The sequence below is a fragment of the uncultured Boseongicola sp. genome, assembly GCF_937988555.1.
In the GTDB taxonomy this organism is placed as follows: Bacteria; Pseudomonadota; Alphaproteobacteria; order Rhodobacterales; family Rhodobacteraceae; genus Boseongicola.
The window spans coordinates 1-55,606 of the sequence record NZ_CALJXO010000042.1; the positions used below are offsets into that span (position 1 = coordinate 1).

Here is a 55,606-nt window from a genome sequence, read left to right on the forward strand (position 1 = left end):
ACCTTGCCGCCCGTGGCGCGCATGTCGCAATCGCGGCCCGTAAGGGCCGCGACCCTCGCGCCCTGGCTGACGGAATCAAATAAACCCATGTCGCCTACTGGGTGTCCTCGGAGATCACCGAATGAAACGGCGCCAAAAGCTTTGGATACCGGGCCTATAACCTCTACCAATTGGGCGACGATCAGACCCAAAGCCGGCTGATCCAGGACACCCCGGCAGACTTCTTTGCTGGCGCTCAGAGGCTGGATGCCGGGATCATCCTCCCTGACGCCCGGTTACAGCAAAAACTGCTGAGGGTCATCGCAAGCCCGACCTACAGATCGCTTCACAACGCAAACTAGTCGGTTCTTGCGAACCCATCAAACAAACGGTTCCAGAACTGTACCGAGCACACTTTGGATGTTATGATGGCCGCAATCTACAACACGTCAGACCGCGCTCAGATAAAAGCGAACATCGGCGCACACTTCGACGCCCAGGCTGTGAAGATCAGTGGCCTGAAGCGCACCTTTGCCCGCGTCGCGTCTGCTGCGCTGACCACGTCAGATCATGGCGCACAGATTGGCACCGCAACATTCGGGTCCATCGCGCGCTTTATGAAGAAGCACGATCTGGCCGACGAAGTGTAGCGGATCACGCCTGATGCATCCTATCACTTCTGACAAAAAACGGCATTGTCCCAAACTGGGGCAATGCCCGTCAGCACAAGCGCAGGCTGGATAAATGGTAGATCATCTCGGGCGAACGATAGAGTTGGAACACCGCGAAAAGCACGCCCAGCGCCCCTAAGAGGTACATAAAGTGCGTCGTCCGCGTCATGCCACTTTCCCCTCGGGCCGCTCGTATATTGGCCAGTTCAGGGCCGCCGCCAAAAGGCTTAAGCCAATCGCCAGCCCCCAAGCCATATCATAGCTGCCGGTCCGGTCATACAACCAGCCGCCCATCCAGCCACCGGCGAACGACCCAAGTTGGTGCGCGAAAAAGACAATTCCACCCAGCATAGACATGTGTTTTACGCCCCAGACGCTGGCCACCGTGCCGTTCGTCAAAGGCACCGTCGACAACCAGAAAAGCCCCATAAGCGCGCCGAAAACATACGCCGATGCGGCTGTGACGGGCATCAGCACAAAGCCCGCAATCAATGCCCCGCGCGCCAGATATATCCAGCTAAGCAACATCGGCTTGCGCAGCCGGCCGCCCCAAAGACCGGCCAGATAGCTGCCAAGAATATTAACCAGCCCGATCAGCGCCAACACCACGGTCGCAACAGAAACGTCTACGCCCTCGTCCGCAAGAAACGCGGGCAGATGTACTGCGATAAAGACCACCTGAAAGCCGCAGGCAAAAAACCCAAGCGACAAAAGCCAGAAGTCGCGTGACCCGAACGCGCCGGACAAGGCTTCGCGGACCGTCGAGGTGTCGGGCGCGGCTGTGCTTGCCGCGACATCGACCCGCGTAATACCGAAGGCCAGCGGGGCCATCAAAAGCGCGAAGGCAGAGAGCGCCAACAAAGCACCGTCCCAGTCCAGAAACCCAATGAGCCCAAGCGTCATCGGCAACAAGGCAAACTGCCCGAATGACCCGACCGACATGGTGATCCCCATCGCCATGGATCGCTGTTCGGGCCGAACCAGACGACTGATTGCGCCGAAAATCACCGGGAATGTTGTGCCCGCAAGCCCGAGACCTATCAGCACGCCCGCGCCAAGGATAAAGACCACCTCGCCCGCCACCTGAGACATCGCCCAAAGCCCGGCCGCGTAAACAAGCGCCCCAAGGACGATGATCTGTTTTGCACCAAAACGATCCGCCAGCATACCGGCGAAAGGTTGGCTTATGCCCCAGACAAGGTTCTGAAGCGCGATCGAAAACGCAAACGTTTCGCGGCCCCAGCCCTGCTCAAGCGAGATCGGCTGCAGAAAAAGTCCGAAACCGTGCCGGATCCCAAGAGAGAAAAGCAGGATCAACGCGCCGCAAGCCACGGCAAAGCCCGCTCCATTCCATTTCAATGTTTGGCCATCGGTCATGACTGCGGGGATATACCAACTTCTATGCCAAAACCACCCGAGCCAACGCTCCAAAGGTTAACATATTGGTCACAGGCGTTACCGCCCGCGCCAGATGCTATGTGCAAATACGCGACGGCGGATACGGGCACCGACGTGATAGCGACATCGCGATTTTGCACGGTCAACTATGATTTACTGGCTTTAAGACAGGGGCGGTTTGTGTGCCACACCCATCGCAAGGACGCGACGTTGAGGTTTCGGCGTAGACTCAGGCCTCTGAAATTACCCGATGAAGTTCTGTGTCAGCCAGAACTGCCCGCAGTATTGCGCGTTTGGATCAAAGGCGACTGCCGCCGTCGTTGCGCGAACCCGCCTATCAAGGATGTTTTTCCGGTGACCAGGAGAGTTCATCCAAAGCGTCACAACGTGCCGCGCCAAGGTTGCGTAGGAATGTGCGGGAAGCGGCTGTCCATCGTTGGTCCGAAATTGGCAAGCATTTGAATCAACTATTTTAAAGCGACGGTTGTCGATCTGATAGCGATGCACCATCCCGATGTTTTCCGATCCGGTTTTAAATCGAATCCCAGAGTTCTTCACCCGCTGTTTCAGCGTCGAGGCGCCAGCTACCGTGCTTTTGTGGGTTAATTGCTGAGTACGTGCCATCCATTTCGAGTGCTTTTCAGCCTCTCTAGACAGGCGTGAGTTTGCATCTGAAACGCTCTCCAGCCCAGCCCGGCAGCGGTGAAAGTTCACTTCCGTACGGATTGCCTCGTCAAGCAGAGGTTGGTTTATGCCGGCCTGAGGCACGATGGTCTTAGCAGCCGTCGCGGATACATTCCGCGAGCAAGCCTCGGACGCAGTCGCAGCGACACAGGCAAGCGCAACTCCGGCAACAACAGTTGCAATCTTCGATCTCATTCGATGGCCCCTTGTACCTGCCCCCGCGCGCATTTTCGGAGCCAAATGCGGCCAAAGCGCGGCTTTACCTCGGCGCTCGTTTGGAATTTGTTCGGGAAAATGAAGCTCTGGCCGAGCCAGGCCGCGCGTTTTGGCAGTTCCTTGCCAGAACTTCTGGTTAGTTCTCGCGGCGCAGCGCGTCCATTGTGCGGACCAATTCTGCGCTGATCCCCGGCTCGGACAGCGCATGCCCCGCCCTTGCAACAAATGACAATCGCGATCGCGGCCATGCTTCGTGCAGCCGATGCGCCGACAGCGGCGGACAGATCATATCGTAGCGACCCTGCACAATTGTTCCGGGCACATTCTGTAGGGCATCGAGGTTTGCTTCGATCCAACCATCGTGTTCAAGAAAACCAGCGTTGGTGAAATAGTGGTTTTCAAGCCGCGCAAATGCACGCGCGTATTCCGCCGGGCTATCACCCCGCGGGCCATCATTCGCGATAGATGCAAGCGTGTTTTCCCAGCTGGCCCAAGCCCGCGCGAACCGCGTTTCCGTCGCCAGATCACCCGAGAACAGACGCCGATTATAGGCCTCGATCAGATCGCCATGCTCTTGTTTGGGAACAATCGCAGTGAAGCGTGCCCAGACATCTGGCCAGAACGCACCAGCCCCGCCGCCATAAAACCAGTCCAATTCACGCTGAGTCATCAAGAAGACACCGCGCAGCACAAGATGAGACACACGAATCGAATGCGTGATCGAATAGACCAGCCCAAGCGTAGCGCCCCAGCTACCACCAAAGACGATCCACTTGTCGACGCCCAGCTTCTCGCGGATATGTTCAATATCGCGCACAAGGTCCCACGTCGTATTGTTGGTGACGCTTGCATGAGGGCGCGAACGGCCACAGCCACGCTGGTCAAACAGAATGATTCGATAGTGCGTTGGGTCAAAATACCGACGCATCGCAGGACTACACCCGCCGCCGGGACCACCGTGAAAGACAACGACAGGCACTCCGTCCGGGTTGCCGCATTGTTCGACATAGATGCGATGGCCGTCTCCCACGTCCATCATCCGCTGATCGAATGGATCAATCGGCGGATAGAGAAACTGTGACGCACTTTTTTTGTCTGCAAGACGGTCCATGTAAGTTCTATATAATGCGAAAGCCCGGCAATCTATGTCAGTAACGACAGAATTTTTGAAAGGTCCCTAACGCATATGGCGAGTACGAACACAATTGACGCCTCGGAGATCGAGAAATTTCAGGCAATGGCCGCCGAATGGTGGGATCCGAACGGGAAGTTCAAGCCCCTACATATGCTGAATCCGTGCCGCTTGGATTACATCACGTCTCAGATTGCAGCCGAGTTTGGGCGCGATCTGACGTCTCCCTTGCCCTTTAAGGGACTTCGCATCCTCGATATTGGATGTGGCGGGGGTCTTTTGTCCGAGCCTATGGCGCGTTTGGGAGCCACTGTGGTGGGCGCCGATGCCGCCGAGCGCAATATACCTGTCGCAACGCTCCACGCCGAGCAGCAGGGGCTAAACATCGACTATCGGCATACATCTGCAGAAGCATTGGTCGCGGCCGGAGAAACGTTTGATGCCGTGATGAATATGGAAGTGGTGGAACATGTTTCGGACCCGCTTGCGTTTTTGACGGCCTGCCGTGACCTTCTGAAACCGGGTGGGTTGATGACGTGCTCGACGATCAACCGGAACCCGAAAAGCTACGCTATGGCCATTTTTGGCGCGGAATACGTAATGCGCTGGTTGCCAAAAGGCACGCACGAATGGTCAAAGTTCATCACTCCGGATGAGCTTTATGAGCTACTGGCAAAGGCGGGGCTAGATCCAGTTGATCGCAAAGGTTTCGTATTCAATCCGATCACATGGTCCTGGCGGCTGAGCAATCGGGATCTAAGTGTGAACTACGTCACAGCTTCGGTTCGTTCTTCGTAGAAGGCGCGTCGAACCGCTTTCGAATTTCGCGCAAAACAGGCAATGCCTGACGTACTTTTTCATGCCCGGCAGCGTCGACGGCGTCGTTCAGGATAGGCACAATCGCGGAAAGGGCCGCATCGCGCGCGCGCTTTCCAGCCGGGCTGATCGCGACAAACTTGCGGCGCGCATCATCCCAGTCGGGTCGGATATGGACATATCCAGCAGCCTCAAGCCGGCTGATCGTGTTGGTCATAGCGCCTCGCGTAATATGAAACGCACGCGCAAGCTGGGCCGGGGTCCGCTCGGACCCGGTGCGAGACAGATGATTCAGCACCGAGAAATGGCTCAACTCCATTCCCTTGGGCAAGGCTTTTGACAGGCGCGCGCGTGCCAGTTGGTCCGCCATGAATATCTCGCTGAAAAGCGCGATGGCCAGCGGGTCCCCTTTGTCACTGCTATTGTTCATGTTACCGATCTGTAGTTTCGATCATGGGTCAGGCTTGGGAGTCTATTTCTTACATCATCAACTGCGGACAGATTGAGATCAACCACTGTGACACCGGGCAAATCGCCGCCATCGGCCAGAATGTGCCCCCACGGATCGATTGCCAGTGAATGCCCGTAGGTCCGACGGCTGCGTCCTTTGGATGCTGAATGAGTACCACATTGGGCCGGGGCCAGCACAAAGCTTCCAGTCTCGATGGCGCGGGCTCGCAAAAGTGTTTCCCAATGGGCGACACCCGTTTCGGGCGAAAACGCGGAAGGGACCGTAAGAATCTTTGCACCAGCCTGCGCGAGGTGGCGAAAAAGGTGCGGAAATCGCAGATCGTAGCAAATCGTCATACCAAGGCCGGTCCCGCCAATCTGTGCCAAGGAGGCCCGGTCACCCGGCCGATAGCCGTCGCTTTCGAGGTAAGTTTCCGTTTCGCTGATTGACACGTCAAACATGTGGATCTTGTCGTAGCGGGCGGCAATCTGACCATTGGGATCGATCAGAAAGGACCGATTGATAAAGCGTCCATCCCCGTCTGGGTCTTTCAGCGCCAGCGACCCGATCAGTATCCAGATGCTGTGGGCGTTTGCAGAATGTCTCAGTCCGGCCAAGGTGATATCGCTGGCTTCATCTTGCAGAACATCGTGTTGATGTGCGCGGGACATCGAAACGCAGTTCGTCACTTCCGGCGTTAGCGCGAACGTTGCACCCCGCGCGGCTGCTTGGGAAATGTGGGATTGGGTGACCGGAAGGTTGGCCCCGGGGTTATCCGAAGCCGAAAGCTGGATCAGACCTACACGCAAAGCCTCAGGTCGCAAGCAGCGGGTCAAGCTTCCCGGACCGCTCGAGCGCATAAAGTTCGTCACAGCCACCGACGTGCGTTTCGCCAATGAAAATCTGCGGCACAGTGTGGCGGCCATTGGCGCGCGAAAGCATTTCTTGACGACGCTTCGGCTCGCGCGCAACGTCAACTTCAGAGAATGAAATGCCTTTGGACTTCAAAAGGCGCGTCGCTGCATGGCAAAAACCGCAGAAAGGCGACGTATAGATTTCAACGTTGTTCAAGGTCATAGCTCCTTCAGGCTTGACCTTCATTTAGGGAGTCTTGTCGGCTCTTGCCAGCACCAGAATGGAAATCTGTGCTGCGCCTGCCGCTTAGCAAGCCTGCGTGCGTGGATGCAGACAAGGTCACGCCCGACGTCAATGCATCGCCGATCAGCACGGCCTTGCGACCATTCAGATCGTCTTTTCGACTGTTTGCGAGGGAGTTCCCCCTTTGGAGCGTTGCCGAAGAGATCGTCGATGCCCATACCGTCCTGCGGTTTTTGTGCGCGAAGTCCCGATCAGTGCTTCGGGATCGGGCTTAGATCATAAAACTTAGCGACACCCTTCGCGCGGCTTTGCCGCCTGATTGCAGCGGCGTCTTATGAGACGGCTCCACTGAAGCGGCACAGGAACCAAAACGTATCTTGGTCGGCGCCCGCGCGAGCCACCCAGTGACCAGCGATCGCAACGAGATCAATTCGGTCTTCGTGCATGAAGCCCAATACAACACGCGACCGGCATCGCGATATGCCAATGCCACACGGCCCGTTTTTTAAGGCCGTTCCCTCTTAAGGCAATCGTCGCAGCTGTCTGCCGCACCATCGGCGTCACCGCAAAGATCGCAGCTATGTCCGGTTTGAAACGGTATATCTCGCCAAAAAGCGCCACAAAGCGCGCCGTGATCATCAACGAATTTCGAGCACAGAACGCGCTGGTCGGGATAGATCATTCCCACTGCACATTGCATAAACGCCATCTCACCTTACCTTGTTTGTTCCAATGACCGACACACCACGACTGACCGACCGAAGAGCCCTTAAGTTGCACCGCGCACGCGCGGCGCGCAGGCCACAGCTGTTCCTGCTAGACGAAGCGGCTGCTGATCTTGAAGAAAGACTGTCAGAAATTAAGAAAACCTTCACCAAGCCTGCGATTGTTGGGGGCATGCCCGGGCCTTTTCAGGCTGTGTTGCCGCCATCCGTCAGCGTTCTAGACGATGATCTGCTGGATTTGACGCGCGGTTCGCATGATTTGGTTGTTCACGCGATGTCGCTTCATTGGGCAGATGATCCCGTTGGACAGCTGGTCCAGTCACGGCTGGCGCTGGAGCCTGATGGGCTGCTTATTGCAATATTCTTCGGTGGTCAGACCTTGCACGAGTTGCGCACTGTTTTGGCGGAAGCAGAGACGCGGGTAAGCGGTGGGCTTTCGCCGCGTGTTTTGCCGATGGGTGACCTGCGTGATCTGGGTGGTTTATTGCAACGGGCGGGATTTGCGCTGCCCGTGGCCGACAATCGCACGATTACTGTGCGGTACAAAAGCCTGGGCGATCTGATCCGTGACCTGCGTGGAATGGGCGAAACCAATGCGCTTGCCAATCGACATCGCGCTGTGGCGGACCGGCGCCTGTTTCAAGAAGCCGAAAGCCAGTACCGGGCGCATTTTTCCGACGACGACGGGTACCTGCTTGCGACCTTTGAGATGATATTTCTGACAGGCTGGGCCCCGCACGAAAGCCAGCCGAAACCTCTTCGCCCCGGATCGGCGAAAGGCCGACTTTCGGAGGCTTTGGGAACGCAAGAACGCCCAACAGGCGATCACATCGCACCACCGAGACGTTGACCTGGGCTTTATTCCGGTTATTTGACCTGTCAGGGGGAAGACTTTGACCGGAAGACCGCCTAAAATGATTGACGAGAAATCGATGCAGGAAGCCACATTGGCGAACAACGCCCCTCACGATAGCAACCCACATCTCCCCGCGGACCACCCCCCGGTGGCGCGGGAAAAGATCGGCATTCTTGTTGCCAACCTTGGAACCCCGGACGGATATGACTATTGGTCCATGCGCCGATACCTGAACGAGTTCCTCTCGGATCGTCGGGTCATCGACTATAATCCTTGGATTTGGCAACCGCTTTTGCAGGCTGTGATCCTGACGAAACGCCCGTTTTCAAGTGGCGCTGCCTATAAGTCGATCTGGAATGAGGCGCAGGGCGAGAGCCCCTTGATGACAATCACCAAAGCCCAGACCAAGAAAATCAGTGACGTGATGGCCGAACGTTTCGGCGATCAGGTTCTGGTTGATTTCTGCATGCGCTATGGCAACCCTTCGACGCAATCAAAGGTCCGCATGATGGTCGAGCGTGGATGCCGTAAGATACTGTTTTTCCCACTTTATCCGCAATACGCTGGTGCAACGACTGCTACCGCAAACGATCAATTTTTTCGCTCGGTAATGGCCGAGAAGTGGCAGCCGCCAGTGCGGACCGTACCGGGCTATTTCGACCGCCCGTCTTATATTGATGCTTTGGCGCAATCGGTTGAACGAGCCTATGGCGTGATGGAAACCAAACCAGATATTCTCGTGTGTTCCTACCACGGGGTCCCGCAGCGATATTTGATGGAAGGCGACCCCTACCATTGTCAGTGCCAGAAGACGACGCGCCTTTTAAAAGAACGCCTCGGCTGGGACAACAGCGAGATCGTGACCACCTTCCAAAGTCGCTTTGGGCCCGAGGAATGGCTTCAACCCTATACTGTCGAGGAAGTCGCGCGGCTTGCCGAGGGCGGCAAGAGGCGGATCGCAGTGATCGCGCCCGCGTTTTCGGCCGATTGCATCGAAACGTTAGAAGAGATCAACGAAGAGATCCGCGAAAGCTTCGAGGAAGCGGGCGGCGAACACTTCACCTATATCCCTTGCCTTAACGACGATGACGCCCATATCGCGGCGCTTTCAGAGGCAATTGAGGACAATTTGAAGGGGTGGATCGAGTCGCGTCCACTTGGCTAAGCGACCACCCGGTATAGACATCGAACCGACAATAGTGACGGCGCCTTCTGGGCAAGACCCATTTTGCGGCAAACTGTCTCGGAGGCAGTGTTTCCTGGTTGCATCCCCGTTGATGAGAGCCTGAAATCCATAGCGACCCCGCATGGGAAGCCTGGGCTATCGCGCCAAAGATCCGGGCACGTTCTTCGCCACGTCTTTCCTAGGCGGTTGCGGGCAGTCCCCTGAAAACGGGCCTGGTTTGGAACACTCTCATGTGACTCGTCTGTCAGATCAGCAAACCCAACCGCCCGGCCATCGCAGGTGAAGCGGGGGTCATCGCGTGTCATGCGAAAACCTCTCGAGACCGCAGCGCAATACGATGCACTGGGCCTCGGGCCGGAAAAATTCATTGCTCAGAGCAAAACATCCCGCCTGATGGACGCGATGGTGACAAAATCCCGAAGGTTGGCAAGCTGCTAGATCAACAAAACCTGCGTGCCGACCTTGGCGAGATCGTAAAGTTCGGTGATATGTTCGTTATAGAGGCCGATACAGCCGTTGGACGAGCGACGCCCGATCTTGCGCGTGTCGTGGGTGCCATGGATGCGGTAATAGGCCCAGGTCAGGTGCAGCGCCCGGATGCCGAGCGGGTTGTCGGGGCCCGGAGGCATGTAATCCGGCCAGTCTGGGTTGCGAACCTTCATGGCAGGCGTCGGGCGCCAGTCAGGCTCGGGATCTTTCACCACAACCTTGGTGCGACCGCGGCGCGTCAGATCTTCACTTAACGGCACTGATGTTGGGTACAGTTTATAGGTCGACTGTGACTCGTCCCAGTAGTGTAATGCGCGCGATGTGATATCGACGAGGATCGCGCCATTCCGCAAGTTGTCGAAATAGGGCTGCCAATCAAGAGCGCGGAAACTGGAGGCGTTGCGGCGGACGGTCTGCCCGTCCTGCTCGGAACCGTCAATTGACTGCGCCAACGCGGGGGCCGCAAGAACAGATGCGCTTGTTGCGAGAAACGCGCGCCGGTTGAATTTAGGGCTCGAAAAGTCGGTCATTTGGATTCTCTTTGAACAAGGCGTTGCCCTTAACACTAATGCTCCTTTGCAACATCTACAATTCACAGCAGCGTTAGTTGGCCGACTGTGTGACACTTACGTTTGAACCGGGCGAAAGTTCGCTGTATGGCAGTAAAAATTGACCAAAGGCCCTGTATCCATGATCCGCACACTTTTTTCCCTTGCTATGGCGCTTGTCGTTGCTGCTTGCGCGACCCCGGAACTACTGATTGGTCCGGACGGTAAGCCGTTACCGCGGATTTATATAATCGATGATGGCGACACGGCCGATATCCAGTTTCGCGTTTTGGACGGGGTTAACGCGCTTCGAGGTGCATCTGGCGCCGGTCCGGTGCGATTGTCAGCAGAGCTAAATGCGGCCGCCGCCACCCATGCGCGCGATATGTCCGTCCAAAATCGTCCCTGGCATTTCGGGTCGGACGGATCGAGCCCGCTTGATCGGGTTGCACGCGCTGGATATCAGGGCGGCCTGCTCGGCGAAAACATTTCGGAAACGTATGAGACCGAATTGGAGACCCTTTCGGCGTGGATGGAGCAACCTGACACACGCACTGTCATACTGGATTCGCGCGCAAATGATCTTGGCTTCGCCTGGTTTCAGGAGCCGAACGGGAAAATCTGGTGGACAATGATTGTGGGCGCACAGAGCGCAGGCGTGCGGCCGTCTACTTAAAGATCGACACAAAGGTACCGTTTGGAACCATCGCGTAAACTTCTTCCATTTCATCGTTAGAGATGGCGACACATCCCCACGTCCAGTCGGGCTTTGGTTTGCTGATCAGTGTCCCTTCACCGTGGATAAAGATATCCCCGCCCGGGTCCTCCCCCAAAGCTTTTGCCTCGGCGATGTCGTGCCTGTTGGGATAGTCGATCCCGATCGAAAGGTGGAAGCGGCTGTCCGGGTTACGACGGTCAACGCGATAGTGTCCCTCTGGGGTTCTGCCGTCACCTTCGACCTTTTTGTCGCCCGCAGGGGCAAAGCCCAGCGCAATATCGTAGGATCTGAGCGCTTTGTTCCCATGCAAAAGATACATTTTGCGCTTTTCTTTAAGCACAATCACCCGCGTCACTTCGGGACCAGAATAGCTTTGAAACTTTGACGCACAGGCCGACAGTGCCGTTGCCAGCATGCCGAAAAGTGCGAAACGCCTTGTAAATCGCATGATCCTTGCTCGACCCTTTTGCCTCAAACTTCCTATAACGCAGCGAACACTCTATGTGAATCCACTTCATGCAAGCGTCAGTCCTGCCGCCACCTCAACATGAGGAGACCAGCGAAACTGGTCCACAATATCAATCCAATCGAGCCTGTATCCCGAATTCGTTAAGATTGCGGCATCCCGGGCGAAGGTGACCGGGTTACACGAAATCGCCGCAATGCGTTGCACTTTTGCAGCAGCGATTTCATGGATTTGTGCTTCGGCGCCGGCTCGTGGCGGGTCAATCACAATCGCATCAAATCGTTGAAGTTCATCAGGCGTAAGGGGGCGGCGGAACAGATCGCGGCGCTCGGTTGTGACACGCTTGACGCCTGTTGCATGGCGCCAGCCCGCATCGAGGGCGTCGAGAAGTGACTGTTCACTTTCGACGGCGTGAACCTCGGCTGCTAGGGAAAGCGGCAGCGCAAAAGTGCCGCATCCAGCAAAAAGATCGAGAATTTTGCCAGCCCCCCCGACAGCATCTTTGATCGAGGTAAGCAACGCAAGCTCGCCTTCTGCCGTAGCCTGAAGGAAAGCACCTGGCGGAACAGGAACCGGGGCTGTCCCCATACGCAAAATGGGGGCCACGCGTTGCGCAATGACCTCGTCATCCCAGCTTATCCGGGCAAACCCTGCCGTGTTGGATATCTCGATCAAGACTTGCCGTAAATCGTTATCGAGCGGCTTACCATCGGTTACGGCAACGTCTAATCCGGTGTCAGTATCTGTCACGGAAAGCCGCAGCGAGCTTTTGCGCGAGGCGCCGATACGCGTGATATCTTCAAGCGCGGGCAGTGCTGCGAGAAGTGATGGCCTCACGATCTGGCAGTCGGGAACAGCGATCACAACGTCACTTGCGGGCCCATGGAAGCCGACGATTGCGCCCTTCTTCGTCCGGCGACCTGTAAAGGCGGCGCGGCGGCGCGATGACGCGGGCGATGTGTGGAGGCGACGCAAGGGCGCCGACAGACCGACAGCGCCCAAAGCGCGGGTTACAACATCTTGCTGCCATCCAGCCACAAAGGCATCCGAGGCGTGCTGCAAAGCGCAGCCACCGCATGTTTTGTAGTGCCGACATTTCGGTGAAACACGGTCCGAAGACGGCGTAACAATCCGCGGTGCGGTAAGGCGAGTGCCGTCCAAATCACCTTCAACCGTTTCACCAGGAAGGGTCCGGGACGCAAAAATCGGGCCATGCGCAATGCCATCGCCCTGGTGTCCAAGTCGCTCAATCGTAACTTTAGTCATCTATTCTGCGGCCTCCCGGACCCCGATAAAACCGCCAGACTGACGCTGCCAAAAGCGGGCGTAGAGGCCGTTGGCCTCGAGCAATTCGTCATGGGTGCCCGCTTCCACAATGCGGCCCTCGTCAAGAACAACAATTCGATCCATGCGCGCAATGGTCGAAAGGCGGTGGGCGATGGCAAGAACGGTTTTGCCTTCCATTACAAGATCGAGCGCGGTTTGAATTGAAGCTTCGACTTCGGAATCGAGCGCACTGGTCGCCTCGTCCAGAACCAGTATTGGCGCGTCCTTCAGAAATGCGCGGGCCAACGCGATACGCTGCCGCTGTCCACCCGAAAGCTTGACGCCGCGCTCGCCAAGATGCGCGTCGTAGCCTGTGCGGCCCTTATGGTCCTCAAGGCCCAGAATAAAGTCATGGGCCTCGGCGCGGCGAGCGGCCGCTTCGATGTCGGCCTCGCTTGCACCGGGCTTGCCATAAAGGATGTTGTCACGCGCCGCGCGATTAAACATGGCGGTTTCCTGAGTGACCATGCCGATCTGGCGTCGAAGACTTTCCTGTGTAACCTCCCGCACATCATGTCCGCCGACGAGCACACGGCCGCCTTCTGTATCGTAAAGCCTGAGCAGAAGCGAAACGAGTGTTGACTTGCCCGCGCCCGAAGCGCCAACAATACCAAGTTTTTCGCCCGCCTGGACATTTAGCTTGATCCCTTCAACGCCACCGGTCTTCCGGCCATAGGCGAAATTGACGTCGTCGAACTGGATCGATGGCTCGATAGTGGCGAGGACTTTTGCATCGGGGCTGTCGGTCAGGGTGCGCGGTGGCGTCAGAGTGTTCATGCCGTCCTCGACCTCACCGACGTTGGCGTAAATCGCCATCAGCACGTGGCTTACCCAACCCGTCATCTGCGCGATCCGAATTGAGATCGCGCCGGCAGCTGCAATGTCACCTGCGGTCGCGGCGCCTTGGCTCCAGAACCAAAGCGTGCCGCCGATCAGCATCACGGGCACCATTCCTGCGACCGCCATCAGACAGAAGCGGAACGTTGCTGCTATAATACCGTAGTCCAAAGCGCGCTCGCGGAAACTGCGGACAGCCTCGGTCGCGGCGGTCTCTTCGTGGGCGTCGTGCGCGAAGAGCTTCACCGTTTTGACGTTTGTGATTGTGTCGACGATCTGCCCCGTAACCATCGCGCGAGCATTTGCGCGGGCTTTTGACCGTTTGCGGATGCGCGGCATAAACCAGCGGATCATCAGCAAATACAACAACAGCCAAGCGCCAAGCGCCAAGGCCATCCAACCGTTTATCGAGGTGAGCAGCAGTGCAGACGCGATAAGCGAAGCAATCGCAAAGAATAGGACGTTGATAACCTCGCCCGCGACATCGGTCAGGGCGCGCGCGGTTTGCATTTGCTTCTGGGCGATGCGCCCTGCAAAGTCATTGTCAAAAAACGTGACCGCCTGCCCAAGCGTCCAGCGATGGAGGCGCGTCAGAACAAGCGGGTTGAGGTTTGGCAATACAACGACGGCGTTGGCCAGAGATGACAGGCCAAAGAACAGCGGACGCGCTATGACAAAGAAGCCAAGCACCAGAAGCACGAGGCTCCAATTGGCGTTTAAAAAATCGCTTGGATCCGATCCGATCGCCGTGTCGATCACATGTCCAAGCAGGATCGCTGACATAACTTCAAGTGTGCCGGCTGCCGCAGAGATCAGGCCCGCGATCAAAAGTATCGGGAAGGACCCGGCAAGCGCCCAGCGAAAAAATGCGGCCAGGGTGCGCGGCGGATCGGCCTCCGCCGGCTGGAATGCGTCGATAAGATTTCCCGCGCGACGGATCATTCGGCTGCCTCGACTTCTGTCCTGATAAACCCGCCCGATTGCCGGCTCCAGAACCGGGCATATAGCCCGTCTTGAGCCAATAGCTCGCCGTGGGCGCCTTGTTCAACGATGTGTCCTGCGTCGAGAACGAGAATCCGATCCATCTGCGCGATAGTAGACAGACGGTGAGCAATCGCGATCACGGTTTTGCCCGCCATCATGCCGTAGAGCGTTTTCTGAATCTCGGCCTCGACCTCGGAATCAAGTGCGCTGGTTGCTTCGTCCAGAATGAGGATGGGCGCATTTTTCAAAATAACGCGCGCAAGGGCGATCCTTTGGCGCTGACCACCGGACAGTTTCACACCGCGTTCGCCGACGTGCGCATCATAGCCAGTGCGTCCCTCAGGGTCCTCGAGAGCCAGGATGAACCCATGCGCTTCGGCGCGATGCGCGGCCTCAATCATGTCGGTCTCGCTCGCCTCTGGTCGGCCATAGAGGATGTTGTCGCGGACAGAACGGTGCAAGAGCGAGCTATCCTGTTGGACCATACCGATGTGGGCGCGAAGGCTGTCTTGCCTAACTTTTGTGATGTCCTGATCGTCGACCGTTATGACACCACTGTCAGGATCGTAAAACCGCAACAGAAGCTTCACGAGGGTCGATTTCCCAGCGCCTGACCGCCCTATAAGACCGATTTTTTCGCCGGGATTAATCGTTAGGTCGATCCGGTCAAGGCCACCTGTTTCTTTGCCATAGTGGTGCGAGAGCGATTTCATCTCGATCCGCCCATCCGTAAGTTTAAGCGGCTCAGCGCCTCCGGCGTCGACCAGCGTGATGGGTTCAGCGATGGTTTGCATTCCCTCGGCGACAACGCCGAGATTTCGAAAAAACGACGAAAGTGACCACATAATCCAGCCGGTCATTGCGTTCAGACGCAGAACCAGAGCGGACGCGAGCGCAACGACGCCGATGGACGCCGCGCCAGTTGTCCATAGCCAGATGCCCCAGCCAACAACAGCAACGATAAGAAACCCGTTAATCAGGGTCAGGAAGACATCCATGATGGTGTAGAGCCGCATTTCCAATTGGAATGTGACGCGCGAATGCTCGATTGCTTCGCGGGCATATTCGCGCTCGACGTCTGTATGCGCGAACATCTTGACGGAATGGATGTTGGTATAGCTGTCAACAACGCGCCCTGTGACCGCGCTTCGGGCATCGGATGCGGCCTTGCTGGCCGGGCCAACGCGCCGCACAACCCAACGCACCAGCATCAGATAAAGCACCAGCCAAATCGCCAGCGGAATCATTAGCCGTGGATCTGAGCCTGACAAAAGGATGAATGCGCCGCCAATATAGGCGATGGAATAGGCCATCGCGTCAAAAACCTGAAAGATCGCCTCGCCTGCGGCTGGTGGTGTTTGCATGATCCGGTTTGCAATGCGTCCCGCAAAATCATTTTCGAACCACCCTACGGATTGGCGCATTACATGGCTGTGCGCGCGCCACCGGATCAGCGTGCCGAAATTTGGCAGGATCGCGTTATTGAGAAACCCCACGTCTATTGCTTGAATAATCGGGCGCACGATCAGCAGGAACAGCGCAAGCATCAGCATCTCGACACCGTATTCGGCCCAGTATGTATCCGGATCGGTATCCGTCAGCGTATCAACAAGACGGCCGAGGTAAGCAATGAGCCAGATCTCAATCAGCGCGCTAAGCATGGTCAGCACGCCGGTTACGGCAAAGACCCTTTTGAAGGGCTGGCAGTAATCCCAGATGAATGCCCACAGCTTTTGGGGTGGCCGGTCGGTGACGGGATACGCGCAATAGGGATCAACAAGATTTTCTAGGTATCGAAACATGGCGGGCGCTCCGGGAGGTCGGGCAAAATGGCAATATGACAGGGTTGGCGCTGCGCGAACCCAAAACAGGATTGGGCCGGTTAGCTATCCGGGATGCAGATCCTGTAAATCATAGTGCGCCCTCCTTATTCGACCTGCCCGTCGTACCCGATTGCGGCCTGCCTGTCATCACTCTTTCAGGGCAATCTCAAGCAAGGCCTCCCGATCAAGCCCAAAATCGCTTTTGATCCAAGCGGTTTCTGCCCGTTTTAAAGCGGCCCCAAGCGCTGGTCCTTGGAGGCGGTCCAGCAGATCGCGGGCTTTTAGGGGGAACTCAGCTTTGGCGGCACGCTCGATCAGCGACGCTGTATTTGGGGCCAAAGGTTGTTCTGTCAAAGCCTGACGCAGCAAGATGACGCTCCATGCGACGGACGTGCCGTGCCGCCATGCGATTTCCGAAAGTCCGGTTAAGTTTGAGACAAAATCGGTGAGCTGATTTCGCTTTTTCGCGTCCGAACGAGACAGCCTAAGGCGATCCGTGGGGTCCAGACCGCCCAGCGCAGCAAGGCGCCGCAGGGGATCCGGCGGCTGAACAGCCTCGCCTTCAAGGTGGACCAGCGGCGCGACCCATTGTAAACTTGCGCCGGGCAAAATGGCGCTCAAAGCACCGGTCGAAAACATGCCCGCCAAGGCGGGCGCCGGATCGTTTGCCGCGAGAAGCTTGAGCATTTCGGCTCCGACCCTTTCGCCGGCAAGGCTGTCGAGCCCTTCGAGATTGCTTGCAATCGCGGCCAGCGCGTCGGCGTCGAGACCTTGGCCGGGATCACCATATTGCGCGTGAAACCGAAAAAATCGCAGGCTTCGCAGGTAGTCCTCTTTGATCCGTGCATCCGCGTTTTCGATGAAGCGAACCCGACGGGCAAGAAGGTCGGGCAGGCCATTGAGCGGATCCTGAACGCCCCCTGCTGCATCTACGTAAAGGGCATTCATGGTGAAGTCGCGGCGGCGGGCATCCTCACGGATATCATTTGTGAAAACCACAACCGCGCGTCGGCCGTCGGTTTCAATATCGTGACGAAACGTTGTGACTTCGAATGCAGTCTTGCCAGAGACAAGCGTGACCGTGCCGTGCTCAAAGCCTGTGGGAATGGCCTTCAGCCCGGCAGATCGCGCAAGCCGAGTGGTTTCTTCTGGCGTTGCTGACGTCGCGATATCGATGTCGCTGACGGGGACACCCAAAAGAGTATTTCGCACACACCCCCCAACCGCAAACGCCTGATGGCCCGCAGCGGCAAGCACCGTGAAAACACGCTGGGTATCAGCGCTGTTCAGCCAGTCTGCGTCAATCCGCTTCATCCGCCATCCGATCAGCTAAGGCGCACAACATGCGCGCGGTTGCCCCCCAGATGTAATAGGGTCCCCATGGCACCGTAAAGTAGGCGCGCCGGGCTCCTCGCCAGCGGCGCGACTGGACCGAATAGCGAGACCGGTCCAGAACATGCGCAAGCGGAACCTCGAACACCTCCGCGACCTCACCCGGCTCTGGCAGGAGTGTGACTGGTTTCTCGACAATCGCCAATACAGGTGTGACTTGAAAACCGGTGACCGTTTCGTGGGACGGCAGAGCGCCGATCACGTTTACCGCTTGCACAGGGAGGCCGATCTCTTCTTGTGCCTCTCGCAAGGCAGTTGCTGTGGCATCGGCATCGCCCGCGTCAACTTTGCCGCCAGGAAAGGCAATTTGCCCGGGGTGGTGTTTTAACGTCGGCGCCCGCTTGGTCAGCAATAGGGCTGGGCCTGACGGCCGATCTGCAAACGCCACCAAAACAGCGGCTGGGCGCAGCAGCCGCCCTTCGGGCAGCAAGACATCCGCGTTCAAGTCGTAGTCAGATGACGTATGTCCTGGTTTTGCCAGCGCCAATTCGAGGCGCTGGCGCAAATCACAAGTCATTTTCTTCGGCTTCAAACCCCAGCGTTTTTGGATCGAATTCGTAGTGTGATCCACAAAACTGACAATCTGCGGTCACGATACCATCGTCTGTCGTCATGTGGCCGATGTCTCGCGCCGAATAGATTGAAAGCGACTGGCGCACCCGATCAGAAGAGCACGTACATCCAAACACGACCGGCTGCGCATCAAAAACACGTGGCCCGTCCTGATGGAAAAGTCGCACCAGCAAGTCGGTCGGCTGAACAGTCGGACCAATCAACTCAATCTCTTCCGCCGTATCGAGCAGCACATTGACGTGAGTCCAGTTCTCGGACTCATCGCCCCCAAGCACATCATCCGCCAACAAAAGCCCCCCCTCGCCAGACCCTGCGTCGGCCACAGAGGGTGAGGCTTTTGGCATCTGCTGAACCATAATGCCGCCTGCACGCCAATGCATGTCTTCGCCCGGCGATTGTGTTTGACCAAAGCTTAAAGCAAAGCGCGTCGGCAGCTGTTCGGACTGCGCAAAATAAGTTTCGGCACAGGCCGACAGTGATCCCCCTGCAATCGGTGTTATTCCTTGATAGGGGACCGTGCCTGCGCCCTGATCGATGAGGATGGCAAAGTATCCATTGCCAATTTGGCTGAAAGGGTCTGCGGTCAGATCAAGTCTGTCCTCGTCATAGCTGGCATAGGCGCGGATGCGCGCCGGCGCGCCGTCGTTGGTCGGGCCATAGTAGTCCGTGGCGATCAGCCTAGCTGGGCCGTCACCGCGAATTTGAATTGACAGCTTCCAGCGAAGCTTGATTGTCTGGCCAATGAGGGCAGTGAGCAGAGTGGCTTCAGCCACCAGAGCTTCAATTAGGGTGGGATAATCATGCTGCGAGAGCGCTTGCTGAAGCATCCCGTCCAAGCGCGCGACGCGGCCGCGAGTGTCGGTGCGGTCAAGCTGGAACGGCAGGACTGTATCGTCCCAGGCGATTTTTGATCCGATATTCATGGGGTTTCCTTACGCAACGCGCGGGTGCATACCGCGACTATATAGGGGCTGCAAGGCGAGGACCAAGGGCATGATCCCTCGAATGGGAGAACCGGTCTTGTCCGGCCAACGATACAGGCGGCGTCCGGGCATCTACGCGGTGCTACTGCGCGGCGATGCTGTGCTGATGACCTATCAATCTGAGCCTGAGCCTGAAATCCAGCTACCGGGCGGCGGTATTGATCCCGGAGAGCATCCTATTCCGGCACTTCACCGTGAAGTTTTTGAGGAAACCGGATGGCGGATTGATAAGCCTCGTAGGCTTGGGGCATTCCGAAGATTCACCTTTATGCCCGAGTACGATCTATGGGCCGAGAAGGTTTGTCACATCTACTTGGCGCGGCCCGTTTTGTGTCTTGGGCCGCCGCTGGAGGCAGCACATACGGCTGTTTGGATGAGCCTACCCGACGCGGTTGACCGTGTTGCAAATGAGGGTGACCGGATTTTTTTGGAGCGGTGCATTCGTTAGCTCAGAGCTAATCGTTCAAGGACAGCTGCTGACAGATCATCGCAAAAATCTGCGCGCCCAGAAACACCAGACAACCCGTCTTGCAGCGCTTCAACAAACTGAAGGCCGCGCCTTACAAACACTTCAATAAAAAGCTCTTCGAGGCCTTCATCGTCAAGAAGCGCATCATCTGCGTAGCCCATGCATTTGGGGATCCCGTCCGAGCAAAGGCGGTCTCTGGTTTCCAGTCGACTCTGAAATGACGAAACCTCGGCATTGGGAATAAGGCCGATGGGCATGCAGAACGAAGATGCGTATTCTATACCTCCATCAGCGCGGGGAATGGCCGGGCCTGGGCGGCCTGCCAGTGAAAGTGTCGCCACTCCAGTGCTTGGGTCGGCATCCGCCAGGATAATCGTCAGATACCTATCGGTCCCAATCTCGGCGACAAGTCGGTCGTTTAGCGCGGTGTACATTAGGTCTGGCGGACGCACCGTTCGATTGCCCTGTTCGTCTCTCGCCAATGCAAAGTTTCGGGCGGGCGGCGCCAAATTAAGAAAGTCTTAAGGGGCTTTGACGGGAAGTCGTCCGCGCCGCCGTCAAGTCCGAGAATGCCGGCAATACGTCGGACGGCAATCGCGGAAATCCTTCGACACCTCGCGCATCAAGGCGAACTAAAATGAGCGGTCAACCTCTCGTGGGACGTCCGGTGGCGGAATGGAGAGTTTCTTCGGCAAGCTAACCGGAAAGGACAAGCGTGCGGCCAAAACGACAAAACCCGAAAGGCCAGCGAAGCTACGGCAGGTCGCGAAGAAGAAGAAAAGACTGAAGACGGCGCGTTTCATTCCAGCGCGTTGGGAAATATAAACGGCGCGCTTAGCGCAAACATCAATGCCGTGCTGGCCCATATGCGGAACGGAAACGAAAATGGTCCCGTGGGCCATGTCGCCGCGTTGGCCGCTGCAACCGCCAGTGCCGAAGCGGGTCAAGTATTGTTGGATCGCGCAGCACTTTTTGATCTGCTTGCAAATTCGTCCTGCGGCAGCGGGGAAGAAAACTATTCTGCGATTGATGGGACGACGGGGAGATAGGGCGGACGCGCGAGGAAGACCAACTTTTATCTGACTTGCAAAGTCGCTTCTCTGAGCAGGATCGGATCGCCAAACAGGAAGCCGTCGACAACGCCGTCGATGATCTGGGCGGCGAAGACGCGTGCGGCAAAGCGGAAAACCGTTGCCTGACCGACGATGAGGTTGCCGACCTTTCACAATAGCATCTGCCAAAGCCACAACGAAGGGGCGGCCTCCGCCGCCTTTTCTTGTCTTAGACACCGGCTTGTTACCGGCTGGAAAACCCCTTAAACGCACGCCAATATTACGCAAAACCGGGGGAATACCATGTCCGCGCCGAAGAAAGTTGTCCTGGCCTATTCAGGCGGCCTTGATACCTCGATCATTCTGAAGTGGCTTCAGACAGAGTACAATTGCGAGGTCGTGACATTTACGGCGGATCTTGGACAGGGTGAGGAGCTTGAGCCCGCGCGAAAAAAGGCCGAGCTACTTGGTGCGTCTGAGATTTATGTCGAGGACCTTCGCGAAGAATTTGTGCGTGATTTCGTGTTCCCTATGTTTCGCGCGAACGCTCTGTATGAAGGGTTGTATCTTCTTGGGACATCCATCGCGCGACCACTTATTTCCAAGCGCCTGGTTGAAATCGCGGCAGAAACGGGTGCAGACGCCGTTTCTCATGGAGCAACCGGCAAAGGCAATGATCAGGTTCGTTTCGAGCTGAGCGCCTATGCCCTTAACCCGGACATCAAGGTGATCGCGCCTTGGCGGCTTTGGGATTTGTCGAGCCGCACGAAGCTAATTGATTTTGCTGAGAAAAATCAAATTCCAATTGCGAAAGATAAGCGCGGCGAAGCTCCGTTCAGCGTTGATGCAAACCTGTTGCACACGTCATCGGAAGGCAAGGTTCTTGAGGACCCAGCTGGAGAAGCGCCGGACTATGTATATCAGCGGACGGTGAACCCGGAGGATGCGCCGAACGAGCCGGAAATTGTCGAAATCGGTTTTGAACAAGGCGATGCCATCTCAATCAACGGCGAGGCGATGAGTCCTGCTACGATCCTTACAAAGCTGAATGAACTAGGCGGGAAGCACGGTATTGGGCGGCTTGATCTGGTTGAGGGGCGCTTTGTCGGAATGAAATCTCGCGGGATTTATGAGACGCCGGGAGGAACTGTTCTGCTTGAGGCGCATCGTGGGATTGAGCAGATCACCTTGGACCGGGGGCAAGCGCATCTGAAGGACGAGTTAATGCCGCGATACGCAGAGTTGATTTACAATGGCTTCTGGTTTTCGCCGGAACGCGAGATGCTTCAGGCCGCGATTGATCATACGCAAAAACATGTAACTGGAACAGTTAAGCTGAAACTTTATAAAGGCTTGGCACGTACGATCGCACGCTGGTCCGATCATTCGCTTTACTCGGAAGCCCATGTCACCTTCGAAGACGATGCCGGCGCCTATGATCAAACGGATGCACAGGGCTTCATTCAGCTGAATGCCTTGCGGTTGAAGCTCTTGGCGGCGCGTGAGCGGCGGTTGAAGAAGTAGGCGGCGGTAATCGCCTATAATTTCTGAGATTCGAGCAGCCGGTAGTAGGGTAGCGCCTGTTCTGACAGGACGGCAGCTTGACCGGCTAGATTTGGCAGGTCGCCCTCCCTTCCCGCGAAGCCTTTGGATTCGTGCACAGACTTATACCAGTGCGGCGCCCAGGCTCCGTCGTATGGCTTGGGGCCTGCCGGCCACGAAAGCATGGCCGGATCCCAGCCTAGATCTATGGTCTTGCACAGTTTCTTCAACATGCCCTCAGGGTCACTGCGAATATCATCGCTGTCGATGATGGGGCCGGGGAAGCGCTTGAAGACTTCAGTTTGTTGTTTGAAGCCAATGTCTTGAAGTGTCGGGTTCTCTCTTTTCGCCGCGTAGCTCGCGATCACGCGGGCGGGGTGGCGGATGAGGTGAACGTTCACGCAGTTATTTGCCCAGCTCATCGGAAACCCATCGCACATATGGAAGCCCATATGCTTCATATACCAGTGTTTTTTGCCGTTCGGCACAGCGCCCTCAATGCGGGCGGCGACCAGATCGGCGTTGGTTTCGTGCGCGGAAAGAACCGCTTCTCGCATAGGATGAGTAATTCCGGTTGTTTTCAGGTAAGGGGCGTAAAATGGTTCGTCCCATGAGGCGAAGTCTGCCCTGTTTCCAAAGGCATACATCATTGCGCTTGAGAGGTTGCGCGGGCCACTCCACATCGCGATCTTCATTTGCGGTAACGCGTCATTTTAACATCGGTATTGCGTTGGTGCATGTGTTCGGACTTTTTCGGTTTCGTTTCGTTGACGCTAAGCCGTGGCAAGGCATGAAACAACTCTCACATGACTGCGACATCACGCGGGGGTGAATTGTGCATAAACCCTCCACAAGACAGAGTGGCCCAAGGTTAAAAAAGGACACGCCATGTCAATTGCAATGCACTCCCTGAAAGCGCCCCTGTTGGCCGTTTTGATTATGCTTGGTGCCGCCATCCAGTGCGGCAGTGCGAAAGCCGCCGCGACCGAAAAGGCGTATTTCGCGGGGGGCTGTTTCTGGTGCGTTGAATCTGATTTCGAGCGGGTGCCGGGCGTTGCTGAAGTTGTATCGGGCTTTACGGGCGGGACGACCAACAACCCCACATACAAGCAGGTGACTAAGGGCGGCACGGGCCACTATGAAGCGGTGGAAATCCAGTACGACCCTGAACGCGTGAGCTATGAGCAACTTCTTCATGCGTTCTTCCGCTCGGTTGACCCGACGGATGGCGGGGGCCAGTTTTGCGACCGCGGTGACAGCTACCGCACCGCAGTATTCGTCTCTAATCCAGCGGAAAAGGCAGCGGCCGAGTCTGCGCGAGCGCGCGCGCAGAGTGATCTCGGCAAGCGTATTGTGACGCCGATCCTTGATGCGTCCGCTTTTTATGAAGCGGAGGCCTACCATCAGGATTATTACAAAGGCACGGATATCGTGCTGACTCGGCGTGGTCCGAAGTCTAAGACGAGCGCCTATAAATTTTACCGGGACGGCTGCGGGCGCGACAAAAAGGTTCTGGAGCTCTGGGGTGATGATGCCGTGTTTGTTGCGCCGAAAAGCTAAGAGGTAAACGCCTCGGCGTTCGACAGCGGGGGGTCGCGTCAGTGATCCCTTTTTCGTGACCTTTAGTGCCGCATCGCGGCTTGCCAGAACCAACGTTGCGCGCGGCATGTCGCCCCGCGCCAGACCTTTCGCGAGATGGCCTGTAAATGTGTCGCCCGCCCCGGTCGTGTCACCCGGCGTTACGCGGACTGCTGGCACGTCAAAGCTTTGGTGGTTTTCAGTATCAGTCCAGCGCGCGCTCTGCCCGACGCGTGATGACACTATTGGGCGAGTCGCGTGAGAAAAGAGCCTATTGCGGGACTTTTGCAGCTGTTGCGCCTCAATCTCGCTCAAAAGTAGGGTGTCGATGAAAGGTAGGATCGCCTCGGCAGCGGCGGCGTCAAAGGCTACGGTATAGGAAAAGACACGCAGCCCCATGGCATTGGAAGTGCGCGCGGCCTCCGACTGCAGGTTTGTTTCGTTCTGGATTAACAGCACATCGCCAGGGTGGGCAGTTGCGGATGTGTTTTTAAGATTGCTAGCCGTTAGCGCCCGCAAGGATAACATTCGCATTCTCGCCGTGTTTTGCCGCATTGATAATGACGTGGCCTGTCGTATGGGTTGGTTCGGAAAATATGAGCTGCGGCAACCGACTGGTTCGCCCCTTTGCCGTCACGTCCCATGCTATAGGCCGGTGCCGTCGGCGTTTCACCGGGGGCCGGAATGTGCGGCAATTTGTAAACCATGTCGACAGTAACCGACTGCGTGCACCAGACAGCTGCCCTTAACCGATTTTCGATGCGGCGAGCACGGCCATGTTCATGATGTCGTTCACGCTTGAAACGGTAGGCAGAATTTGGATCGGTTTATCGACACCCGTAAGGATTGGGCCGATAACCGTGGCCCCCGCCATTTCCTGCATTAACTTGACCGAGATTGAAGCGGAATGGCGGGCGGGAACCACAAGGATGTTGGCCGGCCCGGTCAGGCGAGAGAACGGGTAGTTTTCTTGTGCGCGCGTGTTGAGCGCGACATCGACTGTCATTTCGCCTTCGTATTCAAAATCTACGTCCATTTTGTCGAGGACTTTCGGGGCCTGGTGCATTTTCTCGGCGCGTTCGCTGACCGGGTAGCCAAAAGTCGAAAAACTGACAAAGGCTACGCGGGGCTCAAGGCCAAGACTGCGCGCGACCTTAGCCGCCTGAATTGCGATCTGTGCAAGATCCCGATCAGACGGCCATTCATGGACGAGCGTATCGGCGATGAGGACGATGCGGCCTTTGTGAAGGAGCGCGGTAACTCCCACGGCCCCATCTTCCGCGCGAGCGTCGAAAACGTGGTTAATCAAGTCGAGCACATGCGCAGATTTTCGGGTCGCCCCGGTTACAAGCGCATCGCCGTGGTCATGCGCCAGCATGAGCGCCGCGAAGACATGTCTGTCACGAGACGCCAGACGGTGAATGTCAGTGCTATCGAAACCACTGCGCTGCAACCTTTTGTAAAGGAAGGACTTATATGTTTCGAGATGACTTGTGTTGGCTGCATTTACGACGGTGATCTCGTCGACCGCATCGCCGAGACCTTCGGATTTCAGTTGCGCGGCAACATCGGCCTCGCGACCAACAACCAAAGCCTCGCCGTAACCATTTCGATGGTAGGCAACGGCAGCGCGTAGAACGCGCGGGTCGTCACCTTCGGCGAAAATCATGCGCGATTGAGCCGCGCGGGCACGCGCGTTGATCGACCGCAGGATTGACGCGGTCGGGTCCATACGGGATTTAAGCTGAAGCTCATAGGCTTCCATGTCGACGATCGGGCGACGAGCGACGCCGGTGTCCATGCCGGCCCTGGCAACGGCGTTCGGGACACGGTGGATCAAACGCGGGTCAAACGGCGTCGGGATAATGTAGTCGCGCCCGAACGTTAGTTTGCGGCCATACGCCATGGCAACCTCATCGGGCACGTCTTCGCGAGCAAGCGCGGCGAGAGCTTCGGCGCAGGCGATTTTCATCTCGTCGTTGATCGCTCGGGCGTGGATATCTAGCGCGCCTCGGAAGAGGTAGGGGAAGCCAAGGACATTGTTAACCTGGTTTGGATAGTCAGATCTTCCTGTTGCAACGATCGCGTCCTCGCGAACTTCGTGCGCTTCCTCGGGGGTGATTTCCGGATCAGGGTTCGCCATGGCGAAGATGACCGGGTTTGGAGCCATGCTTTTAACCATCGCAGGCGTGACGGCGCCTTTTGCGCTGACGCCGAGAAAAACGTCTGCGCCAACCATCGCATCTTCGAGGCTGCGGAGGTCAGTCGAGATGGCGTGGGCCGATTTCCACTGGTTCATACCATCGGTTCGACCCTGATAGATGACCCCTTTTGTGTCACAAACAACGCAGTTGTCGTGGCGCGCGCCCATGCGCTTAAGCAGCTCTATGCAGGCGATGCCAGCGGCGCCCGCGCCGTTTAGGACGATTTTGACGTCTTCGATTTTCTTATCCGAGATGTGCAGCGCGTTGATCAAGCCCGCCGCGCAAATCACGGCAGTGCCGTGCTGGTCGTCGTGAAAGACCGGAATATCCATCTCTTCCTTGAGGCGCTGCTCGATTATAAAGCACTCGGGCGCCTTGATGTCTTCAAGGTTGATGCCGCCGAATGTGGGTCCCATGAGACGGACGGCATTGCAGAAGGCGTCGACGTCTTCGGTGTCGAGCTCGATGTCGATAGAGTTCACGTCAGCGAATCGCTTGAAGAGGACCGCTTTGCCCTCCATCACCGGCTTGGAGCCCAAGGCGCCAAGATTGCCGAGGCCAAGGACCGCCGTGCCGTTGGAGATCACGGCGACAAGATTGCCTTTGTTTGTATAATCGTACGCCAGTTCTGGATTCGCCGCGATTTCTTCACAGGGAACAGCAACGCCGGGCGAATACGCAAGAGACAGGTCGCGCTGCGTCATCATCGGGACCGTGGCTTGAATTTCAAACTTACCCGGACTCGGGTACATATGAAAACTAAGCGCGTCCTCGCGCGTGAAGCGTTGTCTTGGCATTGGTCGTCCTCCCTGAGCTTGCTACTTTACGAGGTCGTGCCGCAGGAGCAAGGCGCATGATTTCGCCTTTCGCCCAGCGGTCCACACCGTTAGATTCGCGAAAATTCTCTGGGGGAGTGACCCTTTGACCGTTGCCAACGCTGCTGTCACTCCGATGATGGCGCAATATCTTGAAATAAAGGCCGACCATCCGGGCGCATTGCTGTTTTATCGGATGGGCGATTTTTATGAGCTGTTCTTTGACGATGCCGTTGCTGCGGCAGAGGCGTTGGATATTGCGCTGACAAAACGCGGAAAGCATCTGGGCGCAGACATCGCGATGTGCGGTGTGCCGCACCATGCGGCAGAGGGCTATTTGCTGGCCTTGATCCGAAAAGGGTTTCGGGTTGCGGTCTGCGAGCAATTGGAAAGCCCGGTCGAGTCGAAAAAGCGCGGTTCGAAATCGGTGGTGAAGCGCGGGGTGGTGAGGCTGGTCACGCCGGGAACGCTGACAGAAGAAACGCTGCTTGAAGCGCGGCGGCATAATTTTCTGGCGGCATTAAGCCAGGTGCGTGGAGAAGCGGCCGTGGCTTGGGTCGATATTTCCACCGGGGAGTTTCGGGTGCTTGCCACATCGACCGGCCAGTTTGGTCCCGAATTGGCGCGCCTCCTGCCGCGAGAGGTTTTGGTTTCAGATGCAAACGAGGCGGAATTTGTCGATTTAGTGACTGATGTGGGCGGGTCTATCACACCTTTGTCAGGAGGCAGCTTCGATAGTCAGTCGGCCCTGAAGCGCCTTACTACGCTTTTTGAAGTAGAAAGCCTGGACCCCTTCGGTGCATTTGGGCGCGCGGAAGTGTCCGCGATGGGCGCGATAATCGACTATCTGGAGCTGACCCAGAAAGGGAAGCTGCCGTTGTTGAGGCCGCCGATTCGGGAGGTGAGCGGCGCAACAATGCAAATCGACGCCGCGACGCGGCGCAATCTGGAATTGACACAGGCGCTTTCAGGCGGGCGTGATGGATCCCTTCTGGCGTCGATTGACCGGACGGTCACGGCCGCAGGCGGGCGTCTGCTGGAGCGCCGCATTTCCTCGCCATCGCAAGACCTGAGCACGATTTCATCTCGGCACGATGCGGTGGCGCATGCGGTTGCGGCTGTGGAGTATCGCGAGCAGCTGCGCGATGCGCTGCGGCGATGTCCAGATATGGATCGCGCTTTGTCGCGGCTATCGCTGGATCGAGGCGGCCCTAGAGATTTGGCGGCGGTGCGCAACGCTATTGCTCAAGCCGAAACAATTTCTGAGACTCTTCCGCCAGAAAGCCCGGCATTAGTCACCAATCTGCGAGAATCTCTGGTTGGGTTTGCGCCGCTTTCTAAGCTTCTTGAGGCCGCGTTGATTGCTGAGCCTCCGCTTTTGGCGCGCGATGGCGGGTTTATTGCGGCGGGCTATGACCCGGATCTTGATGAGGCGCGGACCTTGCGGGATGAGGGTCGCAGCGTGGTAGCGGGTTATCAGGCCGGCTACGCTGCTGAGACGGGCATCGCCGCCTTGAAGATCAAGCATAACAATGTGCTCGGGTATTTTATTGAGACGCCCGCCGCGCATGCGGAGAAGATGCTGTCCAAGCCACTGTCGGAGCGCTTCATTCATCGCCAGACTACGGCGAGTGCGGTACGCTTCACAACAATTGACCTTTCCGAGATGGAGACGAAGATATTGAACGCGGGCGCGCGGGCGCTTGAGGTGGAAAAAGGGCTTTATGGAAAGCTAAGCGGCGCGATTTTGGCTTTGTCTGGGCCGCTTGGCGATTGCGCGCGAGCGCTTTCTGAGATGGATGTGATCGCTGCGCTGGCATCTCTGGCGCAAAGCGAAAGCTGGGCGCGCCCACTGGTCGATGACAGTCGGGCGTTTGAGGTTTCTGGCGGACGGCATCCGGTGGTCGAGCGTGCGCTGAAAGCAGGCGGTACGCCGTTCATTGCAAACGACTGCAATCTGTCGGGCGTGAACGATGGGTCGATCTGGCTGCTGACCGGGCCGAACATGGCCGGTAAATCGACCTTTCTTCGACAGAATGCGCTGATCGCGCTTTTGGCGCAGGCGGGAAGCTTTGTTCCTGCGACATCCGCCCATATTGGGCTTGTTAGTCAACTTTTCAGCCGTGTTGGCGCAGCAGACGATTTGGCGCGTGGGCGGTCGACGTTTATGGTCGAGATGGTTGAGACGGCGGCGATTTTGAACCAGGCCGACGATCGGGCGTTGGTTATTCTGGACGAGATCGGTCGCGGCACGGCGACATATGACGGGTTGAGCATTGCCTGGGCGACACTTGAGCACCTGCATGATGTGAATGGTTGCCGGGCGCTGTTTGCCACACATTATCACGAAATGACGCAACTGGCGGATAAGCTGGACGGTGTGGAAAATGCGACCGTCACGGTGAAAGAGTGGGATGGCGACGTCATTTTCCTGCACGAGGTGCGTCGCGGAGCTGCTGATCGGAGCTATGGAGTTCAGGTCGCAAAGCTTGCCGGGCTTCCGGCGGCGGTTGTTGAGCGCGCGCGGGTTGTCTTGGAGGCCCTGGAAAAAGGGGAGCGCGAGGGTGGGCCCGGCGCGAAGGCTTTGATTGACGACTTGCCGTTGTTTGCCGCAGCGCCAGCGGCGCCCGTTCATAAACAGATGAAAACGTCCGAGTTAGAGACCAAATTGGCAGAATTGCTTCCCGATGAGATGACTCCTCGGGAAGCTTTGCAGGCGCTTTATGATTTGAAGGCTGCGCTCACGAGCCAACCTTCGAGCTAACGCCAACCTTCGCGGGGCGCAGCAAGCGGTCGTGAAGCATGAAGCCGTCTGCCGATACCTGAATAATGTCGCCAGCATTGGTGCCGGGAAGCGGGGCTTCAAACATGGCTTCATGGTGCTGGGGGTCGAAGCGGTCGCCGACTTCAGGCGAAATCGGCACAATTCCGTGCTTCTTAAAGACGTTGATCAGCTCGCGCATTGTGAGCTCGACGCCTTCGATAACAGCCTTGTTGGTTTCCCGGCTTTCCTCCGGGATCGCCTCGATTGCGCGGCGCATGTTGTCGAAGACCGGCAAAAGATCACGCGCGAGACGCGAGCCACCGTATTGCTCGGCCTCACGGCGGTCACGCTCGGAGCGCTTGCGTGAGTTTTCGGCATCGGCCAGAGCGCGCATGAATTTGTCTTTGAATTCATCGCGTTCGATCACCAGCTCGGCGAATCGTTCATCGAAATCTGGGTCTTCCAGCGCCTCGGGGCTATTGATATCGATCAGATCTTCCTCTGCTGCCGGTTCGTTTACGTCTTGCTCGTTCATCCTTGCCCTCTATCAGAAATCATGCGCCCAACCAGCTGGGCGGTGTAGTCAACAATAGGAACGATGCGTCCGTAGTTAAGCCGCGTAGGGCCAATCACTCCAACCGCACCGATCACCTTTCGATCAGCGTTCATATAAGGAGACACCACCAAAGATGAACCCGAAAGTGAAAAAAGCTTGTTTTCAGAACCTATAAAAATGCGCACACCTTCGCCGTCTTCGGTTAGATCGAGGAATTCGGCGATGTCACGCTTGCGTTCAAGGTCGTCGAACAGGGATCTGATGCGCTCAAGCTCTTCTTCCTGGCCGGCGCCCTCGATGAGATTCGACCTGCCGCGCACGATGAGCCGCTCATAGGTATGGCCTTCGTTTTCCCAAAATGCCTGCCCGCTTTCGACAAGTTCACGCGCCGCGCTGTCAAGCTCCTGGCGATGCTTAGCAATCTCGCGGGAAATGACCGCGCCCAGTTCGGATAGGGTGTAGCCTTCGACAATTGAGTTCAGAAAGTTGCCGGCTTCGCGCATCGAGCTTGGGGTTTGGCCCAGCGGCGGGGTGAAGACGCGGTTTTCGACGTGGCCGTCGCCGAACACCAGCACAACAAGCGCGCGGTCCTGGGCGAGGCTTACAAATTCAATATGCTTAATTGGCGCTTCGTGTTTCGGCGCGAGAACGAGGCTGGCGCCATGCGTCGCTCCGGAAAGCGCGGAGCCGACGCGGTCTAGCACGGAAGTGACGTCTGAGTCGTTGGGTCCAAGAGAGCCTTCGATTGCGCCGCGATCCTCAGCGCTTAGATCCCCAACCTCAAGCAGGCCGTCGACAAAGATGCGCAGCCCCAGCTGTGTGGGGATGCGCCCCGCGGATATGTGGGGGGAATTCAGCAGGCCGAGGTGTTCGAGGTCTTGCATCACGTTGCGGATCGTTGCCGCCGACACCTTTTCCGACATATCGCGGGTAAGCGTGCGTGATCCCACAGGATCGCCCGTGTCGAGAAAGCCGTCGACCACGCGCCGAAAAACTTCGCGCGAACGCGCGTTCATACCTTCTAGCAGTTTTCCGGCGTCGTTCATTTTGGTCTGCTTCACACAAGGGAGATGTAATTAAAGGCAAGCAGGGGCGAACGTCAATCGGGGTTGATGGGGAGCGGCGGGGCGACTATCAACCTCCATCAACTTCTGGAAGGATATCCTATGCGCCCGTCAGGTCGAGCGATCAATGAAATGCGGCCCGTTTCAATTGAAACAGGCGTGACGCGACATGCCGAAGGATCATGTATGATCCGCTGTGGGGATACCCATGTTTTGTGCACAGCGACCATCGACGAGCGCGTGCCGCACTGGATGAAGAACACCGGGCTTGGATGGGTGACGGCGGAATACGGCATGCTGCCACGTGCAACCCATACGCGCATGAACCGTGAAGCCAAAAAGGGTCAAGGCGGAAGAACCCAAGAAATTCAACGGCTTATTGGTCGTTCGCTTCGCGCTTGCATTGACCGCCCTGCCCTTGGTGAGCGTCAAATCATGATCGATTGCGATGTGATTCAAGCTGATGGCGGAACGAGGTGCGCGTCCATCACTGGGGGCTGGGTTGCTCTACGGCTTGCGGTGAATAAGCTGCTTAAGGCCGGGATGATAACGAGCGATCCGATTATCGATCACGTGGCCGCGGTTTCTTGTGGTGTTTACGCAGGACAGCCGGTTCTCGATCTTGATTATCCCGAGGACAGCGAGGCGGGCGTCGATGGCAACTTTGTGATGACAGGTCGGGGCAAGCTGATCGAGATCCAAATGTCCGCTGAAGGATCTGCATTTTCGCGTGACGAGATGTCTACACTTCTGGATCTGGCTGAAGTTGGGCGTGATGAGCTGGTGTTGGCACAGTCAGGCGCGACAGGCTGATGCGGCGGTTTGACGGCAATACGCTTTTGGTGGCGACGCATAATGCCGGAAAACTGGAAGAAATAGCCGATCTTATTTCTGAGTTTGGGATTTCGGTTATTGGGGCAGCCGAGAAGGGCCTGCCCGAACCCGAGGAGACCGGCACGACTTTCATTGAGAATGCGCGGCTTAAAGCCCATGCAGCGGCGTCAGCAACCGGACTACCTGCGCTGGCAGATGACTCCGGGATCGAAATTGACGCTCTGGACGGCGCGCCAGGCGTTTACACCGCCGATTGGGCGGAAACACCAAACGGGCGTGATTTTGTGATGGCAATGACCCGTAGCCATCTGGCGCTTGAGGCAATAGCTGCGCCAATGCCGCGGACAGCACGTTTTTGCTGTACGTTTGTGTTGGCATGGCCAGACGGGCATGACGAAGTTTTTGAGGGACGGATGGAAGGCGAGATTGTCTGGCCGATGCGCGGGAACCAAGGCCATGGGTATGATCCGATCTTTCAACCAAGTGGGTACGACATCACCTTTGGAGAGATGGGCCGCTACGAAAAGAACAAGATCAGCCACCGTGGCGATGCTTTTGGCAAGCTGAAGGCTGTTTTTGGAGATGGATGACCGGCCCGGTTTTGGGCTTTATGTCCATTGGCCGTTCTGTCAAGCGAAGTGTCCCTATTGCGACTTCAACAGCCATGTTTCCCTGAAAATCGACCATTCTGCTTGGGTTAGTGCCTATTTAAGCGAGATTAAGCGCCTTGGGGCGGAGACTGAAGGCCGGGTCTTGGAGAGCGTATTCTTCGGGGGAGGAACGCCAAGCTTGATGGCACCCGAGACGGTTGATGCTATTGTGAGAGAGGCCAGATCGGTTTGGAAGCCCTCGAACAATATGGAGATTACGCTTGAGGCTAACCCGACGTCTGTCGAGGCGGGTAAGTTTCGCGCGTTTCGCGATGCGGGGGTGAACCGTGTTTCGGTGGGCCTTCAGGCGCTGAATGATCCTGATTTGAAAGCCTTAGGGCGGTTGCATTCAGCTGCTGAGGGACGGCGTGCCTTTGAGATTGCGCAGGAGACGTTTGATCGGGTTTCCTTTGACTTGATTTATGCACGACAGGGGCAAAGCCTGAGAGATTGGCGCGAAGAGTTGGGAGAGGCGCTGACATTTGCAGCGGACCATCTGTCTTTGTATCAACTGACAGTCGAGCCAGGGACGGTATTTGCTGAGCGGTTTGCGCGCGGTGGGCTGCGTGGACTACCCGATGAAGACGTGGCCGCAGATATGTATGCTTTGACGCAGGATATGACGCGCGCGGCTGGCCTTGTCGGATACGAGACGTCTAACCACGCGGTGCCGGGTGCAGAATCTCGGCACAATTTGATTTACTGGGAGAACGGCGACTGGGCCGGTATTGGCCCAGGCGCACATGGCCGTTTGACGCTGAGTGGGGCGCGGTATGCGACCGAAGCGCCGAGGGCTCCCGGCGCGTGGTTAAAAGCAGTGCGTGACGGTGTCGGTCAAGAAGAGCGGACCGCCCTGACAAGCGAGGCGGTGACCGAGGAAAAGGTGATGATGGGGCTGCGGCTGGCCCGTGGCATCCCGCTTCCGTCGGATCAAGTAATCTCAGATAAAATAAATTATATCAATAAGTTAACTGACAACGCGCTGATCGACACTGCAGGCGGCCGCATGCGCCTAACCGAGGCAGGGCGACCGCTGCTGAATGCCGTCCTTCGGGAGCTTTTAGCTTAAACTTTTCCAGCACCCGTCGTCACAGATAGCCGGCGGCAGAGCTCGTCCAGCTGATCGAGATCTTTGTATTTGACCGTAAGCACACCACCCTCAGCGCCAGGCGGATGTGCAATTACCACCTTCATGCCAAGCGCAGCCGCGAGGTCGTTTTCCAGGGCGCGTGTGTCCGTGTCTTTGACTGGAGACACGTTGGTTTTCGGAGGCTTCGGCGAGTCGGTCTTCTTTGCGAGCGCTTCAGTCTGGCGGACAGACAGGCCCTGGCGAATAATCTGAGCGGCGAGTTTAGTTGGATCTTCGGCGGTAACAAGGGCGCGGGCGTGACCAGCGCTTAGGTCGCCTGAGCGGACGTATTCCATTACTGTTTCTGGGAGCGTCAAAAGGCGCATAAGGTTTGCGATGTGGCTGCGACTTTTCCCCAGCGCCTCGGCCAGCTTTTCTTGGGTATGACCAAAGCGATCCATTAGCTGCCGATACCCGGCAGCCTCTTCTATTGCATTCAGGTCGGCCCGCTGGATGTTTTCGATGATTGCAAGCTCGAGTACCTCGATATCATCAAGCTCGCGAACGATGGCCGGAACTTCGTGCAGCTGCGCGCGCTGCGCTGCGCGCCAGCGGCGCTCCCCTGCGACGATCTCAAAACGCTCGGGGTCGGCGGGGTTCCGACGCAGAATAAGAGGCTGGATGACACCTTTTTCGCGAACGGACGCCGTGAGCTCGCCAAGAGCAGCTTCGCTGAAAGTGCGGCGCGGCTGATTAGGGTTTGGGCTGATCCGATCGACAGCAATAAAGTTTTCGGCCCTGCGCGGCGTGTCTTTTGCGGCCTGCGGCGGAGACGTATCGATATCCGCCATAAGCGCGGACAAACCGCGACCCAATCCCCTGCGTTCCTGCTTCGCTTGCGCCATTTCGTTACCCTATGATGCGGTTTGTTCCAGCTTCTCTACCAGTTCTTGTGCCAAAGCGCGATAGGCTTGGCTCCCTTTTGAGCCAGGATCGTAAGAAATCACAGGCATCGCGAAGGAAGGCGCCTCAGACACACGGACGTTTCTGGGCACAACTGTCTTAAAGACCAGCTCACCCAGGGTTTTCCGCGCGTCTGCTTCAACCTGCTGGCTAAGGTTGTTGCGGCGATCATACATCGTCAGGAGAACGCCCTCGATGCGCAGATCGGGATTGGCAGTCTGACGCACCTCACGAACGGTCAGCATCAGCTGGGACAGCCCTTCCAGCGCAAAAAACTCGCTTTGTAGCGGGATAAGAACAGAGTGGGAGGCGACCATCGCATTAACCGTCAACAGGCTGAGCGACGGCGGGCAGTCGATCAGGACGAAATCGAGCATGAATGCGTCGATTGCGGGTTGCCTTAGGGCATCGTGGAGCAAGAAGCTGCGCTTCTCTATCGACATCATTTGGATGTCTGCGGAGCTAAGGTCCGTTGTTGCTGGCGCGATTACCAGACCAGCAACGTTTGTTGGCCGGATAACATCCCGGAGATCAGCGTCTTCAAGCAGGAGGTCGTAGGTTGTGACCTCTCTGTCGGTTGCATCGATGCCAAGACCAGTAGACGCATTCCCTTGAGGATCAAGGTCCACCAGCAAAACGTTAAAGCCCTCGTCTGCCAAGGCTGCGCCCAGATTGATCGCTGTCGTTGTTTTCCCGACCCCGCCCTTCTGGTTCACGATTGAGATAATACGAGGGCCGACAGGACGTGTTGGATCAGGCAAGCTTAATCTCTCCGATTTTGAGAATGGCGGCGTCTGTGTCCGTCATGCTTGGAATGCTTTCGCAGGTGAAGGACCATGTTTTCCCCGCCAGTTCAACCTCGGACGCTGCGCTTGCTCCCTTTGACAGAAGCGCCGTGCCGGTCCGGGCGATGTGGCGGCTTACGTATCCCAAAAGCACATCAAGAGGCGCCAGCGCGCGCGCTGAGATCACGTCTGCCTCTAGCCGTGCGACGCTCTCGCAGCGCTCCGCCAGCACCGTGAAAGATGTCTGAGTCTCGCGGGCGACAGCGCGGAGAAACGTGGCTTTGCGTTGATCCGATTCTATGAGCGTTACTGTGAGGTCAGGATGCGAACTTTCAGTTAACACCGCGATAACTGCACCGGGGAACCCCGCGCCGCTGCCTAGATCCGCCCATTTCTTCATATTTTGTGGTGCAAGCGAAAGAAGCTGGGCGGAATCCGCGAAGTGCCTGACCCAAAGCGTGTCGAGCGTACCGGGGGACACAAGGTTGATCGTTTTATTCCACTTGCGCAGCAAACTCGCGTAAATTTCCAGCTTCTCGATTGTTTCACGTGAAACATTGAACTGATCAGCGAAGCCGGCGCGCGGGTCGCTCATGCGGTCCGCCTTTGGTTTTGGCGTAGCTTCGCGAGGATAAGCGTCAACGCGGCTGGAGTGACTCCTTCCACCCGGCCCGCTTGACCAAGGGTGCCCGGGCGGACAGCAATTAGCTTTTCCCGCAGTTCGTTTGAGAGCCCAGAAAGGTTCTCAAAGTCGAAATCCAGAGGAATTTGGTGCGCCTCGTCCTTCTTCAATGCGACCACATCGCGCTTTTGTCGTTCGATATAGTTTGCGTAGAGCGCGTCTCTTTTGATTTGTTCCTGTATGTCCGGACCGATATCGGCCACCTCGGGTCGTAGCTTTGCTATGTCAGCAAAGCCAACGTCCGCGAATGCCAGCAAATCCAAGCCCGAGCGACGCGCACCGTCTTCCGCAATACGAATTCCAGACTTTGCGGCCTCCGATGCCGTTATTGAAATGGCGTCCAGGGTTGACCTGCCAGACGCCAGTCGGTCCATTTTAGCATCAAAAACGCGCTTTCGCGCCTCCCCAACGCAGCCCAGGGCGGCTCCAATGGGCGTAAGGCGCTGATCCGCGTTGTCTGCGCGAAGAGAAAGACGATATTCGGCGCGTGACGTGAACATACGATAGGGTTCGGTAACGCCGCGCGTGATAAGGTCGTCAATCATAACGCCAATATAGGATGTGTCTCGACCGAAAATGACTGGCTCGAGGCCCAGAGCATGCCCTGCCGCGTTCAGGCCGGCGACGAGCCCTTGCGCTGCGGCCTCCTCATACCCGGTGGTCCCATTGATTTGCCCGGCAAGGTAGAGGCCCTTGATATCCTTCAGCCCCAGTGTGGCATCTAGCGTTCTTGGGTCGACGTAGTCATATTCAATCGCGTAGCCAGGCTGAGCGATCTCAGCCGCCTCAAGTCCACAGATCGAGCGGACATAGGCGTTCTGAACGTCCTCGGGAAGCGACGTTGAAATACCGTTTGGATAGATAAGGTCGCTTGTGAGGCCTTCCGGCTCAAGAAAGATTTGGTGCGAACTCTTCTGCGCGAAACGGACAACCTTGTCTTCGATGGACGGGCAATAGCGCGGACCAACCCCATCAATTTGACCGCCGTACATCGCGGATTTGCTGAGGTTTTCGCGAATTATTGAATGCGTTTTCTCATTTGTATGCGCAATTCCACATGACACCTGCCGAGCGCTAGGCGTGCTTGAAAGAAACGAAAAGAGCACAGGATCTTCGTCGCCAGGCTGAGATTCGAGGATGTCCCAGTTTATGCTTTTAGACCTTAAGCGTGGAGGCGTTCCGGTCTTCAGGCGGCCAAGCGGAAGCTTGAAGCTGTCGATGCGCTCTGCCAGACGCACCGATGGCTTGTCACCGATGCGACCGCCCGGCCTGGACTCGTTGCCTATATGGATGACGCCGCGCAAAAAGGTCCCCGTGGTCAAAACGGTTGACGGTGCTGAGATTATGGAACCATCGGCAAGCACGACGCCGGCCACTGTTGGCCCAGACATTGCGAAATCCGTAACCTCCCCTTCAACGATAGATAGGAGTGGGTGTGCTGTCATTTCCGCCAGCATTTCGTATCGGTAGATCGCGCGGTCAGCCTGCGCCCGGGGCCCTTGAACAGCCGGGCCCTTGCGACGGTTTAGCAGGCGGAATTGGATACCCGCCTTATCCGCAACACGCGCCATAACACCGTCAAGGGCGTCTATCTCGCGCACGAGATGGCCTTTTCCAAGCCCACCAATTGCCGGGTTGCACGACATGACGCCAATACCATCGCGCTTGAGCGTCACAAGGACAACGCGGGCGCCGCGGCGTGCCGCCGCATGCGCGGCGTCAGCCCCAGCGTGCCCGCCGCCAACAACGATTACGTCTGTGTCCCAATGTTTCACGTGAAACATCCCTATTTGCCGATACAAAAACTCGAAAAGATCTCGTCTAGGATATGCTCTACATCCACACGTCCGACAAGAGCGTCAAGTGCGCGCACAGCAGATCGCAGATCTTCCGCGATGAACTCTGCGAGCTCCGGAGAAGATGCCAGATGCGCCCTCGCATGGTCGAGAGCGTCTGCCGCGACCTGCATAGCGATGCGGTGGCGGTCCCGAATTGCTATTCCGGACTCAGACGCCCGTGTCTGAAAAACGCCCGCGACGCGAGATAGTAAGGCATCCACCCCAACCCCGCTCACGGCTGATACATGCCCGGCGTCGTTCACGTCAGCCTTTGTAACAAGAACAATATCATCGCCGAAAGGATCCATAGATGGTGGTTCATCGAAGCGTGATAACAAGATGATGCGTAAGTCGGCCGACTTTGCGCGAGCGCGTGCGCGCTCAATCCCAAGCGATTCTACAACGTCCTCGGTGACTCTCAGGCCCGCTGTGTCGAGGAACGTGACTGGCAGGCCCTTGAGATCCATGTGGACTTCGATCACATCGCGTGTGGTTCCGGCAATGTCGGAGGTGATAGCCGCATCTCTGCCCGCCAAAGCGTTCAACAGCGATGACTTTCCAACATTTGGGGGCCCCACGATCGCAACTTCGAAACCGTCCCGGATACGCTCGGCTACAGCAACGCCTGCGATCTCCTTGTTCAGCTCCGCCCAAACTGCACTCAACAAAGCCACAACCTCTGGCGTAACATCAACCGGTACGTCTTCGTCGGCGAAATCAATCGTCGCCTCGATCAAAGCGGCCGCGCGAATAAGTTGAGATCGCCACCCTTCAACCTTCTCCCCCAAAGCGCCGGAGAGGACACGGAGAGCCTGGCGTCTTTGCGCTTCGGTTTCGGCTTCAATGAGATCCGACAGGCCCTCGACTTGGGCAATATCGAGGCGTTCGTTTTCGAGGGCGCGCCGTGTGAACTCGCCAGCCACCGCATGCCGTAGCCCGGAGAGCTTCGAAAGCGCCCGTAGAACGGCGTTGATCGTCGCTGTGGCGCCATGGAGGTGCAGTTCGGCTATGTCTTCTCCCGTGAAGCTGTGGGGGCCGGGGAAAGTTAGAACAAGCGCTTCGTCCAAGACGATGCCTTCGAAACGTAGGGTGCGGAGGACTGCCGTGCGGGGCGACGCTGGCAGAGCGGCAAGCTGCGACACAGCGTTAAACGCATCCAGTCCCGAGATGCGGATCACAGCTACGCCAGATTTCCCCCGCGCAGAAGCGACGGCAAATATCGTATCCATCTCACTTAACCCACTGATTTATTTCAGTAAATTACGTGTTCATCGAATCGAAGAAGTCGGCGTTTGTTTTCGTCTGCTTCAACTTAGAGATCAGGAATTCGATCGCGTCTGTGGTGCCCATAGGATTGAGGATACGGCGCAGTACGAATGTTTTGGCCAGATCGCCTTTGTCAACGAGAAGCTCCTCTTTCCGGGTGCCGGACTTGAGAATATCCATCGCTGGATAGACCCGCTTGTCTGCGACTTTGCGATCAAGAACGATTTCGCAGTTGCCGGTACCTTTGAACTCTTCGAAGATGACTTCGTCCATGCGGCTACCCGTGTCGATCAGCGCGGTCGCAATGATCGTGAGTGAGCCGCCTTCTTCGATATTCCGGGCAGCACCAAAGAAACGCTTGGGGCGCTGGAGCGCATTGGCGTCCACTCCCCCTGTCAAAACCTTACCGGAGGACGGCACCACCGTGTTGAAGGCACGGCCCAGACGCGTGATCGAGTCGAGAAGAATAACCACGTCGCGCTTGTGTTCAACCAGGCGCTTGGCCTTCTCGATGACCATCTCAGATACCGCTACGTGGCGGGTCGCTGGCTCGTCGAAGGTGGAGGAAACGACTTCGCCCTTCACCGAGCGCTGCATGTCTGTGACTTCTTCAGGACGTTCATCAATCAGAAGTACGATGAGGTAAATCTCGGGATAATTAACCTCGATGGACCTTGCGATGTTCTGCAAAAGGACAGTTTTACCGGTGCGCGGTTGTGCAACGATCAGGCAACGCTGCCCTTTTCCAATCGGGGCGACCAGGTCAATAATCCGCGCGGAGCGGTCCTTGATCGTTGGATCCTCAATCTCCATCTTAAGGCGCTCATCAGGATAAAGCGGCGTCAGGTTATCAAAGCTGACTTTATGACGGGCCTTCTCGGGATCCTCGAAGTTAATCTTTTCGACCTTAGTGAGCGCAAAGTAGCGTTCGCTGTCGTTCGGGTCCCGGATGACGCCCTCTACGGTATCGCCAGTCCGCAAAGAAAACTGACGAATCATTTCGGGTGAAACATAGATATCGTCCGGCCCCGGCAGGTAGTTCGCCTCGGGGGACCGCAGAAATCCAAAACCGTCCTGAAGGACCTCAAGTACACCGTCTCCGCCAATCACCCATTCTTCATCAGCGCGCTCTTTTAGGATCGAGAACATCATCTCGCCCTTGCGCATCGTAGAAGCGTTTTCGATCTCAAGCTCTTCTGCTATGGAGAGGAGCTCTTTTGGAGATTGGATTTTGAGATCGGCGAGATTCAAACGGTCGGACATGGAAACCTTTCGGACAGGCAGCGGGCCCGCGGATAATTTAAGTGTATGGAAAGCGCAAAAGCGACCAGGACGGCCACAAAGATGATTTAGGGCGTGCCATCGTTTGAGTCAACTGATCTCAGGCAGGCTGCACAATGACCATAATAACAATAATAATCAAAAGCAGCGTCGGGACTTCGTTCATAATGCGATAATGGCGGCCCGGTGTCTCGTTTTTCCCCGCTTCGAATGCTTTCCGGCTTTTGGCACACCAGATATGGAACCAGGTCATCCCAAGCACCGCGAGCATTTTGACCCAAGGCCAGAATTGGGACCAGTCGACACGGTCTGGCGTTGCAACCATGAGGAGCCCAAATGTCCAGGCAGCGATCATTGACGGGGTCATAATGGCTCGTAAAAGACGACGCTCCATCGTCATGAACAGCATATGTGTTTCGCCGGCCTGACCGACGACTTCAGCGTGATAAACAAAGAGGCGTGGTAAATAGAAAAGCCCAGCCATCCAGGCGGTCACTGAAATCACATGAAGGGCCTTCACCCAGGGGTAAATGTTTTGCAGTACCTCGATCATTATTTCTCTTAGCCCGGCCTCTCTTCTATTAATATAGTATAAAGAAAGAAAAGGATGATGTGGATTGTAAGGCCAGTGGATACCGTGGATTATTTTACTGTCCTATGACTTATCCCGCTTCGGATAAATCTTTCGAGGGGAGAAAGAAGCGTGGAAAAGTAAAAAATTAGAGTTTTTTAACAAACACTTAGAGATAAGACGGGAACGAGCCTCTGTTGATAACTCTTGGACAGAATCCGTGAACGCATTCTAATCACAGCCAGGATCTTGCCGTTTTGCACAGGGAACAAGATCTGGTAGAATTTCCCGGCACTTGCCAAGGCCGTGGGTAGAATGCGACGAGGGATGAAATCCACAATTCTATACCCACACTCACGCACAGGCTTACCCACATGGCCATTCACATATGACTCATCTGATTCTAGCGTCGGCGTCAGAAATCCGGGCCAAGCTTTTGCGAAATGCCGGGCTTGAAATTGAAGCGATTGCTGCACGCGTTGATGAAGACGCGATCAAGGCGTCCTTATTGGCGGAAGACGCGAAGCCTAGGGATGTGGCTGATATGCTTGCGGAAGCGAAAGCGCGCAAAATTGCATCCAAGGGGGCCAGCGGCCTGGTTCTTGGATGTGATCAGGTCCTTGAGTTTGAGGGGCGTGTAGTCTCGAAATCAAAGACGTCCGAAGCCGCCTTGGGTCTTCTCAAGGAGATGCGAGGCAAGCGACACAGTTTGCTGTCGGCCGCCGTGGTCTACGAGGGCGATAAGCCTGTGTGGCGGCATGTCGGGCAAGCTCGGTTGTTGATGCGGGATGCTTCGGATCAGTATCTTAAGGAGTATGTCGCGCGGAATTGGAAAAGCATTCGCCATTCTGTGGGGGGCTATAGGCTAGAAGAAGAGGGTGTGCGGCTGATGAGCCGTATAGAGGGCGATTACTTCACTGTTCTTGGGCTGCCGCTTGTTGAGCTCTTGTCCTATCTGAATTTGCGCGGCACCTTACCCAGATGACAGATCAACGAATACCTCTCGCCGGGGTGATTGGCTCACCGATTGCGCATTCCAAATCGCCGAAGCTGCATAGCTATTGGCTTAACCGTTACGGGCTGAGCGGTTACTATGTACCGATGGACATCGCAGCAGATAGTCTGGAAGAAACGCTGCGGGCGCTGCCGAAAGCTGGCTTTGTCGGGCTGAACGTGACAATTCCCCACAAAGAGCGCGTTTTGGCGATTGCCGACTTGGTGACGGACCGGGCGGCCTTGATGGGAGCAGCCAACACGCTTATTTTCCGCAAAGACGGGAAAATTCACGCGGATAATACTGACGGGTACGGGTTCATCGAAAATCTGCGCCAAGGGGCCCCCGCATGGGATCCGACGTCTGGGCCTGCGGCGGTTATTGGTGCGGGAGGAGCCGCGCGGGCGGTTGTGGCAGCCTTGCTCGATGCGGGAGTGCCCGAGGTTTACCTATCAAATCGAACAAAGACGCGGGCGGAGGCGTTGCGGCAGGAGTTCGGCGTCAAAATCCAAGTGTGCGATTGGGTTCAGGCCGGCAATATGCTTGAGGGGGCCGCAACGGTTGTGAATACGTCATCGCTTGGCATGGTCGGCAAGCCCGAAATGCGGATCCCGCTGGACGGGCTGTCGTCTGATGCGGTTGTCACGGACCTTGTTTATACGCCCCTTGAGACCAAGCTTTTGTCAGAGGCCCGCAAGAAGGGCTGTACGACCGTCGATGGGCTGGGGATGCTGTTGCACCAGGCCGCGCCGGGGTTTGAGCGCTGGTTTGGTGTGCGCCCGGATGTGGATGAGGCCGCGCGGCAAGCGGTGCTGTCGTGAACCGCCCGGTTGTGATTGGGCTGACGGGCTCGATCGGCATGGGGAAATCAACGACATCCCAGATGTTTTATGATGAGGGCATTCCGGTCTGGAGTGCGGATGATGCGGTACATCGGCTGTATGGTTTGGGCGGTGCGGCGGTGAGCCTTATTGCCAAGGTATTCCCGGATGCTGTGCGCGAAGGATCTGTGGATCGTGCAGTTTTGTGCGACAAGATCGCGGCCGAACCGGAGGCGTTGAGCCAAATTGAAGCGATTGTGCATCCACTCGTTGCGGCCGACCGTGCTGACTTTATAGCGAAGGCTGATGCAGGAATTATTTTGGTGGATGTGCCGCTACTTTTTGAAACCGGAGCGGTATCGGATGTTGATTATATTGTTGTTGTATCGACCCTGGAGGCCGATCAGCGAAAGCGGGTTTTGGAGCGTTCTGGGATGACCGAAGAAAAACTTGATCTTATTCTCTCGAAGCAAATGCCCGATTCTGAAAAACGATCGCGAGCGGACTTTGTGATTGAGACGACATCTCTTGAGGCAGCGCGCTTGGCTGTTCAGGATGTTTTGTCGGATATCAAAAACAGGCAGAGAAATGCGTGAGATCGTTCTTGATACTGAAACAACTGGATTTGATCCAAAAACCGGCGACCGGATTGTCGAGATAGGCGCTGTCGAGCTAATGCGACAGGTCCCGACGGGAAACACCTACCATCAATACATCAACCCAGAGCGATCGATGCCGGACGATGCATTCCAAGTGCATGGACTGGGCGACGATTTCCTAAGGGACAAGCCTGTATTCAAGGCAATTGCACAGGACTTCTTGGATTTCATCGGGGACGCGAAGCTGGTGATCCACAACGCGGCGTTCGACATGAAGTTTCTAAACGCAGAGCTTGGCTGGCTAGGCATGCCGACAATCCCATGGGAGCAAGCCGTCGACACTTTGGCTATTGCGCGGAAGAAATTTCCGGGCTCGCCTGCGTCGCTTGATGCGCTTTGTCGTCGGTACGGGATCGACAACGCGGCCCGAACACTTCACGGCGCGCTTTTGGACAGCGAAATTCTTGCGGAAGTCTATCTTGAGATGACCGGAGGGCGGCAGCCGGACTTTGGTCTGTCCACGGCAGAGTCTCATGAGAACTCATCGGCGTCGGTGGTAACAGAGCGCGTGCGCCAGCGTCCCGCGTCCCTGCCCTCGCGCCTGACGGAAGCAGAGAAATCCGCCCACGACGCACTTATTGACGGCATGGGCGAAAAGTCAGTTTGGTCGCGGTTTAGCTGACCTTTGGCGTCTCTGCGTCCGCAGCGGCCTGCGCCTGCTGCTTTTGTAGAACCGTTTGGCGATACAGAGCGATGAAGTCGATATTATCAAGATTCAGGGGCGGAAAGCCACCGTCGCGGGTCATGTCCGACACGATGCGGCGTACGAACGGGAACGTCATGCGCGGGCATTCGATCAGCAAGAACGGATGCAGCTGCTCTTCAGGGATGTTGTCGATCTTGAAGATACCGGAATACTCGATTTCGAGAACGAAAAGCGTTTCCGCACCATTCTTGTTCTTCGATGTAATGTTGTACTTTGAGATTACTTCGAACTGGCCTTCGCCGCGCTTGCGGGCATCAAGCGACACCTGAACTTGAATGTCGGGCTGAACTTCGCCCTCAATCGGTTTTTGCGAAAGAATGTTTTCGAAGGACAGATCGCGAATGTACTGTCCCAGGATTTTCATTTGTGGCGGCGTCGGTGCAGTGGTCGCAGCGCCGTTCTCGTTCTCGGCCATGGAATTCTCCGTTTGACGGTTTTTCAAATCGGACCCCCTTTACCAGAGGGTCAAGGGACCCTCAATGGTGCGTCCAGCCAGAGGGACCTTTTGGGCGGGGAGCATCGAGGTCTTCGTATTCGGCGTCAATCACGCCGGCCTCTTTTGGCGGGCTGGTGCGCGCGCCGTATTCGAAGCTTTGGACGTTGATCCGCGAGCGAACGGCTCGATACACGCCGCCACGGATCCCCGGAACAAGAAGCGCGAAGCCAACCGCATCTGTGAAAAAGCCGGGGGTTAGGAGAAGGGCGCCGGAGAACAGGATCATTGCCCCGTGCGCGAGGGGCTCGGTTGGATCGTTAAGTTCTTCGAAAGATCCGCGAACCTGATTTATGACCGCAAGCCCCTGGCTGCGGACCAGAAATGTGCCCAAAACTGCCGTAATGATCACGATCGCGAGGGTCGGAAATAGTCCGATCAATCCGCCGATCTGGATAAACAGAGCGATTTCAATGAGCGGTACGAGCAAAAATAGCAAAAACAGGCGCATTTGTTTCCCTTCGTCGCAGGGCCGCCGGTAGACGCGGCCCTTCTGTCACCCTACATATGTACTCTGACGCGCCGAAACCCAAGTCCTCGCACTTCGAGAGAAAAAATGAGCTCATCCTTGATCCAACTTCTTGTCCTTGCCGGAATTGCCGTTTTCCTTATTTTGCGGCTTCGCAGCGTGCTTGGCACGCGCGACGGCTTTGAAAAGCCCCCGGTGACCGGGCCAACCCCATCGCGGCGCTCTGGGCGTCCGGAATTTGACGTGATCGAGGGCGGTCCCGACCGTGACATCACCGATCACGTCGAAGACGGTTCGAGCAGCGCAAAAGCGCTGGCCGCCATGAAAATGGCCGAGCCCGGCTTTGGTGTCAGTAGCTTTCTTGAGGGCGCGCGCGGTGCTTACGAGATGATATTGATGGCATTTGAGCGTGGTGATTTGTCCGAAGTGCGCGACTTTCTGGGCGACGAGGTTGCCGAGACGTTTAAAGACGTAATTGATCGCCGCGAGGCCGAGGGCCTGACGATTGATGCAAGCTTCGTGGGTCTTCGTGAAATTGCGCTGAAATCGGCGGAATTTGATCGGGAGACATCCGAGGGTGAGGTGACGATCAAGTTCCTGGCAGAGCTTTCATCGGTTGTAAAAAACCGTGAAGGCGAGATCATCGAGGGCAACCCCAACGAGATCAAACGCCAACGGGATGTCTGGACGTTCTCGCGGAAAATGGGCGCCTCAGATCCCAACTGGCACTTGGTCGCGACCGGCGAGTGATGCGTGGACTTGGTGCAGGGCTTGCGCTCGCATTGATGGTGGGCACTGCTCAAGCCGATACGAAGACATTAAAGTGGTCCGATTTAGACGGCTGGGCGCGCGATGATCTTGTTCTCGCGCGTTCCGTCTTTCTGGAAACCTGCGGTGATCTGGATGCGGACTGGGCGATTGCCTGTAAGGGCGCGGCTGCTACAGGCTCGGCGCGCGCGTTCTTTGAGGCCGCATTTCAGCCGGTTCTGATTGGCGGAAATGAAGACGGGCTTTTTACAGGGTATTATGAGCCTGAGCTGAGGGGATCGCGCAACCAAACCGGCGCGTATCAATATCCCCTGCACCGGATTCCTGACGATATCCCGCGCGGCGCGCCTTGGCTATCACGGCAAGAGATTGAGACCTCGGGTGTTTTGGCCGGGCGTGGTTTGGAAATTGTATGGTTGGCCGATCCGGTTGAGAAATTTTTCCTTCAGGTGCAGGGCTCGGGCCGCATTCGTCTTGAGGACGAAAGCGTGGTTCGCGTTGGCTTTGGTGGCAGGAACGGCCATTCCTACCGGTCTGTCGGACGAGAAATGATTCGTCTTGGCATTTTTGAGGAACATGAGGCGTCAGCGCAGCGGATAAAGAGATGGGTGCGGGCAAATCCCCATAAGGGGCTGAAAATGCTTTGGCACAACCCCTCGTATATTTTCTTTCGCGAGATTGAAGGGCTGCACTATAGCAAAGGCCCGCTTGGGGCGATGAACCGGCCCATTACGGCCGGACGCTCGATTGCGATTGATCCCGATATTGTTCCGCTGGGCGCGCCGGTATGGCTTGAGAAAGACGGCGCAGAGCCTCTTCGCCGACTTATGGTCGCGCAAGATACCGGGTCGGCGATTGCAGGGGCGCAGAGGGCGGATATATTTTATGGGTCGGGGGATGAGGCGGGCGAAATTGCTGGCCGCATTCGGGATTCTGGTCGGATGATTGTTTTGTTGCCGTCTCAGCGTGCTCGCGCATTGGCGAGGAATTGAGCCGTGAAGCGGCGGTCGCCACGGGGACTTAACCCTGAGGAAAAAGACCTTTGGGAGAGGGTTGCGCGGACCGCGCGTCCGCTTGAGGGGCGGGATATGAAGCCTGTTTTGATCGTGCCGAAGGCAAAGAAGAAACCGGCGAGAGCGCCGGAGCGAAAGACGATTTCTCCTTTTGAGCTCGGGTCTGCAGGCACGGCAGTATCCCAAAACCACAGGCTTGCCCCTTCGGTTGGTGCGTCGCTTGATACGGCCCCCTTACGGATGGATCAAAAAACGTTTGGGCGAATGAAGCGCGGAAAGACCAAACCCGAGGCGCGGATCGATTTGCACGGGATGCGGCTTTCTGAGGCGCATGGAGCATTGAACGCATTTATTCACACGTCACATGCACGCGGCCGCCGTTTGGTTTTGGTCATTACCGGCAAAGGGCGCGTCACGAATGATGACGGCCCAATCCCGGTGCGTGCTGGCGTTTTGCGGCATCAGGTGCCGGACTGGCTGTCGCGTCCGCCCTTGGGCGCGTTGGTTTTACAGGTATCAGAAGCGCATCAACGGCATGGCGGTGGTGGCGCCTATTATGTCTATTTACGCCGCACCTAGGGCTTTCGTCGCGCGCTTCAGGGCGATCCACACCAAAATGTTCGCTATGAAGAAATACGCGGCAATCCCGAGCATCTGGTCGGGGAACGAGTAGCCGAAATCAATGAGCATGCCCGTAATGCCGGGGCCGATGGCTGAGCCAAACACCATTATGCTTGTAGAAACGGCCTTGATCGAACCGATGTGTCGGGTCCCAAAGAATTCTGCCCAGAATGTTGTGATTACGGTTGTCTGAACGCCCATCCCAATCCCGAAGAAAACGAATGACACGGAGGCCGCGGGGAGTGTCTTGGCGAAGGCGAGCAGGATGAAGCCGACCATCCACGGGAAAAGATAAACACGCATAATGCGTCCCGAGCCGACCCGGTCAATAAGCTGGCCCGCTGTTAGCGTCACGGTGATCGAGACGATGGTCAAAAGCGGGATCAATGCGAGATAGTCAAGAAGCGGCCAGCCCTTCACGCTTGCGATATGAACTTGCTGGAAAAAGAGGGCCGTACCCCATGACGGGGGGCCGAGAAGCATTGGCAGGATAAGCCAGAAAATGGGGGACTTCAGGACCTCCGGACGGGTCCAGTGCCGGTTATCCATGCCGGTCGTGGTGGCCGCGGCGGCAAGGGACTGGGGGGTGCGCTCAGCGGCCAGAAGACGAAGGATAACGGGGAAGGTTGCAAGCATAGCAATGGCGGCTATGACCCATATCCAGCGCCAGTCCATAAACACAAAGAGGACGGCGATGATCACAGGCAGAACCGCTTGGCCCACGGCAAATCCCATGGCAGAAATTGAGAGTGCTAAGCCGCGACGTCCGGCGAACCAGCGAGCCATCGAGACGGAGGCAAACTGGCTCATCATGCCCTGCCCTAACAAGCGGAGCAGGAAGATGATGACGATCAGCCCAACAAGCGTCGAGTTGGCGGCCATTGCAAGACAGACAAGCGCGAGGCCGGGAATGACGCCCCATGCCAGCGTGCGAACCCTATAGCTATCGGTCAGCGCACCGGCCCAGAACATCACGATGGCCGAAGCTGTGGTCGAGACGGTGTAGATACCGCCCCATTGTCCGTCAGTGAGGTTGTAGGCGGCCATGACCTGAGCTGCGAAGAGAGCGATGAAATAGGTTTGGCCGTAGGAAGACGAGAACGTCAGAAGGACTCCGGCGGACAACGGGCGGCGGTTTTCGCGCAAGAAAGATGCGAGAGACATGCTGGGTGTTTCTGCCTGTTTCTGGAGAATGAAAAGTGTTGAATGTGCAAGGTCTGGTGTGTTGGGCGCGGCCTCCGCAGCGCAATGTGAGGCCTGGCTTTAAGAAAAAAGGATTTTGGACAGGACAGGATGTCGGTGTCGCGTCGGTATTCAGGGGATAGCGGCGCGAGCGGCCGCTCTGTGAAGGGCGGCTTAGCGACCGAAGCGGTGGACCAAGGACGTTGATCGCCAGGCCAGTCACCAAAAGAGCGGCGGCAAGGAATTTCCAGAATCGGAGCGACCCTCAAAGGACGAGGGTGGATAAAAAAGGGCCGACAACGGCGACCAGAAGCGCGAAGGGTATGACTGTTGCGGAGGAGAATTGCGCCAATCGCGAGCTCCCGATGGTGACGCTAAGCCAGGCGCTGACATAGATGATATAGGCAAGGTCTGCGACCCCCGGTGGCTGGATGCTTGAAAAGGACGCAATCATCGGCACCGGTCCTTAGGCGGCAATAGACAGCGCCAAAAGCGGAGGAAGTGTGACGAAACACCCCCAGACCACACCCGTCAGCATATCTTTAGGCCAGCCCTGCCCAGATCAGCTGAAAAACCGACGGCCTTTCCCCAAGAAAGAGAATCGCAAGTGCGATTGTGATGAAGGCGTGGACTGAAAGGATGAGGGACGTGAGGCCTGCGTACACGGTACTGAAGGGGAAACCGAGGTGTCCGATGAACATAAACGGTCCGAAGAGAACCAACCTCCGGAGGGGGGTTTTGGGCGGCTTAATGACGAGCAACGCAGGGAATGCAGCGAAAAAGAAACACAGCGCCGTGGCCAAAAGCGGGCGCAAATCGCGCAAAAGGCCTTCGATTGCGACCTAGGCGGTGGCCCAGATAGCAGCGACAAAGAACACTACGAGGATATGCGGGGGCATTATATCAGGACACAACGCTGCGGTTAGAGGATTGAGAAGGCTATCGGCCGGATTGTCGCATCAGGAAAACCAAAGGCTTTGCGTAGCCGCGTCACGAAATTGGAAGGGGAGACCAGACGTCAAGGATCAGCGCGCAATGGTCGGGGACTTCAGGTGAATAGAACGCTTTAAAACCGCCAATTTTTATCTTCTCGCTCACCAATAGGTAGTCCGCGAAGCGACCGGACTTTTTGTAAACCGCGATGCGTGTGCCGCTGAAGCCGTGCGCGGTGACGAGGTCATACAGGCGAGCCTCGGCGAGAATGTCGAGCGCATTGCTATCTTGTTCGACGTTGAAATCTCCGCAGACGACTAAGGCATCATTTGCCTCGGCGACGCTGGTTGCGAGGCCTATCAGGCGGTTGGCCTGCACCATTCTTTCCGCGGTATCGCTTTTTTGCGGCAAGGTCGCGTAATCCGTGCATGCGGGCGATGGCGACGGACGCGTTGAGCGCAAAGTCGTGGAGGCGGAGGGTGTGTGCGGATCGGACCCGCGGCAGATCACCTTACCCGCCTGATGAGAATGCCTTGAACACGAACGATTGGCGCTGGGCGATTATGCGAAGCGATATATGGATGAAGGTTGCGAGGCCCCCTTGGGAGGGGCTCTGACGTTTTCGTCCCAAAGGACGCCCTGGGCGGCCGGGCAGAAAATGACAACGTGATTGGGCAGCGCTGCGGCGAAACCGGGGAAGAAGGTGGCGCGCTGCGCTAAGGCGTGGGTGCCATCGCGGTAGGTCAGCCAGTTTTGCCAGTTTCCGGGGAGCGCACGACGTCTTGCGGGCAGAGGATGAGCCGGTCTTGAAGGTTGCCGCCCCATCCGTTGAAACACATGATTGGCATTTAGAGAACGTAGCGGCTTATATCCGCGTTAGCGGTGAGTTCGCCGAGGTTCTTGTCTACGAAGGACGCATCGACGGTGACGCTTTCACCACCGCGATCAGGGGCGTTGAAGCTAAGCTCTTCAAAGACGCGCTCGAGGACGGTGTAGAGGCGGCGTGCGCCGATGTTTTCGATCGACTGGTTTACGTCGGCTGCGATTTTTGCAAGCGCGGCAATGCCATCGTCGGTGAACGTGACGGTGACGCCCTCGGTGCCCATGAGGGCGGTGTATTGCAGGGTCAGCGCGTTGTCGGTTTCAGTGAGGATGCGGACGAAATCTTCTTCGGTGAGCGCGCGCAGGGTGACACGGATTGGCAGCCGGCCCTGAAGTTCAGGGAGAAGGTCGGATGGCTTGGCGATATGGAAGGCGCCGGATGCGATGAAGAGGATGTGGTCGGTTTTGACAGGTCCGTATTTCGTGCTGACGGTTGTGCCTTCTATCAGGGGCAAGAGGTCGCGCTGGACGCCTTCTCGGGAAACATCGGCACCGCGCGCTTCAGCGCGCGCGGTCACTTTGTCGATCTCATCAAGGAAGACAATCCCGTTTTGCTGAACCGCTTCAAGCGCTTGCTTCGTGACAGTTTCGTCGTCGAGAAGCTTATCAGCCTCCTCGCCGACAAGGATCTCGTAGCTTTGCGATACAGTCATTCGCTTCTTCACGGTCCGGCCGCCGAGGCCTTTGCCGAAAAGGGCGCCGAGATCCATACCTCCGCCCTGCCCTTGCGGCATGCCGGGGATTTCCATGCCCTGAAATGGATTGGATTGGTCGCGGAGCTGAAGCTCGATTATGGTGTCGTCCAGCTCACCGCGTTTGAGTTTATCGCGAAACATCTGGAGCGTTTGCTCGCGGGCGTTTTCGCCTGCAATGGCGGCGATGACGCGGGCTTCCGCAGCCTCGTGGGCGTTTGCCTTAACTTCATCCCGCATCAGGTCACGGGTCATGGTGATGGCGGCCTCGACAAGGTCTCGGATAATCTGCTCGACATCACGGCCGACGTAACCAACTTCGGTGAACTTAGTGGCCTCGACCTTAAGGAACGGCGCCTTCGTGAGCTTGGCAAGGCGGCGGGAGATCTCGGTTTTGCCGACGCCCGTGGGGCCGATCATCAGGATATTCTTCGGATAAACTTCGTCGCGAAGATCATCGCCAAGCTGCTTGCGGCGCCAGCGATTGCGCAGGGCGACGGCGACAGCGCGTTTCGCGTCACTTTGGCCGATGATGTAGCGGTCGAGCTCGGAGACGATCTCGCGGGGGGTCAGGTCGGTCATTTGGGCAGGCTTTCCACGGTCAGGTTGCCGTTGGTGTAAACGCAGATGTCAGAGGCGATCGCCATGGCTTTGCGGGCGATGGTTTCGGCGTTCATGTCGCTATCCATGAGGGCGCGGCCGGCGGCCAGCGCATAGTTCCCGCCGGAACCGATGGCGGTGACGTCGTGTTCGGGTTCAAGCACGTCCCCTGCCCCGGTCACGACGTAAAGCTCAGTTCCGTCGGTGACGATGAGCATCGCCTCGAGTTTCTGGAGGTATTTGTCTGTACGCCAGTCTTTAGCAAGCTCGACCGCGGCACGCTGAAGCTGGCCGGGTGTTGCTTCAAGCTTGACTTCGAGGCGCTCTAGAAGCGTGAAGGCGTCGGCAGTGGATCCGGCGAATCCGGCGATGATGTCGTAGCCGCCAGGGCTGAGTTTGCGGACCTTCTTGGCGGTTCCCTTGATGACGGTCTGGCCAAGGCTGACCTGGCCGTCACCCGCGATGACGACTTCGCCGCCCTTACGGACGCCGATTATCGTGGTGCCATGCCAGCCGGGGAATTGGTCGTCGGCCATGGGTGCCTCCTGCCTGTCGAGTTCGAATGTATATGATTGCCTGGTGCGGGGACTGCAAGGTTTTGGGGCCTTGCTGGAGTATTTGGATGGGTAAGCCATGAAAAAGGCCGCCTGACTGGGCGGCCTGGTTCGATGGCTTTGTCGTAGGCTCAGACTGACTCGTCGATCCAGCTCTTTAAGGCTGCCTTAGGGGCCGCGCCGGTTTTGTTCGAGACGACTTCGCCGTTTTTGAACAGAAAAAGCGCTGGAATGCCGCGAACGCCAAGCTGTGCGGGCGAGTTCGGGTTTTCATCGACGTTCACCTTGGCGATTTTGATGTTACCGCCATATTCCTCGGATAGCTCTTCCAGAGCCGGGCCGATCATCTTGCAAGGACCGCACCATTCGGCCCAAAAGTCTACAACAACCGGGACGTCCGACTGGCGGACCTCGGCGTCGAATGTATCGTCTGTGACGGCGATGGTAGCCATGTCTGTCTCCTTGGCAGCAGGTAAGGGTGCGAACCTAAGAAGCCTTGTGGCCGAGGTCAAGATGTAGTGGCGCGTGCAAGGGATTGCCTCACGATGCCGTGTGGGAGGTCCATAAGTAACGGGGCCGCTGTCCAGAGGATCGCAAGGTCGATCTGGCGATCTGGATAGATCTGCTCAAGGGCCTCAAGGTAGGCGGCCATCTGCCGAAGCAGACCTTCAGGCGTGTCTTCTGGCGTATTTGGGATGCCTCGATTGGTTTTGAAGTCGACAGCGAGAACGCGATCCGGAGTGATGACGAGACGATCAATGGTGCCGCCGAGGGCGCGATCCAAAGTTGGGAGCTGGGCGGTCACGTCGACCTCGGGCAGTGTCGTGTCGGCGAAGATTTCGGGGAAAGCCCGCATGGCTTGGCGGGCTTCGTCGAGGAGGCCGGTAGGATCGGCGACGTCTGGCAGAAGTTGGCGGGTGGCGGCATTCCAGCTATCTTCCGGAATCTGCGGCAATGTTTCGAGCAGGAGGTGGATGTGCGTCCCTCGCTGCATCGCGGCTTCTGTATCCGCTTCGTCGCTGTCACCGGCAATGACTTTGGCGCCACCGAGATCGCTTGGAGTAATGGGATTTGCGTGTGCGGCCGGCGTATTCACGGGGGTATGATAAACCGGTGACACCAAGGTGTCGTTGGTCTCTATATAGGGACTTTTAGCCATTTTATGTAAGGGCCACACCCCATGTTCGAGGCGAAGTATCTCTGAGCCATCGCTGTCTTTTGTGCGGCTTGCGCCCGCCGCAATGAGACCGTCCTTGACTGTTTGGTGCCAGCGGTTGTCGCCTTCGCCATGGCTTTTTTCGACGCCGCCGACAATGAGCCAGCTTTTGGCGCGGGTCATTGCAACGTAGAGGAGACGCTGCCTCTCTTCGGCGTCGGCTGCCTTTTGGATGTCCTTCGCGACCCTAACTGAATCGGGCGCAAGGTCTTGTGAAACGTTCCAGATTGGCATGTCAGAAGAGTCGGTAAGGAATGTGCCCCTGGAAATGCGGTCGTCCCGCATGGTGTCCGGCAAGATCACAATTGGCGCTTCGAGGCCTTTCGCGCCATGGACAGTCATTACCCGAATGAGGCCTCCGGAGGTGTCAGATTGACGCTTTATCTCAACATCATTTGCGCTGGCGCAGACGAGAAAGCCAGTAAGGCTTGGCACGCCCTTTTGTTCGTAGGCAAGCGCCTGATTGAGCAACTCGTTGATGCCGTCTTCCGCTTCGGGGCCGAGGCGGGCCATCAGAGCCTTTCGGCCGCCGTGCCGGGTCAGGATAAGTTCGAGAAGTTCGAATGGGCGTTGAAAGTCCGCGTCCTTGCGTAGCTGATCCAGCCGGGAGTGGGTGTTTGGGTGGTCTTCTTTGCGTTCACGCAAGGCTTGCCAAAGGTAGCCTTTACGCGGGTGGGCGAGGGTGTAGAGGTCTTGCTCGCTCCAGCTGAAAAGGGGCGAACGCAGTGCAGTCGCAAGAGCGAGGTCGTCCTCTGGGAGGGCAAGGAACGACAAGAGGGACAACAAATCGCGCACCGCAAGCTCTGCGCTGACCTTAAGGCGATCAGCTCCGGCGATTGGGAGGTTGGCGAGCTTGCAAGCGGAAATTATGTTGTCAAAAAGTGCGCCGCGGCCCTGGACGAGGATTAGGACGTCACCCGCTGTGGCCGGGCGAATATTGCCACTTTCATCTTGTATAGAGACTGTTTCTGTAAGATCCTTGATCTTGATCGCGATACGCTCCGCAAGCTTAACGGTCGGTGAGTCAGACGAGAGACGGTCGACTGGATCATGCCATGAAAGGTCTTCGGGCTTGTCTGGAAGGGGCTGGAGATCCCAAAGATCGACGCGGCCAGGGAAGTCTGCATTAAACGCTTTGTGTTCAACTTTGCTGCCAAGCCCGTCGGAGGCTGTTTGAAATGTCGCATCGACAGCGCGAAGGATCGCGGGGGAAGAGCGGAAGGAATAGACGAGATCTTCGCGGGCAAGCTGACCAGCGTTCTTAAGCTTCTCGGCGAACTCTTCGGCAGTTGTGTCGAAGCGCTGAGCGTCAGCGCCCTGGAAGCTATAAATTGACTGCTTTTTATCGCCGACGACGAAGATTGTCCTGGGCCGGTCGGCGTGCGCGCCCTCGCCAGCAGTGATTTCTGCGGAAAGCGCTTTGATGACCTGCCATTGAGCGGGGCTCGTGTCTTGCGCCTCGTCGACGAGAATGTGGTCGATGCCGCCGTCCAGGCGGTAAAGGACCCATGCGAGACCTTCGTCGGCGAGAAGATCACGGGCCTTGGTGATGAGGTCGTCAAAATCGAGGACTCCGCGCGCGTTTTTCTCGGCGGTGTAAGCCGGAATGAGGTCGGCCGCGAAGGCGTGGAGAGCGTGGGTTTTTCCAGCGGCCTCGAAGGCGATCCGC

The 55,606-nt window shown here is 57.0% G+C and carries 55 protein-coding genes and 2 pseudogenes; 20 read left to right on the forward strand and 37 right to left on the reverse strand.

Annotated elements, in window-relative coordinates; all coding sequences use genetic code 11:
• Positions 1-191 (reverse strand): hypothetical protein (locus Q1B15_RS02355; RefSeq protein WP_299749735.1); only part of this gene is annotated, 191 nt, incomplete at its 3' end.
• On the opposite strand from Q1B15_RS02355, the pseudogene Q1B15_RS02360 reads away from it, so the two are divergent.
• Positions 171-629, forward strand: a pseudogene (locus Q1B15_RS02360) (DUF2145 domain-containing protein). The gene Q1B15_RS02355 and the pseudogene Q1B15_RS02360 sit on opposite strands and share 21 nt — an antisense overlap.
• 186 nt (positions 630-815) lie before the next feature.
• On the opposite strand, the gene Q1B15_RS02365 reads toward Q1B15_RS02360, so the two are convergent.
• The 3 genes from Q1B15_RS02365 to pip all read right to left on the reverse strand — a co-directional run bounded on the left by Q1B15_RS02365 (position 816) and on the right by pip (position 4,059).
• Complete coding sequence (locus Q1B15_RS02365; RefSeq protein ID WP_299749548.1) at positions 816-2,027, reverse strand: MFS transporter; 1,212 nt, start codon at positions 2,025-2,027, stop codon at positions 816-818.
• A 264-nt stretch (positions 2,028-2,291) separates the two neighbouring features.
• Positions 2,292-2,927: a CAP domain-containing protein gene (locus tag Q1B15_RS02370; protein WP_299749583.1), complete on the reverse strand. Its 636-nt coding sequence runs from the start codon at positions 2,925-2,927 to the stop codon at positions 2,292-2,294.
• Between the two features lie 157 nt (positions 2,928-3,084).
• Positions 3,085-4,059, reverse strand: coding sequence for a prolyl aminopeptidase (gene pip / locus Q1B15_RS02375; RefSeq protein WP_299749586.1), 975 nt, complete (start codon positions 4,057-4,059; stop codon positions 3,085-3,087).
• A gap of 75 nt (positions 4,060-4,134) precedes the next feature.
• On the opposite strand from pip, the gene ubiG reads away from it, so the two are divergent.
• The gene (gene ubiG, locus Q1B15_RS02380) at positions 4,135-4,878 is read left to right on the forward strand and encodes a bifunctional 2-polyprenyl-6-hydroxyphenol methylase/3-demethylubiquinol 3-O-methyltransferase UbiG (protein WP_299749589.1); all 744 of its coding nucleotides are present in this window, start codon (positions 4,135-4,137) and stop codon (positions 4,876-4,878) included.
• Here ubiG and Q1B15_RS02385 read toward each other — a convergent pair.
• The 4 genes from Q1B15_RS02385 to Q1B15_RS23290 all read right to left on the reverse strand — a co-directional run bounded on the left by Q1B15_RS02385 (position 4,853) and on the right by Q1B15_RS23290 (position 7,154).
• Entirely contained in the window at positions 4,853-5,326 is a 474-nt protein-coding gene (locus Q1B15_RS02385) for a MarR family winged helix-turn-helix transcriptional regulator (protein ID WP_299749592.1), read from the reverse strand. The two genes, ubiG and Q1B15_RS02385, sit on opposite strands and share 26 nt — an antisense overlap.
• Positions 5,323-6,156, reverse strand: a complete 834-nt coding sequence (locus Q1B15_RS02390; RefSeq protein ID WP_299749727.1) for a carbon-nitrogen hydrolase family protein — start codon at positions 6,154-6,156, stop codon at positions 5,323-5,325. The genes Q1B15_RS02385 and Q1B15_RS02390 overlap by 4 nt, the downstream gene beginning before the upstream one ends.
• 4 nt (positions 6,157-6,160) lie before the next feature.
• On the reverse strand, positions 6,161-6,418 hold the full coding sequence (gene grxC / locus Q1B15_RS02395; protein ID WP_299749595.1) for a glutaredoxin 3: 258 nt from the start codon (positions 6,416-6,418) through the stop codon (positions 6,161-6,163).
• Positions 6,419-6,950: 532 nt separating this feature from the next.
• On the reverse strand, positions 6,951-7,154 hold the full coding sequence (locus Q1B15_RS23290) for a double zinc ribbon domain-containing protein (protein ID WP_366141654.1): 204 nt from the start codon (positions 7,152-7,154) through the stop codon (positions 6,951-6,953).
• A gap of 23 nt (positions 7,155-7,177) precedes the next feature.
• On the opposite strand from Q1B15_RS23290, the gene Q1B15_RS02400 reads away from it, so the two are divergent.
• A complete protein-coding gene (locus Q1B15_RS02400; protein WP_299749598.1) occupies positions 7,178-8,020 on the forward strand; it encodes an SAM-dependent methyltransferase in 843 nt (280 codons plus the stop codon).
• An 82-nt stretch (positions 8,021-8,102) separates the two neighbouring features.
• The gene (gene hemH / locus Q1B15_RS02405; RefSeq protein ID WP_299749729.1) at positions 8,103-9,191 is read left to right on the forward strand and encodes a ferrochelatase; all 1,089 of its coding nucleotides are present in this window, start codon (positions 8,103-8,105) and stop codon (positions 9,189-9,191) included.
• Between the two features lie 455 nt (positions 9,192-9,646).
• On the opposite strand, the gene Q1B15_RS02410 is transcribed toward hemH, so the two are convergent.
• On the reverse strand, positions 9,647-10,231 hold the full coding sequence (locus tag Q1B15_RS02410; protein ID WP_299749601.1) for a L,D-transpeptidase: 585 nt from the start codon (positions 10,229-10,231) through the stop codon (positions 9,647-9,649).
• A gap of 160 nt (positions 10,232-10,391) precedes the next feature.
• Between Q1B15_RS02410 and Q1B15_RS02415 the strand changes: the two genes are divergently transcribed.
• Entirely contained in the window at positions 10,392-10,925 is a 534-nt protein-coding gene (locus Q1B15_RS02415) for a CAP domain-containing protein (protein WP_299749604.1), read from the forward strand.
• Here Q1B15_RS02415 and Q1B15_RS02420 read toward each other — a convergent pair.
• The 7 genes from Q1B15_RS02420 to Q1B15_RS02450 form a co-directional block, all read right to left on the reverse strand.
• Positions 10,918-11,415: a L,D-transpeptidase family protein gene (locus Q1B15_RS02420; protein WP_299749607.1), complete on the reverse strand. Its 498-nt coding sequence runs from the start codon at positions 11,413-11,415 to the stop codon at positions 10,918-10,920. The genes Q1B15_RS02415 and Q1B15_RS02420 overlap by 8 nt on opposite strands.
• Before the next feature lie 66 nt (positions 11,416-11,481).
• Entirely contained in the window at positions 11,482-12,699 is a 1,218-nt protein-coding gene (locus Q1B15_RS02425; RefSeq protein ID WP_299749610.1) for an RsmD family RNA methyltransferase, read from the reverse strand.
• The gene (locus tag Q1B15_RS02430; RefSeq protein WP_299749613.1) at positions 12,700-14,538 is read right to left on the reverse strand and encodes an ABC transporter ATP-binding protein; all 1,839 of its coding nucleotides are present in this window, start codon (positions 14,536-14,538) and stop codon (positions 12,700-12,702) included.
• Positions 14,535-16,382 (reverse strand): ABC transporter ATP-binding protein, encoded by a 1,848-nt coding sequence (locus tag Q1B15_RS02435; RefSeq protein ID WP_299749616.1) that lies wholly within the window; start codon positions 16,380-16,382, stop codon positions 14,535-14,537. Before Q1B15_RS02435 ends, Q1B15_RS02430 begins: the two co-directional genes overlap by 4 nt.
• A 168-nt stretch (positions 16,383-16,550) precedes the next feature.
• The gene (locus Q1B15_RS02440; RefSeq protein WP_299749619.1) at positions 16,551-17,717 is read right to left on the reverse strand and encodes a CCA tRNA nucleotidyltransferase; all 1,167 of its coding nucleotides are present in this window, start codon (positions 17,715-17,717) and stop codon (positions 16,551-16,553) included.
• The gene (locus tag Q1B15_RS02445; protein WP_299749622.1) at positions 17,704-18,312 is read right to left on the reverse strand and encodes a CoA pyrophosphatase; all 609 of its coding nucleotides are present in this window, start codon (positions 18,310-18,312) and stop codon (positions 17,704-17,706) included. Before Q1B15_RS02445 ends, Q1B15_RS02440 begins: the two co-directional genes overlap by 14 nt.
• Entirely contained in the window at positions 18,302-19,291 is a 990-nt protein-coding gene (locus tag Q1B15_RS02450; RefSeq protein ID WP_299749625.1) for an Hsp33 family molecular chaperone HslO, read from the reverse strand. The genes Q1B15_RS02445 and Q1B15_RS02450 overlap by 11 nt, the downstream gene beginning before the upstream one ends.
• A 70-nt stretch (positions 19,292-19,361) precedes the next feature.
• Between Q1B15_RS02450 and Q1B15_RS02455 the strand changes: the two genes are divergently transcribed.
• Positions 19,362-19,799, forward strand: a complete 438-nt coding sequence (locus Q1B15_RS02455) for an NUDIX hydrolase (protein WP_299749628.1) — start codon at positions 19,362-19,364, stop codon at positions 19,797-19,799.
• On the opposite strand, the gene Q1B15_RS02460 is transcribed toward Q1B15_RS02455, so the two are convergent.
• Positions 19,796-20,272: a SpoIIE family protein phosphatase gene (locus Q1B15_RS02460; protein ID WP_299749631.1), complete on the reverse strand. Its 477-nt coding sequence runs from the start codon at positions 20,270-20,272 to the stop codon at positions 19,796-19,798. The two genes, Q1B15_RS02455 and Q1B15_RS02460, sit on opposite strands and share 4 nt — an antisense overlap.
• 632 nt (positions 20,273-20,904) lie before the next feature.
• On the opposite strand from Q1B15_RS02460, the gene Q1B15_RS02465 reads away from it, so the two are divergent.
• The gene (locus tag Q1B15_RS02465) at positions 20,905-21,051 is read left to right on the forward strand and encodes a hypothetical protein (protein WP_299749634.1); all 147 of its coding nucleotides are present in this window, start codon (positions 20,905-20,907) and stop codon (positions 21,049-21,051) included.
• Positions 21,052-21,175: 124 nt separating this feature from the next.
• Positions 21,176-22,396 carry an argininosuccinate synthase gene (locus Q1B15_RS02470; protein WP_299749637.1) on the forward strand — a complete coding sequence of 407 codons (1,221 nt, stop codon included), beginning with the start codon at positions 21,176-21,178 and terminating at the stop codon, positions 22,394-22,396.
• A 14-nt stretch (positions 22,397-22,410) separates the two neighbouring features.
• Here Q1B15_RS02470 and Q1B15_RS02475 read toward each other — a convergent pair whose 3' ends face one another.
• On the reverse strand, positions 22,411-23,109 hold the full coding sequence (locus Q1B15_RS02475; RefSeq protein ID WP_299749640.1) for an HAD family hydrolase: 699 nt from the start codon (positions 23,107-23,109) through the stop codon (positions 22,411-22,413).
• Between the two features lie 193 nt (positions 23,110-23,302).
• Between Q1B15_RS02475 and msrA the strand changes: the two genes are divergently transcribed.
• A complete protein-coding gene (msrA, locus tag Q1B15_RS02480; RefSeq protein WP_299749642.1) occupies positions 23,303-23,974 on the forward strand; it encodes a peptide-methionine (S)-S-oxide reductase MsrA in 672 nt (223 codons plus the stop codon).
• A 48-nt stretch (positions 23,975-24,022) separates the two neighbouring features.
• Here msrA and Q1B15_RS23295 read toward each other — a convergent pair.
• Positions 24,023-24,547: pseudogene (locus Q1B15_RS23295) on the reverse strand (PfkB family carbohydrate kinase); the annotation flags it as partial.
• A gap of 190 nt (positions 24,548-24,737) precedes the next feature.
• Positions 24,738-26,993 (reverse strand): NADP-dependent malic enzyme, encoded by a 2,256-nt coding sequence (locus Q1B15_RS02485; RefSeq protein WP_299749645.1) that lies wholly within the window; start codon positions 26,991-26,993, stop codon positions 24,738-24,740.
• Between the two features lie 154 nt (positions 26,994-27,147).
• Here Q1B15_RS02485 and mutS point away from each other — a divergent pair, with 154 nt between their 5' ends.
• Positions 27,148-29,775, forward strand: coding sequence for a DNA mismatch repair protein MutS (mutS, locus tag Q1B15_RS02490; protein ID WP_299749732.1), 2,628 nt, complete (start codon positions 27,148-27,150; stop codon positions 29,773-29,775).
• Here mutS and Q1B15_RS02495 read toward each other — a convergent pair.
• Together Q1B15_RS02495 and hrcA are read right to left on the reverse strand one after the other, a co-directional pair.
• Positions 29,753-30,310 carry a nucleotide exchange factor GrpE gene (locus tag Q1B15_RS02495; protein WP_299749648.1) on the reverse strand — a complete coding sequence of 186 codons (558 nt, stop codon included), beginning with the start codon at positions 30,308-30,310 and terminating at the stop codon, positions 29,753-29,755. The two genes, mutS and Q1B15_RS02495, sit on opposite strands and share 23 nt — an antisense overlap.
• Positions 30,307-31,377, reverse strand: coding sequence for a heat-inducible transcriptional repressor HrcA (hrcA, locus tag Q1B15_RS02500; RefSeq protein ID WP_299749651.1), 1,071 nt, complete (start codon positions 31,375-31,377; stop codon positions 30,307-30,309). The genes Q1B15_RS02495 and hrcA overlap by 4 nt, the downstream gene beginning before the upstream one ends.
• A 120-nt stretch (positions 31,378-31,497) precedes the next feature.
• Here hrcA and rph point away from each other — a divergent pair, with 120 nt between their 5' ends.
• The 3 genes from rph to hemW are packed head-to-tail and all read left to right on the forward strand — an operon-like array spanning position 31,498 to position 33,948.
• Positions 31,498-32,208 (forward strand): ribonuclease PH, encoded by a 711-nt coding sequence (rph, locus tag Q1B15_RS02505; RefSeq protein ID WP_299749654.1) that lies wholly within the window; start codon positions 31,498-31,500, stop codon positions 32,206-32,208.
• Positions 32,208-32,819 (forward strand): RdgB/HAM1 family non-canonical purine NTP pyrophosphatase, encoded by a 612-nt coding sequence (rdgB, locus tag Q1B15_RS02510; RefSeq protein ID WP_299749657.1) that lies wholly within the window; start codon positions 32,208-32,210, stop codon positions 32,817-32,819. The genes rph and rdgB overlap by 1 nt, the downstream gene beginning before the upstream one ends.
• Complete coding sequence (gene hemW, locus Q1B15_RS02515) at positions 32,812-33,948, forward strand: radical SAM family heme chaperone HemW (protein WP_299749660.1); 1,137 nt, start codon at positions 32,812-32,814, stop codon at positions 33,946-33,948. The genes rdgB and hemW overlap by 8 nt, the downstream gene beginning before the upstream one ends.
• Here hemW and Q1B15_RS02520 read toward each other — a convergent pair.
• The 7 genes from Q1B15_RS02520 to hemJ form a co-directional block, all read right to left on the reverse strand.
• Positions 33,945-34,853 carry a ParB/RepB/Spo0J family partition protein gene (locus tag Q1B15_RS02520; RefSeq protein WP_299749663.1) on the reverse strand — a complete coding sequence of 303 codons (909 nt, stop codon included), beginning with the start codon at positions 34,851-34,853 and terminating at the stop codon, positions 33,945-33,947. The two genes, hemW and Q1B15_RS02520, sit on opposite strands and share 4 nt — an antisense overlap.
• A gap of 9 nt (positions 34,854-34,862) precedes the next feature.
• The gene (locus Q1B15_RS02525) at positions 34,863-35,672 is read right to left on the reverse strand and encodes a ParA family protein (protein ID WP_299749666.1); all 810 of its coding nucleotides are present in this window, start codon (positions 35,670-35,672) and stop codon (positions 34,863-34,865) included.
• Positions 35,665-36,291: a 16S rRNA (guanine(527)-N(7))-methyltransferase RsmG gene (gene rsmG, locus Q1B15_RS02530; protein WP_299749669.1), complete on the reverse strand. Its 627-nt coding sequence runs from the start codon at positions 36,289-36,291 to the stop codon at positions 35,665-35,667. Before rsmG ends, Q1B15_RS02525 begins: the two co-directional genes overlap by 8 nt.
• Positions 36,288-38,162, reverse strand: a complete 1,875-nt coding sequence (mnmG, locus tag Q1B15_RS02535) for a tRNA uridine-5-carboxymethylaminomethyl(34) synthesis enzyme MnmG (protein WP_299749672.1) — start codon at positions 38,160-38,162, stop codon at positions 36,288-36,290. The genes rsmG and mnmG overlap by 4 nt, the downstream gene beginning before the upstream one ends.
• A 2-nt stretch (positions 38,163-38,164) precedes the next feature.
• Positions 38,165-39,445, reverse strand: coding sequence for a tRNA uridine-5-carboxymethylaminomethyl(34) synthesis GTPase MnmE (mnmE, locus tag Q1B15_RS02540; protein WP_299749675.1), 1,281 nt, complete (start codon positions 39,443-39,445; stop codon positions 38,165-38,167).
• A 31-nt stretch (positions 39,446-39,476) separates the two neighbouring features.
• Positions 39,477-40,745, reverse strand: coding sequence for a transcription termination factor Rho (gene rho, locus Q1B15_RS02545; RefSeq protein WP_299749678.1), 1,269 nt, complete (start codon positions 40,743-40,745; stop codon positions 39,477-39,479).
• A 118-nt stretch (positions 40,746-40,863) separates the two neighbouring features.
• Positions 40,864-41,316: a protoporphyrinogen oxidase HemJ gene (gene hemJ, locus Q1B15_RS02550; protein ID WP_299749681.1), complete on the reverse strand. Its 453-nt coding sequence runs from the start codon at positions 41,314-41,316 to the stop codon at positions 40,864-40,866.
• A gap of 406 nt (positions 41,317-41,722) precedes the next feature.
• Here hemJ and Q1B15_RS02555 point away from each other — a divergent pair, with 406 nt between their 5' ends.
• Genes Q1B15_RS02555 through dnaQ form a run of 4 tightly spaced genes read left to right on the forward strand, consistent with a single transcriptional unit; the run spans position 41,723 to position 44,430 of the window.
• Positions 41,723-42,319: a Maf family nucleotide pyrophosphatase gene (locus tag Q1B15_RS02555; RefSeq protein ID WP_299749684.1), complete on the forward strand. Its 597-nt coding sequence runs from the start codon at positions 41,723-41,725 to the stop codon at positions 42,317-42,319.
• Positions 42,316-43,149, forward strand: a complete 834-nt coding sequence (locus tag Q1B15_RS02560) for a shikimate dehydrogenase (RefSeq protein WP_299749687.1) — start codon at positions 42,316-42,318, stop codon at positions 43,147-43,149. Before Q1B15_RS02555 ends, Q1B15_RS02560 begins: the two co-directional genes overlap by 4 nt.
• Positions 43,146-43,745 (forward strand): dephospho-CoA kinase, encoded by a 600-nt coding sequence (coaE, locus tag Q1B15_RS02565; RefSeq protein WP_299749690.1) that lies wholly within the window; start codon positions 43,146-43,148, stop codon positions 43,743-43,745. The genes Q1B15_RS02560 and coaE overlap by 4 nt, the downstream gene beginning before the upstream one ends.
• Positions 43,738-44,430: a DNA polymerase III subunit epsilon gene (dnaQ, locus tag Q1B15_RS02570; protein ID WP_299749693.1), complete on the forward strand. Its 693-nt coding sequence runs from the start codon at positions 43,738-43,740 to the stop codon at positions 44,428-44,430. Before coaE ends, dnaQ begins: the two co-directional genes overlap by 8 nt.
• Here dnaQ and secB read toward each other — a convergent pair.
• Both secB and Q1B15_RS02580 read right to left on the reverse strand, forming a co-directional pair.
• On the reverse strand, positions 44,423-44,929 hold the full coding sequence (secB, locus tag Q1B15_RS02575; protein WP_299749696.1) for a protein-export chaperone SecB: 507 nt from the start codon (positions 44,927-44,929) through the stop codon (positions 44,423-44,425). The two genes, dnaQ and secB, sit on opposite strands and share 8 nt — an antisense overlap.
• 61 nt (positions 44,930-44,990) lie before the next feature.
• A complete protein-coding gene (locus tag Q1B15_RS02580; protein WP_299749699.1) occupies positions 44,991-45,458 on the reverse strand; it encodes an FxsA family protein in 468 nt (155 codons plus the stop codon).
• 105 nt (positions 45,459-45,563) lie between these two features.
• Here Q1B15_RS02580 and Q1B15_RS02585 point away from each other — a divergent pair, with 105 nt between their 5' ends.
• From Q1B15_RS02585 to Q1B15_RS02595, 3 genes are read left to right on the forward strand one after another with little or no spacing between them, the layout of a single operon-like run.
• Positions 45,564-46,226, forward strand: a complete 663-nt coding sequence (locus tag Q1B15_RS02585) for a Tim44/TimA family putative adaptor protein (protein ID WP_299749702.1) — start codon at positions 45,564-45,566, stop codon at positions 46,224-46,226.
• Positions 46,226-47,236 (forward strand): MltA domain-containing protein, encoded by a 1,011-nt coding sequence (locus Q1B15_RS02590; RefSeq protein WP_299749704.1) that lies wholly within the window; start codon positions 46,226-46,228, stop codon positions 47,234-47,236. Before Q1B15_RS02585 ends, Q1B15_RS02590 begins: the two co-directional genes overlap by 1 nt.
• Positions 47,237-47,239: 3 nt before the next feature.
• The gene (locus Q1B15_RS02595; RefSeq protein WP_299749707.1) at positions 47,240-47,836 is read left to right on the forward strand and encodes a Smr/MutS family protein; all 597 of its coding nucleotides are present in this window, start codon (positions 47,240-47,242) and stop codon (positions 47,834-47,836) included.
• Here Q1B15_RS02595 and Q1B15_RS02600 read toward each other — a convergent pair.
• From Q1B15_RS02600 to addA, 6 genes are all read right to left on the reverse strand, one after another.
• Positions 47,822-49,042 (reverse strand): MFS transporter, encoded by a 1,221-nt coding sequence (locus Q1B15_RS02600; RefSeq protein WP_299749710.1) that lies wholly within the window; start codon positions 49,040-49,042, stop codon positions 47,822-47,824. The two genes, Q1B15_RS02595 and Q1B15_RS02600, sit on opposite strands and share 15 nt — an antisense overlap.
• Before the next feature lie 1,008 nt (positions 49,043-50,050).
• Positions 50,051-50,404: an endonuclease/exonuclease/phosphatase family protein gene (locus Q1B15_RS02605; RefSeq protein ID WP_299749713.1), complete on the reverse strand. Its 354-nt coding sequence runs from the start codon at positions 50,402-50,404 to the stop codon at positions 50,051-50,053.
• A gap of 437 nt (positions 50,405-50,841) precedes the next feature.
• Positions 50,842-52,149, reverse strand: coding sequence for an ATP-dependent protease ATPase subunit HslU (gene hslU, locus Q1B15_RS02610; protein WP_299749716.1), 1,308 nt, complete (start codon positions 52,147-52,149; stop codon positions 50,842-50,844).
• Positions 52,146-52,703, reverse strand: a complete 558-nt coding sequence (gene hslV, locus Q1B15_RS02615) for an ATP-dependent protease subunit HslV (RefSeq protein WP_299749719.1) — start codon at positions 52,701-52,703, stop codon at positions 52,146-52,148. The genes hslU and hslV overlap by 4 nt, the downstream gene beginning before the upstream one ends.
• A gap of 149 nt (positions 52,704-52,852) precedes the next feature.
• Entirely contained in the window at positions 52,853-53,173 is a 321-nt protein-coding gene (gene trxA, locus Q1B15_RS02620) for a thioredoxin (protein WP_299749722.1), read from the reverse strand.
• Positions 53,174-53,229: 56 nt separating this feature from the next.
• Positions 53,230-55,606, reverse strand: a 2,377-nt coding sequence (addA, locus tag Q1B15_RS02625) for a double-strand break repair helicase AddA (RefSeq protein WP_299749725.1), incomplete at its 5' end; no start/stop codon positions are given.

What these genes read in the sequence shown, in the direction of transcription:
- rdgB (WP_299749657.1), top strand. Translation starts at nt 32,208, where the DNA reads ATGCGGCGGTTTGACGGCAATACGCTTTTGGTGGCGACGCATAATGCC.
- Q1B15_RS02520 (WP_299749663.1), bottom strand. Translation starts at nt 34,853, where the DNA reads ATGGCGCAAGCGAAGCAGGAACGCAGGGGATTGGGTCGCGGTTTGTCC.
- mnmG (WP_299749672.1), bottom strand. Translation starts at nt 38,162, where the DNA reads ATGTTTCACGTGAAACATTGGGACACAGACGTAATCGTTGTTGGCGGC.
- Q1B15_RS02425 (WP_299749610.1), bottom strand. Translation starts at nt 12,699, where the DNA reads ATGACTAAAGTTACGATTGAGCGACTTGGACACCAGGGCGATGGCATT.
- pip (WP_299749586.1), bottom strand. Translation starts at nt 4,059, where the DNA reads ATGGACCGTCTTGCAGACAAAAAAAGTGCGTCACAGTTTCTCTATCCG.
- Q1B15_RS02440 (WP_299749619.1), bottom strand. Translation starts at nt 17,717, where the DNA reads ATGAAGCGGATTGACGCAGACTGGCTGAACAGCGCTGATACCCAGCGT.
- rho (WP_299749678.1), bottom strand. Translation starts at nt 40,745, where the DNA reads ATGTCCGACCGTTTGAATCTCGCCGATCTCAAAATCCAATCTCCAAAA.
- Q1B15_RS02370 (WP_299749583.1), bottom strand. Translation starts at nt 2,927, where the DNA reads ATGAGATCGAAGATTGCAACTGTTGTTGCCGGAGTTGCGCTTGCCTGT.
- Q1B15_RS02560 (WP_299749687.1), top strand. Translation starts at nt 42,316, where the DNA reads ATGACAGATCAACGAATACCTCTCGCCGGGGTGATTGGCTCACCGATT.
- mutS (WP_299749732.1), top strand. Translation starts at nt 27,148, where the DNA reads ATGATGGCGCAATATCTTGAAATAAAGGCCGACCATCCGGGCGCATTG.
- Q1B15_RS02590 (WP_299749704.1), top strand. Translation starts at nt 46,226, where the DNA reads ATGCGTGGACTTGGTGCAGGGCTTGCGCTCGCATTGATGGTGGGCACT.
- Q1B15_RS02495 (WP_299749648.1), bottom strand. Translation starts at nt 30,310, where the DNA reads ATGAACGAGCAAGACGTAAACGAACCGGCAGCAGAGGAAGATCTGATC.
- Q1B15_RS02445 (WP_299749622.1), bottom strand. Translation starts at nt 18,312, where the DNA reads ATGACTTGTGATTTGCGCCAGCGCCTCGAATTGGCGCTGGCAAAACCA.
- dnaQ (WP_299749693.1), top strand. Translation starts at nt 43,738, where the DNA reads ATGCGTGAGATCGTTCTTGATACTGAAACAACTGGATTTGATCCAAAA.
- Q1B15_RS02385 (WP_299749592.1), bottom strand. Translation starts at nt 5,326, where the DNA reads ATGAACAATAGCAGTGACAAAGGGGACCCGCTGGCCATCGCGCTTTTC.
- hemJ (WP_299749681.1), bottom strand. Translation starts at nt 41,316, where the DNA reads ATGATCGAGGTACTGCAAAACATTTACCCCTGGGTGAAGGCCCTTCAT.
- Q1B15_RS02600 (WP_299749710.1), bottom strand. Translation starts at nt 49,042, where the DNA reads ATGTCTCTCGCATCTTTCTTGCGCGAAAACCGCCGCCCGTTGTCCGCC.
- Q1B15_RS23290 (WP_366141654.1), bottom strand. Translation starts at nt 7,154, where the DNA reads ATGGCGTTTATGCAATGTGCAGTGGGAATGATCTATCCCGACCAGCGC.
- Q1B15_RS02420 (WP_299749607.1), bottom strand. Translation starts at nt 11,415, where the DNA reads ATGCGATTTACAAGGCGTTTCGCACTTTTCGGCATGCTGGCAACGGCA.
- hrcA (WP_299749651.1), bottom strand. Translation starts at nt 31,377, where the DNA reads ATGAACGACGCCGGAAAACTGCTAGAAGGTATGAACGCGCGTTCGCGC.
- Q1B15_RS02485 (WP_299749645.1), bottom strand. Translation starts at nt 26,993, where the DNA reads ATGCCAAGACAACGCTTCACGCGCGAGGACGCGCTTAGTTTTCATATG.
- Q1B15_RS02580 (WP_299749699.1), bottom strand. Translation starts at nt 45,458, where the DNA reads ATGCGCCTGTTTTTGCTATTTTTGCTCGTACCGCTCATTGAAATCGCT.
- rsmG (WP_299749669.1), bottom strand. Translation starts at nt 36,291, where the DNA reads ATGAGCGACCCGCGCGCCGGCTTCGCTGATCAGTTCAATGTTTCACGT.
- Q1B15_RS02400 (WP_299749598.1), top strand. Translation starts at nt 7,178, where the DNA reads ATGACCGACACACCACGACTGACCGACCGAAGAGCCCTTAAGTTGCAC.
- Q1B15_RS02435 (WP_299749616.1), bottom strand. Translation starts at nt 16,382, where the DNA reads ATGTTTCGATACCTAGAAAATCTTGTTGATCCCTATTGCGCGTATCCC.
- Q1B15_RS02410 (WP_299749601.1), bottom strand. Translation starts at nt 10,231, where the DNA reads ATGACCGACTTTTCGAGCCCTAAATTCAACCGGCGCGCGTTTCTCGCA.
- Q1B15_RS02585 (WP_299749702.1), top strand. Translation starts at nt 45,564, where the DNA reads ATGAGCTCATCCTTGATCCAACTTCTTGTCCTTGCCGGAATTGCCGTT.
- Q1B15_RS02475 (WP_299749640.1), bottom strand. Translation starts at nt 23,109, where the DNA reads ATGAAGATCGCGATGTGGAGTGGCCCGCGCAACCTCTCAAGCGCAATG.
- secB (WP_299749696.1), bottom strand. Translation starts at nt 44,929, where the DNA reads ATGGCCGAGAACGAGAACGGCGCTGCGACCACTGCACCGACGCCGCCA.
- Q1B15_RS02415 (WP_299749604.1), top strand. Translation starts at nt 10,392, where the DNA reads ATGATCCGCACACTTTTTTCCCTTGCTATGGCGCTTGTCGTTGCTGCT.
- Q1B15_RS02455 (WP_299749628.1), top strand. Translation starts at nt 19,362, where the DNA reads ATGATCCCTCGAATGGGAGAACCGGTCTTGTCCGGCCAACGATACAGG.
- Q1B15_RS02555 (WP_299749684.1), top strand. Translation starts at nt 41,723, where the DNA reads ATGACTCATCTGATTCTAGCGTCGGCGTCAGAAATCCGGGCCAAGCTT.
- hslU (WP_299749716.1), bottom strand. Translation starts at nt 52,149, where the DNA reads ATGACCGACCTGACCCCCCGCGAGATCGTCTCCGAGCTCGACCGCTAC.
- mnmE (WP_299749675.1), bottom strand. Translation starts at nt 39,445, where the DNA reads ATGGATACGATATTTGCCGTCGCTTCTGCGCGGGGGAAATCTGGCGTA.
- hemH (WP_299749729.1), top strand. Translation starts at nt 8,103, where the DNA reads ATGCAGGAAGCCACATTGGCGAACAACGCCCCTCACGATAGCAACCCA.
- Q1B15_RS02450 (WP_299749625.1), bottom strand. Translation starts at nt 19,291, where the DNA reads ATGAATATCGGATCAAAAATCGCCTGGGACGATACAGTCCTGCCGTTC.
- Q1B15_RS02430 (WP_299749613.1), bottom strand. Translation starts at nt 14,538, where the DNA reads ATGATCCGTCGCGCGGGAAATCTTATCGACGCATTCCAGCCGGCGGAG.
- hslV (WP_299749719.1), bottom strand. Translation starts at nt 52,703, where the DNA reads ATGGCCGACGACCAATTCCCCGGCTGGCATGGCACCACGATAATCGGC.
- hemW (WP_299749660.1), top strand. Translation starts at nt 32,812, where the DNA reads ATGGATGACCGGCCCGGTTTTGGGCTTTATGTCCATTGGCCGTTCTGT.
- msrA (WP_299749642.1), top strand. Translation starts at nt 23,303, where the DNA reads ATGTCAATTGCAATGCACTCCCTGAAAGCGCCCCTGTTGGCCGTTTTG.
- rph (WP_299749654.1), top strand. Translation starts at nt 31,498, where the DNA reads ATGCGCCCGTCAGGTCGAGCGATCAATGAAATGCGGCCCGTTTCAATT.
- Q1B15_RS02365 (WP_299749548.1), bottom strand. Translation starts at nt 2,027, where the DNA reads ATGACCGATGGCCAAACATTGAAATGGAATGGAGCGGGCTTTGCCGTG.
- trxA (WP_299749722.1), bottom strand. Translation starts at nt 53,173, where the DNA reads ATGGCTACCATCGCCGTCACAGACGATACATTCGACGCCGAGGTCCGC.
- ubiG (WP_299749589.1), top strand. Translation starts at nt 4,135, where the DNA reads ATGGCGAGTACGAACACAATTGACGCCTCGGAGATCGAGAAATTTCAG.
- Q1B15_RS02470 (WP_299749637.1), top strand. Translation starts at nt 21,176, where the DNA reads ATGTCCGCGCCGAAGAAAGTTGTCCTGGCCTATTCAGGCGGCCTTGAT.